Raw genomic sequence first — 56,577 nt, 5'->3', positions numbered from 1 at the left:
GCGTGGCCGACATCGCCTATGTCGGGGCATCCTACGTCGCGGACAAGCTGCCGCTCAGCTCGGTCGGCGAGCTGCCCGAGGCGTTCGAGACCTCGTGCCAGGGCACCAAGGCATTCTGGGAAATCGCCAAGCCCGGCGGGACGCTGGATCAGGCCGAATACGCGCCCGAAGGCGTGCGCGTGCTGGCCGTTCTGGTGCTGCCGCCCTACCAGCTCTATTCCGCCAAGGACATCACCGATCTGGCCAGCATTTCGGGCCAGAAGATCCGCGCCACCGGCGCCGCGAAACAGCTTGCCCTCAGCAAGCTGGGTGCCGTGCCGGTCGCCATGTCCGCACCGGAAACCCGCGAGGCGCTGTCGCGCGGCACGGTCGACGGCATCGCCTTCGCGACCGGGTCGATCCGCGCCTACGATCTGGTGCCGCATCTCAAGACCTCGACCACGGGAGCGAACTTCGGCTCTTTCGTCGCGACCTGGATGATCGCGCAGAGCAAGTTCGACAGCCTGTCGCCCGAACTGCAGACAGCGCTGACCGAGGCCGGAGAAGCGGCCACGCTGAACGGCTGCACGGAAACCGACGCCGCGACCGATGGCGAGGTGCAGGCGATGAAGGACGGCGGCATCACCTTCGTCCAGCTGCCCGAGGCCGACATGGCCAGCCTGACCCAGACCATGGGCTCCATCGGCGACGAATGGGCGGCCGAGCTCGATGGCCGCAACCGTCCCGGCACCGAGGTGCTGAACGCATTCCGCGCGGCGCTGAAGGCCGAATAACCCCGGCCCGGCGCCACACGCGATCTGCCTGAACTGACGGCGGGCGCCTCGGGAAACCGCGGCGCCCGTCGGCCATTCCGCCGATGCGGGACGCTCGCCGCCCGTTGACGCGGCGGGGCCAGATGGTAGGTCGGATCGCGACGGTCGCCGACTGACCGCCCCATTCAGGCCGTCCCGCCGATGTTCACCGTCTTCTCCGCCCTCATCCCCGACGCGCTGGTCATCCTTGCGGGCGTCGGCCTGCGCCGGGTCACGGCGGCGGATCTTTGGGTGGCGATCGACCGGCTGAACTACATCGTGCTCTACCCGGCCCTTCTGTTTCGCGCCGCTTCGGCCAGCCCGCCCGGCGCGGGCGAGCTGCTGGCGGTCGGCTTCGGCGTCTGGTGCGTGGTCCTGACCGGTTTCACGCTGGGCGGCATCGTCCGCCGCATGGGGCTGGGGCCAGAGAGGTTCCTCGACTTCGCGGGCCTCTGGCAGACCGCATGGCGCTTCAACTCGGCCGTCGGGCTGATCGCCGTGCAGGCCCTGCCGGACGGCGCAGTCGGGCTGATGTCGGTCGCTATCGGCTTTGCCGTGCCGCTGGCCAACATCCTCGCCGTCGGTGGGCTGACCCGTGGCAACGCGCTGTCCTTCGGCCGCAGCGTGCGGCTGGTCGCCCTGAACCCCTTCCTTCTGGCCAGCCTCGGCGGGCTGATCGTCGCAATGACCGGGTTTCCGATCCCGGCGGTCATCGACGGCGCGATCACCCGCATCGCGCAGGCCGCCCTGCCATTGGCGCTGCTGTCCGTGGGCGCCGCCCTGTCGCTGGCCTCGGTCGCGCGGATGACGCGGTTCGACATGGCGTTCAACGGGATCAAGCTGCTGATCCTGCCCGCGGTGACATGGACCGCGACCGGGCTGATCGGCATGGACGACCTGCCGCGCAACGTCCTGACGCTGTTCGCCGCGCTGCCGACCGCCTCGGCCTCGCACGTCCTCGCGGCGGCCTTCGGCGCCGACCGGGCGCTCGTGGCGCGGATGGTGGCGCAGTCGACCCTGCTGGGTTGCCTCACCCTGCCGTTCTGGATCGCACTCGTCGCAGGCTGAGCGCGTCAGCGCTTGATCGACCAGACCATCGCCGTGCTGTATCCCGCATCTTCGAGCATCTCGATCTTGGCGGTCCATCCCGCGGGGCAGACCACGAATGCGGCCCCCATGCCCCGAGCGGCAAAGGCGGCTTCGGCGCCATTCAGCAGTCGGACCGCGCCGGCGCCACCGTTCTTCAGGGCGTCCTGATCTGCAAAGTCGAGGTGGTAGAAATCGTCGATCACACCGGTTCCGGAAATGTCATGCGCCGACGGAAAGTGGGTGCGCGATGCGGGTTGGGCGATCGCATAGCCGGCCAGGTCGTCCGGGGGCCCCATCACCAGCATGTCGCGGTCCCGCAGCGTCAGGCTCCGGGTCATCCAGGCGCCGAACCGCGCATCGGCATCGGTATGAGGTTCCCAGAACGGCTCGATCTGCCAAAGGGTTCGCCGGTTGGCGGCGCTGTGCGCGACGATACCCGGCACATCCTCTGCGGTCGCGGCCCGGAGGCCCTGCGGCCGTCCCGCGTCGCCCATGTCTGTGCGGGACAGGTAGAGCGTCAGTGGGGCGTAGCCGCGCTGCGCGAACGTCCGGTCCCAAACCTGCCCGGTCACATAGGTCGACAGGAGGATCTTCGCCCCCGCTTCTCGCAACACGGTCTCGGCCGCGGCCACCAGCGCATCCTCGGTTCCGGCAGGGGCATCCGGTGCCGTATGACTGTCGGCCATGATCAGCCCCGGTTCACCGAAAGACCCGGCGTAGATCGGCGGCACGGGCAGCATGATCGCATGAACCACGCCGACAATCCCGCCGGCACGTTCGCAGACCAGCCAGAACTGTCGGACCGGCTGCTGTTCGGCGGTCAAGGCAAAGCTCAACGCCTGTGCGATTCGGTCGCGTGCGTCATCGGCCAGTCGCCACAGAACCGGATCCGTTGTCTGGCGGTCCGTGGCATCATCCATCAGCAGCGTGACAAGCTGGGGAATGTCCTGAACCGTGGCAGCTCTGATGGCAGATGTCATTGTCGTGTTCCTTGTTGGCCGCGCAGAGTGGCGCCTGACCTGTGTGACGGCAGCCTGCCGGTTTGACAAAGCAGGACATCTGCCCGAGCGTTCAGAAAAACTATCGGCTGCACCACCTTGCGACACCTCAACCTCAACGCCTTGCGCATATTCTCGGTCGTGGCGCGCCACCGGACGCTCGGGGACGCAGCGGAAGAGCTCAACCTGACGCGGGGGGCGGTGTCACAGCGGATCAGGCAACTGGAACTCGACCTGGGCGTCGTGCTTCTGGAGCGCGGCGCGCGTGGCGTGTCGCTCACTCCGGAGGGCGAACGCTGCCGCATTGCGGTCGATCAGGCGCTTGGCGATCTCGAGACCTACCTGTCGGGCCTTGGCGACTCGGGCGGTCAGGTCACGCTGCATCTCGGATCGTCGACCGCATCGAAATGGCTCATGCCGAGGATGGCCGCGTTTGCGGAACGGTTTCCCGGCGTCTCGCTGAGGACAGAGGTCCACAGCCGCCGCATGTCCCGTGATCTGGGTCGCAATGAAATTGCCATCTGGCCTGGCGGGGTGTCGGGGCCATGGCCATTCAGGACCGCGGTCCCGCTGACGGATATCCGCCTGGTCGCTGTATGCAGCCCCGACTTCCCCCGCCCGGACTGGGCGATGGGACCGGACACGCTGCTGACGCTGCCGCTTCTGCAGGATGCGCACCGTAGATGGGAGAGGCTGATCAGGGACACCGGACATACCGGACCTCACGCACTGCTGAACTTCGATCGCTCGGCACTGGCGCTGGATGCGGCGATCGGTGGCCATGGCGTGGCCATCGTGCCGCGGTACATGGTGGAGGCGGACGTGGCCGCCAACCGTCTGACAGAGGTCTGGGTCGATCCCGCGCCGCCGCAGGACCAGCTGTTCGTATCATGGTCCGAAGATCACACGGGGCAGGGAACCGTCCGCAGGATCGTCGACTGGCTGAGGGGCGAGTTCGGACGACACACTGCTTGATACGCACGTTTCAGACGCCCCGGCCGGCGCAATCCGGCCGGGGCGCTGACGGTCAACCGGGGCCTATTGCGCGGTGATACCGGCCTTTTCGATCGTCTCGCGACAGTCGGCGACTTCTTTCTGGACCCGTTCGCCCATTTCGGCGGGGGTCAGGTAGCGGATCGGCACACCGGCTGTTTCGGCGCGTTCCAGAACCTGCGGGTCCTCGGTCGCGGTCTTCAGCCCTGCGGCCAGCGTGTCGACGATCTCCTGCGGGGTGTCCGAGCGGACGAACAGGCCATACCAGGATTCCGTATCCAGCCCTTCGACGCCCTCTTCGGCCATGGTCGGGATGTCCGGCGTGGGCGCATAGCGTTCCGTCCCGGTGACCGCCAGCGCGCGCAGCTTGCCGGATTCGTGGTTCGGCACGATCGCCGCCGGGCCCGACATCGCCACCTGGATCACGCCGCTCAGCGCGTCGGGCATCAGCGCCCCGGTGCCCTTGTAGGGGATGTGGAACATGTCGACGCCGGCCTTGAGCTTGAAGGATTCCATCATGATGTGGACCAGCGACCCGATCCCCGGCGAGCCGTAGTTGATCTTGCCCGGATTGGCCCTGGCGTATTCGATGAACTCCGACAGCGACTCAGCCGGGACCGACGGGTGCACGGCCAGCAGCATGGGCGAGGCCGAGAACATGCCGAGCGGCTTGAGGTCCTCGATTTCCCATTGCAGGTTGGACATCAGCGCGTGGCTGCAGGCGGTGGTCGCGGAATAGCCGATCAGGACCTCGTAGCCGTCGGCGGGAGCATTCACCACGCTGGTGTACGAGATATTGCCGGTCGCGCCGGGCCGGTTCTCGACCACGAACTGCTGGCCGAGGGCGCGGGACATGCCTTCGGCGATGACGCGGCCTGTGGTGTCGGCGGTGCCGCCGGCCGAGAACGGCATGACCATCGTCACGGGTTTCTCGGGATAGGATTGTGCGGTGGCGGCGGTTCCGCCGAATGCGGTCACCGCGAGTGTCATGGCCGATGCGGCAACGATCGCCCTGCGGCGGGTCATGTCGCGGGACCCTTGGTGATATTGGGTTTTCATTGGTCTACCTCCTCCTTGGCCGCCCGGCGCCTGCCGGACGAGCAAGGAGGCAGATGCAAGAACCGTGCCAATTTCCTGAACGATCGGTCAGGAGACGCCCGCCCGCCGTCGTGCCATGGCCGACACCAGCATCCAGACCAGCAGCAGGACGCTGAGCGCGAGGATCGCGCCGGTGATCGGCCGCGACACCAGCATCCCGAAATCGCCGCGCGACAGCATCATCGCCCGGCGGAAGTTCTCCTCGATCATCGGGCCGAGGATGAAGCCGATCAGCAGCGGCGCCGGAGAGAACCCGCCAAGGCGCATGCCGTAGCCGATGGCGCCGAAGACCAGCAGCATGCCGACGTCATAGACATTGTTGTTCAGCGAATAGACCCCGAGGAACACCAGCGAGAGGATGATCGGATAGAGGTAGTGATAGGGCACCCGCAGCAGGCGCACCCACAGGCCGATCAGCGGGATGTTCAGGATCAGCAGCAGCAGGTTCCCGACCCAGAAGCTCATGATCAGGCCCCAGAACGTGTCGGGGTGGTTGGCCAGCATCGCCGGGCCCGGAATGATGCCGTGGATCAGCAGCGCCCCAAGGATCAGCGCCATGGTGGCCGAGCCGGGCACACCGAGCGTCAGCGTCGGAATGAACGCGGTCTGCGCGGCGGCGTTGTTGGCCGCCTCGGGCGCAACGACGCCCGCCGTGACACCGGTGCCGAAAGCCGACGGGTTGCGCGAGACGCGCTTCTCGACCGCGTAGCTGACGAAGGACGCCATCGTCAGGCCGGTGCCGGGCAGGGTGCCGAAGAAACTGCCGATGCTGGCCCCGCGCAGCGCCTGGAACGGGAATCCCCTTGCCTCGTCACGGCGTGGCACCATCGACCGGAAGGTGACCTTGTCCGGCACCTCGTGCTTGGACGCACCGATCGAGGCGATGATCTCGGCCACGCCGAACAGGCCCATGGCCAGCACGACGAGGTTGATGCCGTCGTAAAGGTAGAGCGAGCCGAAGGTGAAGCGGGCGACGCCGCTGTTCACATCGGCCCCGAAGGTGCCGAGCAGCAGGCCGAAGACCACCATCGCCATCCCCTTGGCGGGGGCGTCGTTGCCGATGGCGGCGGCTGCGACAAGGCCCAGCACCATAAGTGCGAAGTACTCGGCGGGGCCAAAGGACAGTGTCACGCTGGCCAGCGCCGGTCCGACGAAGAGCAGCAGCAGGATGCCGAAGGATCCGCCGGCGAAGGATGCAATCGTCGTCATGAACAGCGCGACCCCCGCGCGGCCCTGTTTCGCCAGCGGGTGCCCGTCCAGACAGGTGACGGCCGACGAGGGGGTGCCGGGCATGTTCAGCAGGATCGACGCGGTCGAGCCGCCGTATTCCGCGCCGTAGTAGACCCCGGCCAGCATCACGACCGCGGCCGTCGGGTCGAGGTAGAATGACAACGGCATCAGCATCGAGATCGCGGTGATCGACCCGATGCCGGGCAGCACCCCGATGAACGTCCCGAGGAAGACCCCGAAGAAGCAGAACATCAGGTTAGTCGGATGCAGGGCCGTTTCCAGCCCGAGCGAGATATTGGCCAGCAGATCCATCAGAACGGCGCCTTGAACAGGGGGATCGGCAGGTTCAGACCCCAGATGAACACGACGCCCATGAACGCCGGAACCAGAACGGCCAGCACCAGGACGCCGGGCCAGTTGCTCTGTCGGTCGCCGAACGACGACACGATGATGGTGAGCGCGATGGCAGGGATCAGGCCGAAATAGGCGATGCCGACCATGAACGCGATGGCCGATCCGAGGACGGCGAGGGTGGGGCGCCACGGGAACGGCGTGTGCTCCGGTTCCGGCCCGCGGACTTCGAGGATCAGGATCAGAATGGCGATCAGGGCAAGGATGCCGCCCGCCGCCGCCGGGAAGAAGCCGGGCCCCATCCGGGTGGCGGAGCCGATGCCGTAGACCGTGCCGAACCAGACCCCGGTCAGACCGGCGATCAGCAGGCAGGCCGCCCCCGCAAGGGCCGCTGTGTTAACCTTCATGTCGCGCTCCTCCTCCACTGGCCGGGCCCGTGGCCCGGTTCCGGGTCCGGGCGGTCGCGACGACGCCGCACGGACAGCCGGGTCTGAGCAATTACCGTGCCACGGCGCGCCCCGTGTTCGGGGTCACGCGAACTGGCGCAGCAGCTCGCCCGCATCCGGCAGCAGTTCGAGGCTCAGCATCATGTCCATCGACCGCTCGGCCAGATCCTCGCCGTAGTCGCGCGACACGAGCTGCAGGTATTTGCCCCGGATGTCGTCCTCGCTCAGCGGGTTCTCGGGCGAACCGAGCGCAAAGCCCGTGGCCTCGACCGTTGTGCCGTCGCGCAGCGTGATCGCGACGCTGCCACGGGGCGGAAACTCACCGAACTCGGGCCGTTCGTGGGTGGTGATCCGGCGGGCGATCCCGATGACCTCGGGGTTGGCGAAGCCCTCGGCCTGCTGGTCCAGATAGGCGCCGACGTCGTTGCGGCCCAGCACGATGTGCATGCCCATGGAAAACTGGCTGCTGAACTGCGCGCCCACGATGTCCTTGGGTGCGGGCCCGTGCGCGCCGTTGTGGATCATCATCAGCGGCTCGCACCCCAGCTCGATGCTTTCGATGTCCGAGGGGGCAAACCCGTGCCGGGCCAGCAGGTCGTCATAGGCGGCGAAATGGTGGTGGAACAGGCCGCAGGCGGCGTAGGGCTTGATGGCCGCGTGTTCCAGAAAGAACCAGCGCGTGCCCAGCTCGTTCGTCATCTGCGCCGCATCGTAGGTGTCGCAATAGGCCTGGAAAAAACCGCGACTGCCTTCGAGGATCGTCGGCGGCGCGGTCAGTCCCGCCTGCGCCAGACGGACGGCCCGGATCGCGGCGGCGACGGCCAGACCCGCGTGACAGCGTTTCACCTCGCCGCCGCTCTGCGCGTATTCGGTGGTGCCCGCCGACTGGCTTGCGGCGATCGAGATGGCGTTCGCCGTCACCTCGGGCGGCAGGCGCAGCAGCGCGCCACAGCCGACCGCTGCCCCGATGGCGCCGAGCGCGCTGGTGTGGTGAAACCCTCGCCCGAGGAACATCGACGGCATCGTCGCGCGGGCCAGCCGGATGATCGTCTCGAACCCGAGCGCAGTGCCCCGCAGCAGATCCTCGCCCGAGGCTCCGTGTTCCTGCGCCATGGCCAGAACGGCGGGCAGGACCGTGCAGCCGGGATGCGAATAGGCGCCGTTGCCGCCGTAGTCGTCGATCTCGAACGCGCTGCCCGCGGTGCCGTTGGCAAAGCCCGCGTATTCCGCATCGACGCCCGCGTCGGTGCCGACCAGCAGCGCCTTGCCATCGCGGGCGTGGCGGCGGGCATAGTCGAAGGCCAGTTCGACCGTCGGCATCGTCCGGCAGCTCACCTGCGCCCCGATCTGGTCCATGATGTGCAGCTTGGTCCGGCGCAGCATCGGTTCGGAGATGTCGCCAAGCTCCGTCCGGTTGCACCACGCGCCGATCTGTTCCGCTATCGTCCCGGAGGTCATGCGATCATCCTTGCTGTCACGGCCATCGCTCAGTCCTTCTTGGCGGCGAGATCCGGGTAGAGGTTCAGATAGCCCTTGCTGATCCGCGCCTGTGCCCGCTGGCGGGCCCGCTCCGGGGACATGGGGTTGAAGCCGAACCCCGCCGTCAGGCGATGCATGAAGACCGCACGGGCAGTGATGGAGACGATGTCGTGATACGCGACCTCGTCCCAGCCCGCTGCGGCCACCGCGTCGGCGTCGGCCTGCGTCACTTCGTTCGGCGTCGCGGCCAGCTTGATCGCCAGCGCCAGCACCGGTTTCAACGCTTCGGGCAGGTCGACATCGAAATCGCCGGCCAACAGGCTGTCGAGGATGCCGCGCGGATAGCCGCGGGCATAGACCACCTCGGAATGCGCGGCATAGACAAAGTCGCTGCCCGAGGCCTTGGCGGCGAGGGTGAAGATCAGCTCGCGCTCCGCCGCGGAAAAGGCGGAGGGGCCGTTCATCATGGCTTCGCTCATCTCCGACCACGGGCGGTAGATGTCGGGATAGGTGTTGTAGATCACCGGCGGCCCGGCGTCCTCGGGCAGTGTCTTGATGAATGGCATGACGTGTCCTTCGCTCCTCCGGCGACAGTGCCGCCCCCGGTGGGGGCAGGAGCAAGACTCATGCCAATCCGCATCGCCCCCCGTCAGGCGTCGGTGCCGGTCCCCAGCTTCTTGTAGAGGTAGGAGCGGGACACCCCGAGATGCTCGGCCGCCTTCTTCTTGTTGCCCTTGAACCGGATCACCGCGTCGTTGATCAGCTGCAGTTCCAGATCCTCCAACGCGTCCTTCAGCGATCCGCCGCCGGTGGTGGACATCGGCGCGGACTGTTCGGACGGTGCGGACAGATCTGCCCCCGGTCCGTTCTCGAAATCCTCCAGCCGCAGCTTGCTGCCCTCGGCGAAGACAAAGGCGCGTTCGACGACGTGGCGCAACTGACGGACGTTGCCGGGCCACGACCGTTCCATCAGGTGATGGGCGATCTTCATCTCGACCTCGGGCAGGTCGCGTCCGTATTGGGCCGTCAGTTCTGACACGAAGTGGTTCAGCAGCAGCGGAATGTCCTCGCGCCGTTCGTCGAGGGGCGGGATCTGGATGGTGACCGGGCTGATCCGGTAGTAGAGGTCCAGCCGGAACTTCTCCTGCTCGACAAAGGCCTCCAGATCGCGGTTCGTGGCGCTGCAGAGCCTGAAATCCACCCGCTTGGGCTTGTCGCCGCCGACCCGTTCGACGATCCGGTCCTGCAGAACCCGCAGCAGCTTTGTCTGCACCTCGAGCGGCATGTCCCCGATTTCGTCCAGAAAGATCGTGCCCTTGTCGGCCTGCTCGAACTTGCCCACGCGGCCCTTGCGGTCGGCGCCGGTGAACGAGCCGGCCTCGTAGCCGAACAGTTCGCTTTCCACGAGCGAGGCGGGCAGGGCGGCGGCGTTGACCGTCACCATCCGCTGGTCCTTGCGCGAACTGAGCTGATGCAGCGCCTGCGCGACCAGTTCCTTGCCGGTGCCGCTTTCGCCCTGGATCAGGACAGGGATATCGAGCGGGGCGATCTTGCGGATCTGATCCCTGAGCGACCGCATGGCGAGGCTGTTGCCGATGATCGCGTCCAGGAAATCGACCGGTCCGCTTTCCTTGGTCTTGCGGGCGTTCGACTTGTAGGTCTCGATCTGCCCTTCCAGATCGCTGATCTTGCGCGCCATTGCCTCCAACTGCTGCGGGCCCTTGAACATCACCCGCCCGATGGCGCCGACGATCTTCTTGCCGTGGCGGATCGGGTAGCGCGACACGACGCGGTCGACGCCTTTCATCCGCTGGACCTGCCCGACCTCGGCGACGCCGGTCTTCAGCGTCAGGTGCAGGCGCGTGTTCTCGATCACGTCGCGCACCGGCTTGCCGACACCGCCGCCCGGTTCGAGGCCGAAGAACTTTTCATGGACGGGCGAGATATAGGCCATCTTGGCGTTCGCGTCGACGATGGTCATCGCGTCGTAGGGATCGTTCAGGATGTGGTTCAGGATGTCATAGGCGAAATCCACGCGCATCACGAACTGCAGGACAGTGTCCGCGGGCGGAGAGGAAATCAGGACAACATACCCGGCGGGATAAGGTGAAACGAGCCCGACGAACCGGGCGTCGTTCAGCAGGATCGGCACGAAACGGCGTTCGGCGGCATCCTCCAGCCATTCGGGGTCGGAAATGATCGCACGGATTCGGACATCTTCGGCCACGCCGGAGGCGAGCAGGCATTTCCCTTTGTTATCAGTGACAAGGACGCCCTTTATCCCGGTGTCTTCACCGCTTTCGGCACTCATGCAAACCTCCCATGGCGACACATTCTCCAATCGCCGACACTAGGTGTGTCTTTGACGTGGACACTTGTCAATCAAACCTGTCCACAAAGTAGCTTGATGCGTGACCTCAATAAATGCAAAGGTGCGACTCGGTGTTTGGCATGTCTATTGCTTTCAAGGGCACCAACCGGTCGAGGAGGGGCGGCGCTTTGAAATGCGCGGCCTGACCGGAGCACCCCGAAAGGGGATGGCCCGCACAAAGCCGGGTCGGGGAAGAAGGGGGGAAGATATGGAACTCAGGCCGAACCAGTTTCAGCAGCAACGGCAGTCGCTGTCGATCACCGGGCAGGTGATCCAGTCGATCCGGCTGCTGCAATACGGCAATCACGAACTCGAGGAATTCCTGCGCGAACAGGCGGACGACAACCCGCTGATAAAGGTCGTCGGCGGCGCGTCGGACATGCCCGCGAAAAGCGAGGCGGCGCGCGGTGTCGAGAACAATCGCCAGTCCTGCCCGAACGCCGCATTGCGGCTGCCGATCTCTGGCGCCGGCGACGATATGCCGGGGCCGGATCAGTATATCGAGGCGCGCGTCTCGTTGCGGGACCACCTGATCGCACAGGTCGACCTGATGCTGGACGCGCCTGTCGATCGCCTGATCGCGCGCGAGATCGTGGAGTCGCTGGACGCCGACGGATACCTGCGCCGCGACACGGAGATCATGGCCGATCTGCTGGGTGTGCCCGCGGACCGGTTCGATGCCGTCCTGCGCACCGTGCAGTCCTGCGAGCCGACTGGCGTCGCCGCGCGCGATCTGGCCGAATGCCTGTCGCTCCAGCTGGCCGAACGTGACCGCCTGACAGCCCCGATGCGCGCGCTGCTCGGCAACCTCGGGCTGCTCGGCGACTACAAGATCGACGCGCTGGCCCGTGTCTGCGGCGTGGATGCTGCAGGCGTCATGGAACTGGCCCGCCAGATCCGTGAACTCGATCCCCGTCCGGGCCTGCAATTCGATGCCGAACCGCTCGTGATGGCCCTGCCGGACATCCACGTCGAGATGGCCGAGGACGGCACGCTGAGCGTCGCGCTGAACACCGACGTCATGCCGCGCGTGCTGATCGACCGGGAATATCACGCCCGGATCAGCGCCCGTATCGACGGCACGGCCGAGCAGCGCTTCATGATCGACTCCATGCGCAATGCGAACTGGCTGGCGCGCAACATCGACCAGCGGGCGCAGACGATCCTGCGGGTCGCGACCGAGATCGTGACGAAGCAGAGCGACTTCTTTCGTTACGGCGCGGGCAGCCTGAAGCCGCTGTCGCTCAAGGATATCGCGGCCGAGGTCGATCTGCATGAATCCACCGTGTGTCGCGCCGTCGCGGACAAATACATGATGACCCCGCGCGGCATGTTCGAGCTGAAGTTCTTCTTCACCAACGCGCTCGGCGTGGTGGATGGCGACGACATGCTGTCCGTGGAAACCGTCCGCCACCGCATCCGGCAACTGGTGGATGCGGAAAAGCCCTCGGCCATCCTGTCCGATCAGGCGATCATGGACACGCTCAGGTCCGAAGGCATCGACATCGCGCGGCGGACCGTCGCGAAATACCGCGAGATGATGGACATTCCGACGTCGCGCAAACGCAAGCGGCTCAAGGCGCCCCTGCCGGTCTCGCGCGGTTTCATGGCCGCCGCGGAGTGAAGCGGCGTGGCTGAGCGCGGTCCCGCGGGGCCGGGACACCAGCCACCTGTGAACGCCTCACACCGCATTTTGGCACGGGGATTGCATCTGTAGTTCGGTGACAGACAAGAGATGTGGGCCATGACAAACCAGCCAAGTGCAGAGCAGCAGCAATCGACCGGATTGCCCTATGAAACCCTGCCGATCGTGGAGTCGGGACAGACCTTCGGCTTTCTGAACGGCGTCCGTGTCCTCGACCTGACGACGTCGGTCGCCGGCCCCTATGCGACGATGCTGTTGTCCGATTTCGGGGCCGAGATCATCAAGGTCGAACGCCCCGCCGGTGACGATGCCCGCGCCTGGGGTCCGCCGTTCCTGCACGGGCAGGCGCTGTGGTTCGCGGCGGTGAACCGCAACAAGCGCAGCGTCGTGATCGACGCGCAAAGCGAAGCGGGCCGCGCCGACCTGCTGGCGCTGGTGCGGACCGCCGACGTAGTCGTGACCAACCAGCCGCCGTCGGTGCAGAAGAAGCTGGGCCTCGACTACGACACGCTGAAGCAGGAGCGCGAAGGCCTGATATTCGTCGCCATCACGGGCTTCGGTCTGGAAGGCGAGCGGGCGAACCTGACCTGCTACGACCTGATCGCCGAGGGCTATTCCGGGATCATGGACATCACCGGCCCCGCCGGGGCCGAGCCGCAGAAGATCGGCGCTCCGGCGGCGGACATGCTGGCCGGTCAGGACGCCGCGATGGCGACGATGGCCGCACTGGCCGGACGTCACCGGAACGGCTGGCAGGGCCAGTGCATCGACGTCAGCCTGGTCGAGAGCATGACCCGCTTCCTGTCCTGCCGGATTTCCCCCTACCTCGGCGCGGGCGAGATTCCCGAGCGGACGGGCGGACGCGACAGCGTCATCGCGATCTACCAGCCCTTCGAAACGGCGGATCATCCGATCACGCTGGGTCTCGGGTCCGATGCGATCTGGAACCGGTTCTGGAAGGCGCTCGGCGATCCCGAATTCGCGGCGCGCGAGGAATTCCGCAGCAACGCCGACCGTCGCGAGAACCGCGTCGAGATCGTCGAGCGGATCCAGTCGCTCCTGCTCAAGGAAACCCGCGCGCACTGGCTGGACGTCTTCCGCGACGCCCGCGTGCCCGCCGGGCCGATCAACCGCGTGGACGAGGTCGCAGCGGACGAACATCTCCGGGCGCGCGATCTTTTCTATGCCGTCGAGGACGATCAGGGCAGGATCCTGCCCCAGATCGGCCTTGGCATCCGCATCAACGGCAAGGCCAGCACCGCGCGCCTCGCCCCGCCGCGCCTCGGTGCCGATACGCAGGCCATCCTGCGCGAGCTCAAGCCGTCCGAGTGACGGTATCGAAACTGAATATGAAGGAAGGACAAGACATGGCGTTCAAGGAAATCATCTATCAGGAAGACGGCCCGATCGGGACCATCACGATGAACCGCCCGGACGACGGCAACATGTTCACCGAGACCATGTGCCACGAGATCCGCGACTGCATCGAGGGCATCCGCCGCGAGACCCGGACCCGCGTCGTCGTGCTGACCGGCGCGGGCGACCGGTTCTTCTGCATCGGCGGGTCCAAGGACGGGATGGAAAAGACCAAGCTCTACGCCGGCACCCTGCCGACGCTTGAGATGTACGAGGCCATCGACAAGCTGCAGAAGCCGGTGATCGCCAGCGTGAACGGCTTTGCCGTCGGCGGCGGCAACGTGCTGCAGATGGTCTGTGACGTCACCATCGCCAAGGAATCCGCGATCTTCCGTCAGGTCGGTCCGATGATGGGTTCGTTCGATGCGGGCTACGGCACGTGGTACCTCGAGGATCTCGTCGGCAAGAAGAAGGCCAAGGAGATGTGGTACGCGAACCCCAAGCTGACCGCGGCGCAGGCCATGGAAATCGGCCTGATCAACCGCGTTGCCCCCGATGCGGAGCTGGCCCAGAAGACCAAGGAATTCGCGCTGGAGATCGCGGATCGCGGCGCCTTCGCGCTGGCCTCGATCAAGGGTGCGTTCAACGCCCGCCACGGCGGCGTCGGCGGCCTGTCCCGCGTGACCCACGACCTGCTGCTCAGCCAGTACCTGGGCACCGAGGAATCCAAGGAGCTCAAGGAGAGCTTTGCCGGGCGGCGCCAGCCGGATGCGACCAAGTTCGGACACTGAGGCGGACACATGAAACCATTCCTCACGCTTCATGATCCCCAGACGGCGAGGGAGTTCTACGCCCGCGGGCTGTGGAAGGACGACACGTTCTATTCGCTGATGAACGATCACGCGGACCGTCGTCCCGATGATATCGCGCTGGTGGACGGGCTGACCTCGCTGCCGTGGTGTGCATTGAAGGCGAGGGTGGACGCCATGGCCGACAGCCTGCTGTCGCAGGGTATCGGCGCGGGCGACCGAGTGGCGATCTGGATGTCGAACAGGATCGAGGCGGTGATCACCTTCCTCGCCTGCTCGCGGGAGGGGATTGCCTGCAATCCCTCCCTCCACCGCACCTACACCTGCGGCGAGATCGTCGAGCTGCTGACCGAACTGTCGGCCAGTGCGCTGGTGACAGAGGACGGCTGGGGCGCGGATCGTGACACGGTCGACCTTTACGAACTGCTGAAGGACCTGCCGTTCCTCAAGAAGGTCTACACGCCCGACACTTTCCCGCAGTACATCACCGGCGTCGACCGGACGCCGCATTCGAACCCGGACAGCGTCGTCTACCTCGCCTTCACCTCGGGCACGACGGGCAAGCCCAAGTGCGTCATGCACTCGTGCAACACGCTGCTGTCCAACGCCCGCGACCTCGCGCGGGACTGGGCGCTGTCGGAACAGACCGTGCTGCTGACGCTCAGCCCGCTGTCGCACCACATCGCCTGGGTGGCCTGCGGGCAATGGCTGGTCTCGGGCGGCCGCTTCGTCACCGATCATCCGCCCGAGGGCATGGACCGGCTGGCGTGGATCGTGGAATCCGGCGCGACCTACGTGCTGGGCGTGCCGACCCACGCGATGGACATCCTCGCCGAACAGAAGCGGCAGGGCATGGAACGGCTGGGACAGGTCCAGACCTTCTACATGGCAGGTTCCGCGATCCCCGAGGTCGTGGCGCAGGCCTTCGTGGATCAGGGCATCACGCCGCAGAACATCTACGGCATGACCGAGTGCTCGTCGCACCAGTACACCCATCCCAGCGACCCCAAGGAGGTCTGGATCCAGACCTGCGGACGGGGCGGCCCGGCCTACGAGGTCAAGATCTGGGACCCGGCGAACACGGACGTCGAACTGCCGCGCGGCCAGACCGGCAACATCGGCGGTCGCGGCGCGGCGATGATGCTGGGCTACTTCGCCAACCAGGCCGCGACCGAGAAGACGATGAACCGGCACGGCTACCTGCTGTCCGGCGACCTCGGATCGTTCGACATCAACGGCAACCTGCGGATCGAGGGGCGGATCAAGGACGTCATCATCCGCGGCGGCCACAACATCAATCCCTCGCGGATCGAGTCCCTGACGCTGGAACACAAGCGGGTCGAGAAGGCCGCCGTCTTCGGCCTGCCCGACGACCGGCTGGGCGAAAAGGTCTGCCTGGCGGTCATCGGCGACGTCTCGCCCGAGGAGATGCTGGCGCATCTCGCCCGTGAAGGCCTGTCGAAATACGACATGCCGGAATGGTTCCTCGATGTGCGGGCGATGCCCCTGACCGCCAGCGGCAAGATCCTGAAACGCGAAATGATCGACATGGTGGGTCGCGGCGAACTGAACCCGCTGCCGGTCCGCTACAAGATGGCGAGGGCGGAGTAACCAATGCCTGTAGAACTGAAGAAGGACGGCGATTTCGCCGTCCTCACCCTCAATCGTCCCGAGGCGCTGAACGCGCTGTCGTTCTCGATCCTCGGCGACATCGGCCGCGCGCTGGACGAGGTCGCGGCGATGAAGGACATCCGCGCGCTGCTGGTCACCGGCGCTGGCGACAAGGCGTTCTGCGCCGGCGCGGACATCAAGGAACTGCGCAACCGCCCGCTGATCGACCAGAAGCGCGGGGCGGAACTGGGCCAGTCGGTCTTTGCCAAGCTCGGCACCCTGCCGGTCGCCTCGGTCGCGCTGGTCAACGGCTATGCCTTCGGCGGCGGGTCGGAACTGGCGCTGGCCTGCACCTTCCGGCTGGCCTCGCCGAACGCGATCTTCGGCCTGCCCGAGATCAAGCTGGGCCTGATCCCCGGATATGGCGGCACGCAGCGCCTGCCGCGTCTGGTGGGCGAAGGCCGCGCGCTGGAGATCATCATGACCGGCCGCAACGTGAAGGCCGACGAGGCCGAGCGCATCGGACTGGTGAACGCGGTTGTCGAAGGCGACCTGATGCAGGCGGGCCGCGACTTCGCGGGCAAGTTCACCCGCTACAGCCTGCCGGTGCTGGAATTCGCGCGCCGCGCGGTCCAGCGGGCGGGCGACGTCACGCTTGAGGAAGGGCTGAGGATCGAGGCCGACCTGTCGACGCTCGCCTATCGCACGGCGGATGCCGAGGAAGGCATGGCCGCCTTCGAAGAGAAACGCAAAGCGGAGTTCAGGGATGGCTGAGGGACAGATCATCGTGACCGGCGCCTCCAAGGGCATCGGCGCCGCCATCGCGACGGAACTGGACGGGCGCGGCTTTGACGTCGTCTGCCTGTCGCGCAGCGGCACCGCGCCCAAGGGGCACGGCATCGCCTGCGACATGACCGACGAAGCCGCGGTGCGTGACGCCATGGCCGAGGTCGCGAAACGCGGGCCCGTCGCGGGGCTGGTCAACAACGCGGGCGTTCACATCGCCGGGCCGATCGCGACGCTCGACACACGGGACTTCGACCGGACGATGGCGCTGAACGCGACCGCCGTGATGGTCGCCGCGCGCGAGGTTTACCCGCACCTGAAGGCGGCGGGCGGGATCATCGTCAACATCGGGTCCTTCTTCGACCGGATGGGCGTGCCCGACAACCTGTCCTACTGCGCCTCCAAGGCCGCCGTCGCCGCGATGACGCGCTGCATGGCGGTGGAATGGGCGCGCGACGGGATCCGGGTGATGAACGTCGCGCCGGGCTATATCGAAACCGACCTGAACCGCGACTACCTCGCGCGGGAAAAGGTCAAGGCGTGGATGGCGCAGCGCATCCCGACCGGCGGCGCCGGCTCGGTGGATGACGTCGCCCGGCTGGTGACCGCCATCTTCGCCGAGAACATCGGCTACCTGACCGGCGAAACGATCTACGTCGACGGGGCGCAGGGGATCAATCACTGATGAACATGTACGACAAGCTGCAACGTTCCAGGTCCTGGAGCGACGAGGAACGTGCGATCCTCGACCAGGTCCAGCGGATGACGGACGAGGTCATCGCGCCGAACGCCGAACATATCGACGCGACCGGCGAATTCCCGTGGAAGAACGTCGAGGCGATCAACGCGCTCGGCTTGAACGCGGTCTTCGTGCCCGAGGCCTACGGCGGGATGCCGATGTCCTTTCGCCTGTACCTGGAGATCGTGGCGATCATATCCGAGGCCTGCGCCTCGACCGGTATCATCTACGCCACGAACTACCACGGGATGAAGCCGCTGATCGAATACGGCTCGGAAGAGCAGAAGGCCCGCCTGCTGCCCTGCATCGCCGAAGGCGGCCTTGGGGCGCTCGCGATCACCGAACCGACCGCCGGGTCGGACGCGACGGGGATGAAGACCGGCTTCACCCCCGATGGCGACGACATCATCCTGAAGGGCAACAAGGTCTTCATCTCGAACGGCGACGTGGCCGACCGCTATCTCGTGTTCGGGAAATGGGCGGGCGTCGACGATCCGAAAAAGGCGATCTCGGCCCTGATCCTCGAAAAGGGGGCCGAGGGCTTCAGCGTCATCGGCAAGGAAAAGAAGATGGGCCACAACGGCTCGTCCACCTGCGCGCTGTCGTTCGACAATGTCCGCGTGCCCCGCGCCAACCTGCTGATGGAACCGGGCGACGGGCTGAAGATCCTGCTCGGCTCGCTCAACCGGTCCCGGCCCTCTGTCGCGGCGCATGCGCTCGGCATCGCGCGGGCGGCCTTCAAGGACATGGTCGCCTACGGCAACGACCGGGTGCAGAGCCGCAAGAAGGTTCTGGAGTTCCAGGGCAACCAGTTCACGCTGGCCGACCTCGCCGGTGAGCTGCTGATGGTCGAGACATGGCTCGACTACGTCGCGGGCCTCGTCGACGGGGGCGAGCCGGACTTCGGCATGGAGGCCTCGATGGCCAAGCTGCGCGCCTCGGACCTCGCCATGAAGATGGCGACCGAGTGTGTCCAGTTCCACGGCGGCTATGGCTACTGCCGCGACTATCGCGCGGAGCGCCTGATGCGCGACGCCAAGATCACCCAGATCTGGGAGGGGACCAACCAGGTCCATCGCCAGCTCATCGGACGGAGTTTCATCACCAAATGACCAGCATTCGCAAAGTCGCAGTCTGCGGGGCAGGCGGCACGATGGGGGCGGGCATCGCGCTTGTCGCGGCCCGTGCCGGATACGAAACCTATTGCTTCGACCTGTCCGCCGACGCGCTCGCCCGTCAGCGCAAGGCGGCGCAGAAGTTCTTTGGCCGCTCGGTCGAAAAGGGCCGGATGAGCCAGGAAGACTGCGACGCGGCGCTCGGGCGGATGATCGACACCACCGCGCTCACCGATCTTGCCGACTGCGACCTGGTGATCGAGGGGATCTTCGAGAACCTGAAGGTGAAGAAGGAGCTGTTCGGCGAGCTGAACGGAATCTGCAAGGACAGCACGATCTTCGCGTCCAACACCTCGACCCTGTCGATCACGGAAATCGCGGCGGGCACCGGCCGCGACGACCGGATGGTCGGCATGCACTTCTGCCTGCCCGCGCAGGTCATGAAGCTGATCGAGATGTCGCGCGGCATCAACACCTCGGACGAGACATTCGCCACCGCATGGGCATGGACCGAGGCGGCTGGCCAGATCTCGGTCGAGACGCAGGACAAGCCGGGCTTCATCCTGAACGCCCTGCTGGTGCCCTTCAACAACGACGTCATCCGCGCGATCGAGGCGGGCCTCTGCACGGCAGAGGACATCGACACCGCGATCTGTTCCGGGCTCGGCTACAAGATGGGGCCCTGCACGCTGCTGGACCTGATCGGGCTCGACACGCAGGTCCTGCTGGGCGAGGCGTTCTATCCGATCACGCTGGACACCCGCGCCTCCGTCCCGCCGCTGCTGCGGCGGATGGTGGCGGCCGGTAGGCTCGGCAACAAGTCGGGCGGCGGGCTGCTGACCGCAGAAAAAGCGGCGAAGGCGACCGAGGCCCCGGCGTTTTCCATCGCCTCCGCAGGCGACAGCCGGTCCTTCCCCGCGGGCGACGACTTCCTGTCCGCAGCACAGGGTGAAGGTCCGGTCACGATCCACCTCGGCGGCGGGTTCGCGGCGGATGCGGGCAAGACGGCGGTTCTGGTCGAGCTCGACACCGAATGCCTCGGCGTGCACACGGGCGAGGACATGGGCCGCGAGGGATCGAACGTCGTGGGCTTCGCCCGCTATCGCAACGGATCTGACGCGCCGTCGAACCTGATCGAACTGGTCCGCCAGCCGGCCACCGACGACGCGGCGCTGGCCGCCGCGCGCGCGGTGTTCGAGGTCGCGGGCTTCGACGTGGTGGTCTGCGCCGACCGGCCCGGCCGCATCGTCGACCGGCTGGTCCGGCCCAAGTACAACGACGCGCTGCGCTTCCTCGACGAAAGTCTCGCCAGCGCCGGGGACATGGACCGCACCTGCTGCATGGGCCTCGGCTATCCCGACGGCCCGGTCGAACGGGTCACGCGCGGCGGGCTGGCCCGCCACTACGATGTCACGACCGCGATCCAGTCGATGACCGGCCTGCCGGGCTATGCGCCCGCCCGCGCCGCCGTCGTCGCCAAGGCGCGGGAGGCCTGAGCCATGTCTGGCGCCCTGAGCGGACTGCGCGTCCTCGACTTCTCGACCCTCCTGCCGGGACCGATGGCGACCCTGTTCCTTGCCGAGGCAGGGGCCGAGGTCATCAAGATCGAACGCCCCGGCAGCGGCGACGAGATGCGCAGCTACGTGCCCCGCTGGGGCGATGACAGCGCGAACTTCAACATCCTGAACCGGGGCAAGAAGAGCATCGCGCTGGACCTGAAGTCCGAAGCGGGCCGCGCGCAGCTGATGCCGCTGATCGAGGGCGCGGACATCATCGTGGAACAGTTCCGCCCCGGCGTCATGGCGCGGCTCGGTCTGTCCTATGACGACGTGCGCGCGATCCGGCCGGGCATCATCTATTGCTCGATCTCCGGCTACGGACAGTCCGGCCCCCGCGCGCTGCGGGCCGGGCACGACCTGAACTACCAGGGCGATGTCGGTCTGCTGGCGCTCAGCTACGGCGCGCCGCAGGCACCGGTCGTCCCCGCCGCGCTGATCGCGGACATTGCGGGCGGATGCTACCCGGCGCTGGTCAACATCCTGATGGCCCTGCGCCAGCGGGACCAGACGGGCGAGGGGGCCTATATCGACATCGCGATGGCCGAGACGATCTTTCCGTTCCTCTATTCCGCGATGGCCGAGGGTCAGGTGTCGGGCGACTTTCCCGGCAACGGGGACAGCATGACGACCGGTGCCTCGCCGCGCTACCGGCTCTATCCCACGTCGGACGGCCGCATCCTCGCCGCCGCGCCGCTGGAACAGAAATTCTGGGAAAGCTTCTGCGAGGCGATCGGGCTGGAGCCCGCGCTGCGCGACGACACCCGCGACCCCGAGGCGACGGGCCGTGGCGTGGCCGCGATCATCGCCAGCCGGCCCGCCTCGGAATGGGAGCCGGTGTTCGACGCCGCCGACTGCTGCTGCAGCATCGTCCGGACGGTCGATGAGGCCATGCAGTGCGATCACTACCGCGCGCGGGGCCTCTTCGACCATACGCTGACCAATGCCGGGGGCGACCGCATCACCGCGCTTCCCCTGCCGATTGCGCCCGCTTTCCGCGCGGCACCGGGAGACATCCTGCCCGCGCCCGCGCTCGGCGCGCAGACCGGCGATCTGACCGGGGGAGACAAATCATGAAAGCCATCGTTGTCCGCGAATTCACCGATTACGGCGGGGCCGAACTGGCCGAGATGGCCGACCCCACGCCCGGACCGGGCGAAGTGGTCGTCGATCTGGAGGCGTCCGAGACCAACTTCCCTGACATTCTCTATATCGAGGGCAAGTATCAGAAGCTGCCGCCGTTCCCGTTCTCGCCCGGCCTTGCCGGAGCAGGGCACGTGTCGGCGCTTGGCGATGGCGTCGATATCCTGCGCGTCGGGCAAAAGGTCCTCGTCCTGCCGCAAATTGGCACCTTCGCCGAAAAGGTCGTGGCCCCGGCGTCCTTCTGCTTTCCGGTCCCTGACGCGATGTCCTGCGAAACGGCGGCGTCCTTCGGGCTCGTCTACCAGACCGCGTATTTCGCGCTGATGGATCGCGGTCAGTTCACGCCCGGCGACACGGTTCTGGTCCTCGGCGCGACGGGCGGTATCGGCATGGCGGCGGTGCAACTGGCCAAGGCGCTCGGCGCGTCGCAGGTGATCGCGGCCAGCAGGGGCGCGGCGAACGCGGAGTTCCTGCGCGAGCTCGGTGCCGACACGGTGGTCGATGTCTCCGGCGAGGACATGCGCGATGCGCTGAAGGATGGCGTGATGGCCGCCACGGACGGGCATGGCGCGGACGTGGTGATCGACCCGGTCGGCGGGGCGGTGTCCGCCGCCTCGATCCGCGCGATGGCGTGGTGCGGGCGGCTGGTCGTCGTCGGCTTCGCTTCGGGCGACATTCCGAAAATCGGGGCGAACTACCTGCTGGTCAAGAACATCTCGGCCAGCGGGATCCAGTGGACCGACTACCGCGCGCGGCAGCCGGAACGCGTTCATGCCGCGCAGGCCGAGATGTTCGACCTGTGGGCGCAGGGCAAGCTGTCACCGCGCATAACCGAGGTGCTGCCGCTGGCGGACTATGCCGTGGCGCTCAAGGCGCTGAACGAGGGCCGGGCGCGGGGCAAGATCATTCTGACGATAGGATAGGACGACATGACCACCAACGCGACTGCACTCGGCACGGACCGGACCATCGGCGTGATCGGCGCCGGAACGATGGGCGCGGGGATCGCGCAGCTTGCGGCCGCGAACGGTCATCCCGTCCTGCTCTACGATGCCTTCGAAGGCGCGGCCGAGAAAGGCAAGGCACGGATCGCCAAGGGCCTGAACGGTCTGGTGGCACGCGGCAAGATGACCGATGCGGATGTCGAGGCGCTGGTCGGGCGGATCACCATCGCTTCGGCCCCCGAGGACCTGTCTGGCGTCGCCATGGTGGTCGAGGCCATCGTCGAGAACCTCGAAGTGAAGCGGTCGCTGTTCGGCCAGCTTGAGGGGATCGTGGCGGAGGACACCATCCTCGCCAGCAACACCTCGTCGATCTCGCTGACCGCCATCGCCCGCGACCTGAAGCGGCCCGAGCGGTTCGTGGGGATGCACTTCTTTAACCCCGCGCCGGTGATGAAACTGGTCGAAGTGATCTCGGGCGTCGCAACCGCGCCCGAAGTGGCCGCCATCGTTTTCGCCACCGCCGAGGCATGGGGCAAGATCGCGGTTCACGCGAAATCCACGCCCGGCTTCATCGTCAACCGCGTTGCGCGGCCCTATTACGCCGAAGCGCTGCGGCTCTACGAGGAGCAGGTGGCGGATCCGGCGACGCTGGACGCCCTGCTGACCGAAGGCGGCGGGTTCCGCATGGGGCCCTTCGCGCTGATCGACCTGATCGGGGCCGACGTGAACTACACTGTGAACCTGTCGGTGTTCGAAGCCTTCTATAACGAACCGCGCTTCCGCCCCTCGATCATTCAGCTTGAGCTGGTGAATTCCGGTCGCTTCGGGCGCAAGACCGGGCGGGGGTTCTACGACTATTCCGATGGGGCCGAGATGCCCCGTCCGGCGACTGTGTCGGCAGGTGACACCGCCGGGGCGGCGGACCTCGCCAGCGGGCGGATCGACGATGTCCTGATCATGACGACCCGCGGGCGGACCGCGCGGGCCGAGTCGCGCGATGCGGACCGACCCGTCATCCTGCACGACCTGTTCATCGAGGGGACGACGAAACGGCTGGGCTTCACCGTCTCGCCCGGCGTCTCGGACGAGGTGATCGCGCGTTTCGTCGCCGCGCTCAAGGTGCAGGGTGTGGCCGCCACCCGTCTGGTCGACTGGCCGGGGCTGGTGGTCATGCGCACCGTGGCGATGCTGGCCAACGAGGGCTTCGAGGCGGTGATGCAGGGTGTCGCCGACGAGGATGGCATCGACCTCGCCATGCGCTACGGCGTGAACTATCCCAAGGGTCCGGTCGCCTGGGCGCGCGAGATCGGGCTGGCGCGCGTGCTGAGTGTCCTCGACGCGCTACATACGGCCACCGGCGATCCGCGCTATCGCGCCTCATTGCGCCTGCGGCTGGCGGCCGAGGCACTCGAAGACTGAGATCACGACTGTTTAGAAGCCAGCTATGCGGGGGCGGCCTTGGTGCTGCCCCTTCTCTTTTTCGCACCTCAGAATGCGTCCGGTTGCACCCGACACCGTGCCGTGAGTGCCCGGTTTTTGGCACGTTGCTTGCTTCTTCACACGCGACCGGTTCGCGACCGGACCACATTTTGCGGATCAGACTGGAAGGACAGGGAATGACATCTAGCGCGGCGCCGAACGGACCCCTCAAGGGGTTGAAGATCGTGGATCTGACGTCGGTGGTTTTCGGTCCCTATTCGACACAGATCCTCTCCGACCTCGGCGCGGACGTCATCAAGGTGGAGTCTCCGGCCGGAGACATCATGCGCTTTGTCGGCAAGCACGGCGACAAGGGCATGGGCCCCGTCCACCTGAACGTGAACCGCGGCAAGAAGGTCATCACGCTGGATCTGAAAAAGCCCGACGCGCTGGCGGTCCTGCATGACCTGATCCGCGAGGCCGACGTGTTCGTCCACACGATGCGCCCCGCCGCCGCCGCGCGGTTGAAGATCGGCTATGACGACCTGCGCGAGATCAATCCCTCGCTGATCTACGCCGGGGCCTACGGCTTTGCCGCCGACGGTCCCTATGCCGCGAAGCCGGCCTATGACGACATCATCCAGGGCCTGTCTGGATTTGCCGCGCTGAACGCGCACCTGGTGGGCGAGCCGCGGTTCGTGCCCAACGTCATCAACGACAAGATCTGCAGCCTCGTGCTGACCTACTCGATCCTCGCCGCCGCCTATCACCGGCAGGCCACGGGCGAAGGGCAGGCGATCGAGGTGCCGATGTTCGAATCCTCGGTCCAGTTCCTGCTGGTCGAGCATCTGGGCGACCGTACCTTCGGCAAGGACGAGCCGCCGGGATACGCCCGAGTGCTGTCGCAGCTGCGCAAGCCGCACAAGACGCAGGACGGCTACCTTTGCGTGCTGCCCTACCACGACAAGAACTGGGCCGACTTCTTTCGCATCGTCGGCCGCCCGGACCTGATCGAGGACGCGCGGTTCTCGAGCCATGCCGCCCGCAGCGCGAATTACGAGGTGCTCTATTCCATGCTCTCGGACTTCATCGCGGAACGCCCCTCGGCGTTCTGGCTGGAGACGCTGGCCGAGCACAACATCCCGGTCGCCAAGGTGCAGGACCTCGAGGATCTGTTCGAGGACGAGCATCTGAACGCGGTCAACTTCTTCACCGAAGTGGACCATCCCGACAGCGGCAAGATCCTCGCCACCCGGCAGAGCGTCAATTTCTCGGCCACGCCGCCGCGGATCGGCGGACCTGCCGGACGGATGGGTGCGCACACGGTCGAGGTGCTCAAGGGCCTTGGATACGACGACGAGAAGATCGGCAGGCTGCTGGACGATGGGAGCGTCCGGCAGGCGGACTGACATGACTGCAGAGCAGGGGGGAGTGTGATGCAACAGACCACGGGCGCCGAGGGAACCGGCGTGATCTGGAAGGCGACGCGGCGGTTGACGGATCTGTTCATCTTGATCGCCGGGATCGGCCTGTTCCTGATGATGATCCATGTCGTCATCGACGTCATCGCGCGCGCGCTGTTCCGCGTCGCGCTGCCGGGCACGATCGAGGTCGTGTCCTCCTACTACATGGTGATGGCCGTGTTCCTGCCGCTGGCGATGGTCCAGCGGCGGCACGCGCATATCATGGTCAGCCTGTTCACCGAATGGATGTCGCCCCGCGCCGTCCACCGGCTGGACACCGTCGTGCGCGTCGTTTTCGCGCTGGCTGCCATCGGCTTCGTTCTCGTGACCGGCGGGGTCGCGATCGAAAAGACCGAGATCGAGGAAAAGATCGTCACGCCGGACGGCTTCGTCCTGATCTGGCTGTCGCGCTGGCTGCTGCCGATCAGCGCGTCGCTGCTGGCGATCGTGCTGTTGTGCCAGGCCGCCGGACTGGCCGGGGCGCGTGGCGGGCAGGGCGATCCTGAAAATCACAACGACGAAAGCGGAGCCTGATCATGAGCGCGATGACCATCGGCCTTGTCGGCCTCGGCAGCCTTATCGTGCTGCTTGCCGTGCGCATTCCCGTGGGCCTTGCCCTTGCGCTCGTGTCGTTCTTCGGCGTGCTGGCGATCCGCGACATCAACGCGGCCATCGGCATGGTGAAATCCATGCCCTACGATTTTGTCGCGCACTGGTCGCTGTCGGCGATCCCGCTGTTCCTGCTGATGGGGAACATCGCCTACAACACCGGGATCACCGAGGCGCTGTTCGTGGTGATGCGCCGGCTTGTGCGCAAGCTGCCCGGCGGTCTGGTCATCGCGACCAACCTCGCCGGTGCGGGCTTCGCGGCCGTGTCGGGGTCGAGCATGGCCACCGCGGCGGCACTTGGCCGGATCGCGGCGCCCGAGATGCTGAAGGTCGGCTATCAGCCCGCCCTCGCCGGGGGCGCCATCGCGGCGACCGGCACGCTCGGGGCGCTGATCCCGCCCAGCATCCTGATGGTGCTGTTTGCCGTCTTCGCGCAGGTCTCGGTCGGCCAGATGCTGATCGCCGGGATCCTGCCGGGCCTGCTGACCGTCGCGGTCTATATCGGCATGGTGTCGCTGCGCTGCTGGCTGGACCCCAGCATCGCGCCCCGGTCCGAACTCGACAGCAACGATGCCGAATACCGGGCCGCCGCGCGCCGTGTCTGGCCGCTGCCGGTGATTTCGATCCTGGTTCTGGGCGGCATCTACGGCGGATTCTTCACCTCGACCGAGGCCGCGGCCTTTGGCGCCTTCTTCACCCTGCTGGTGACGATGGTGCAGCGGTCGCTGACGATGACGGCCCTTTGGAACAGCGTCGTGGAGACGCTGGAAAGCACCGCCGCGATCTTCTTCGTCGCGGTCGGTGCGATGTTCCTGACCCGGTTCCTCGCGCTCAGCGGCCTGCCGTTCCATATCTCGGGCTGGATCGACGACTGGAGCCCGGAGCCCCTGACGCTGGTGCTGCTGGCCTGCCTCGTGTTCCTCGTGCTGGGCATGTTCCTCGACGCGATCGGGCTGATGCTGCTGACCCTTCCGGTCATGCTGCCGATCTTCCGGTCCTACGACATGGACATCATCTGGATCGGCGTCCTCGTCGTGAAGCTGGTCGAGATCGGGCTGATGACGCCGCCGGTCGGACTGAACGTCTACGTCGTCAAGGGCGTGATGGGGAACACCGTGTCGCTGGACAAGCTGTTCAGGGGGGTCGCGTGGTTCCTCGGGGCCGAGATCGTGATCATGGCGCTGCTCATCGCGTTTCCGTCCATCAGCACCTTCCTTGTGACTTTCATGCGCTAGACCATCCCGCCCGGTCCTGCGCCGGGCGGCCCATCAATCAACGGAGGAGAGAAAATGAAACATCTGAAAACATACGCGTCCGTTCTGACGCTTGCGGTCGCCTCGATCGGTTCCGCGGCACAGGCGACCGACCTGATCTACGGCAGCTACCTGTCGCCCGAGCATGGCAACAACAAGTTCGGGATGGAGCGCTTCATGGAAGAGGCCAAGGCGGTCTCCGAAGGATCGCTGAGCTTCCAGTTCATTCCCGGTGGCGCGCTGGTCGGGGCCAAGACCACACTGGAAGGCATCCGCGACGGGATCGTCGACGGCGGGATCGTCGTGTCGCTCTACCATGCGTCGGACCTGCCCTATAACTCGGTCATCACCAACCTGACGGCCTTCGGTGGTGACGCCGCCGTCGTCGCCGGTGCGACCAACGAGACGACGCTCCTGAACTGCCCGCAGTGCATGGAAGAATGGGCGAACTGGAACGTGAAGCACCTCGGGGCCTATTCGACCTCGATGTACAAGCTGCTGTGCGCCAAGGAAGTGACCAGCATCGAGGACATCCAGGGCTGGCGCATCCGCGCGGCCGGCGCGACGGGCCGTTGGGTCAATCACCTGGGCGCGACGCCGGTGAACATCCCGGTCACCGACACCTACGAGGCGCTGCAGCGCGGCCAGGTCGAATGCACGGTCGGTTCGCTGAGCTGGCTCAAGACCTTCTCGCTCGGCGACGTGGCGAAATACGTCTACGACCTGCCGTCGGGCGCGTATTTCGGCGGCAGCATCGCGAACATCAACACCAACCGGTGGGAGTCGCTGTCGGACATCGAGAAGAAGGCGATCATCGCCGCGGCCCCCAAGGCCGTCTCGGGCGCGACCGTCATGGGCTATATCGGCGATGACGTCGAATATGCCGAAACCGGCGCCGCCGCGGATGGCATCACCATCAACACGCCGTCCGAGGAAGAGATGGCCATGGTCGACGAATACCGCAAGACCGAGGCCGATCTGGTCATCAAGATGGCGCAGGACGCGGGCATCGAAGGCGCCGAGGAGATCGTGAACGCGTTCCTTGCCAACCTCGAGAAGTGGGAGGGCATCATCGCCGAGATCGGACACGATCCGGCGAAATACGAGGAAGCCCTGCAGCGCGAGATCTACTCCAAACTGGACATGTGATCCCAGCACCAGACGTGGCCGGCGGCAGGATTTGCCGCCGGCCTTTTCGTGTCCGCCGTCCGGCCGGCACATAAAATAATTGTTATCTGGCAACCGATTTTCCGCGGGTCCGAGTTTTGGCCCGCCGTTTGCAAATGAACGGGTGACCGCCACGCGCAACAGCGTGTCCGGGCAGAACGACAACGTGGAGGACAAGGATGCTGCGCAGCGAAACGACAGGGGACCACGCGACCGGATCGGCGCGACCCGGAACCGGGAGCATGGTCCAATGAAAGCGCTGGACCGCATCCTTTCCGGCATCAGCACGGTCACAGGCGTGATCGCCGGCATCTGCCTGATGCTCATGCTGGCCCTGATCATGGCCGACGTCTCGGCCAAGTACCTGTTCCACATGCCGATCACCGGCACGCTGGAAATCGTGTCCTACTACTTCATGCCGATCGCGGTGTATCTCGCGCTGCCCTATGTGGAGCGGTCGGGCGAACACATCTCGGTGCCGCTGGTGACCGACCTGCTGCCCGTCCGGGTGCGCGACATCCTTTCGATCCTCGTCGCCCTGTTCAGCGCCGCCTACCTGCTGGTCGTCGCGTGGGCCTGCGGTGAAAAGGCCGCCGCGCTGATGCGCACCGGCGAAGAAGTCGGGCTCATCTATTTCGACCTCATCATATGGCCGCCCCGCTGGCTGGTGCCGATCGCCTTCGTGCTGATGGCCATCCAGATCGTCCACGGCGCATTCAAGAAAGACAGCGAGGCTCAGGCACAATGACCCCTCTGGTTATCGGATTTCTGTCCCTCGGGGGGCTGCTGGTTCTGCTTGCCATGCGCGTGCATGTCGGCATCGCGCTCGGCGCCGTGTCGCTGCTCGGTATGTGGGCGATCCGCGGGCCCAAGGCCGCCGTCGCCGCCGTCGCGGACCTGCCCTATCACTTCGTCGCCCACTGGACGCTCAGCGCCGTGCCGCTGTTCCTGCTGATGGGGGCCATCGTCTTTCACACCGGCCTGACGTCCAGCCTGTATACCGCCGCGCGGAACTGGCTGAACTTCCTGCCCGGCGGGCTGGCCATCGCCACCAACGCCGCCGGTGCGGGCTTTGCCGCCGTGTCGGGGTCGAGCCTGGCCACCGCCGCCGCCATCGGCCGGATCGCCATCCCCGAGATGCTGCGCGCGAAATACGACCCCGGCCTGACCGCCGCCGTCGTCGCGGCCAGCGGCACCATCGGGTCACTGATCCCGCCAAGTATCCTGCTGGTGATCTACGGCACCTTCACGGAGCAGCCGATCGGCGAGTTGCTGATCGCCGGCATCCTGCCGGGCCTGCTGACCGCCGCCGTCTATACCGTCCTGATCCTGACGCGCTGCGTCGCGAACCCGAAGCTCGCGCCGAAGGTGCAGGAGACGGTGTCGTGGTCCGAAAAGTGGGCATCGCTGCGCGAAACCTGGCCGGTGCCGGTCCTGTTCTTCGCCGTGGTCGTCAGCATCTATGCGGGCATCGCGACCGCGACCGAGGCCGCCGCCGTCGGTGCCTTCGTCGCGCTGCTGATCGCCGTGTTCCAGCGCCGCCTGACCAAGAAGGCGATGTTCGAAAGCATCATGGAAGCAGTGACCTCCACCGGTTCGATCTTCTTCGTCGCCATGGGCGCGATCCTGCTGACCCGGCTTCTGGCGCTCAGCGGCATCCCGTTCTGGATGGTGCAGCAGCTCAACGCGTCCGAAGTCGATCCGCTCGTCTTCCTGCTGGGCGTGTCGATCATCTACTTCATCCTCGGCATGTTCCTCGATCCGATCGGCCTGATGCTGGTGACGCTGCCGGTGCTCTACCCGCTGTTCGAAGCGATGGACATGAACCTGATCTGGGTCGGCATCCTCGTCATCAAGTATCTCGAGATCGGCCTGCTCACGCCGCCGGTCGGCCTGAACGTCTACGTCGTCAAGGGCGTGGCAGGCGACCGGATCGCGCTCGGCACGATCTTCAAGGGCGTGACCTGGTTCCTGCTGGCCGAGCTCGTCGTCCTGACCCTGCTGATAAGCTTCCCGGCCATTTCGCTCTGGCTGCCAAGCTTGATCGTCAAATGAACCGGTGACCGCCGGGCGGGCCATCTGCCCGGCGCAACGCCAGTCTCTCAACGCAGCACCGCTGCACTTACTGGAGGAAACTAAGTGAAGACCAACTCAGGAAAAATCGCAGCCGCGGCCCTTCTGGCCGCAAGCGCACTCACCGCCGCACCGGCGATGGCGCAGAACCTGCAATACGCGAACTACCTGCCGCCGACCCACCCCAGCAACGTCTTCGCGCTGGAGCCGATGTTCAAGGCGCTGGAAGAAAAGAGCGGCGGCAGCCTGAAGATCACCCTGCAGGCCGGTGGCGCACTTGCCGGGGCCAAGGACACGCTGTCCGCGATCGACACCAGCCTGATCGACGGCGGCTTCATCGTGTCGGTCTATGTCCCGAACGAAATCCCGCTGAACACCACCATGTCCGACATGGCGATGCTGATGGAAGATCCCGTCACCATGGTCGGCGCGCTGAACGAGACCGTTCTGCTGGGCTGCCCGTCCTGCCTCGAGGAATACCAGGGCCACAACGTGACCTACCTCGGCGCCTATGCGACGACGCCCTACAACCTGATGTGCAAGGACCCGGTCAGCACGCTGTCCGACATCCAGGGCCTCAAGATCCGCTCTGCCGGTGACGTCTATGGCCGCTGGATCGCCGAAATGGGCGGCGTGCCGGTGAACGTCGCGAACTCCGAAGCCTACGAGGCCATGCAGCGCGGTCAGCTCGACTGCGTCTACGGCTCCGTCGGCTGGCTGAAGTCGCTGTCGCTCTGGGACGTGTCCAAGCACGTGCTGCGTCAGGACATGGGTGCGTTTGGCGGCGGTGCTCTGATCGCCTTCAACTCCGACACCTGGGAAGGCCTGAGCGACGAGGCGCGCGCCATGATCACGGACGAGGTTCCGGCGGCACTGGCACGGCTGGCCATCGGCTACGCGGAAGAGGATGAAGAGGCGATTGCCGAAGCGTCCGAACACGGCGTGACCGTCAACGGCAAGGACCCGGAGCTGGGCGCCCTGCTGGCCGAGTACCAGAAATCGGAAATCGAGTCGGCGGTCGCCGAAGCGGAAGAGCGCGGCGCGGAGAATGCGCAGGCGCTGGCCGACACCTTCGTCGCGAACCTCGCGAAATGGAAGAAGATCTCGGACGAGGCCGGTGGCGACGTCGCCAAAGTCGAAGAGGCCCTGCGCCGCGAGATCTACTCCAAGCTGGGCAACTGATACCGGCCGCATATGATCAGTCCGGGCGCGTCCATACGCGCCCGGATTTCACGGGAGGGAAATGGAAATGACTAAGTCGGAAGCCTTGACCGGGGTGCGCGTCTACGACGCCAGCCAGGGGGTCGCGGGCCCCCATGCCGCGATGCTGATGGCGCTGAACGGCGCCGACGTGATCAAGGTCGAACCGCCGGGCGGCGACTGGGGTCGTGTGCTTGGCCGTCGCGAGAATTTCCAGACCATCCACTTCTTTGCCTTCAACCGCGCCAAGCGGTCCATCGTCATCGACATGTCCCGTCCCGAGGGCCGTGACCTGAGCGCACAGCTTGCCGGCACCTGCGACGTCTTCGTCGAAAGCTTCCGCCCCGGCGTCGCCAAGCGGATCGGGCTGGGCTACGACGTTCTGTCCAAGGACAATCCGGGGCTGGTCTACCTGTCCGTCTCGGGCTTTGGCCAGGTCGGGCCCTACCGCGAACGGCCCGGCGTCGACGGGCTGCTGCAGGCCTATTCCGGGATGATGATCATGAACGGGGGCGAGGGCCCGCCGTTCCGCCAGAACATCATCGCCATCGACATCATGACCGGCGTCTACGGCTTCTCCGCCATCTGCGCCGCCCTGATGCGCCGCGAGAAGACGGGGCAGGGCAGCTATCTGGATGTCAACCTGATGCAGAGCGCCGCGGCCTTTCAGGCGGCCAAGATCATGGAATTCCACGACGAAGGCGGCAACCCGCCCCCGCTCTACACCCCCTCGGGCATCTTCGAGGCGTCCGACGGCCATATCCTCGTCAGCGCGATGCGCGATGCGCATTACACCGCGCTCTGCGACGTGGTCGGACGCCCGGATCTCGCGACTTCGCCGCTCTACGCCGACATCCCGTCGCGCAACGCAAACGCCAAGAGCCTCGTGGCCGAGCTGAAGGCCGAGTTCGTCAAGCAGACCTCGGTCTTCTGGATCGAGCGGCTGCTTGCGGCGGGCGTGATGGCCGAGAAGGTGAACAGTTACGGCGACTGGCTGGAGGACGAACATGCGCAGGCGGTCAACGCCTACGAATGGGTCGACCATCCGGACTTCGGTCGCCTGCCGGTCGCGAACATTCCCGGCATCACACCCCTGCGCGACACGCAGGACCGCACCACCGCGCCCGATCCGGGCCAGCACACCCGTGACATCCTCGGCGGTTTCGACCTGTCCGACGACACGGTCGAAAAGCTGATCGCGGACGGCATCGTGCAGCAGCTGGACACCTCCGGCCGCTGACACTCTCCCGGTCGGATCCCTTCCTCCCATTCGGGGTCCGGCCACGACACGTAAGCGCTACCTCCCAGCGTGACGTGTTACTGCGTTCCCGCGTCGTTCGCCACGGCGGACCGCGGGGACGCTTTTTCCCTCACTCCGATCCTTGGAACTGGCACGGGAATTGCACCTGTCCGATCCGAAGAACGCGAAACCAGAGAGTAAGTCAGATGTCCGCAGAGATCGCACAACCGAGCGGTGAGGGCACCGTAAGCTGTGATGTCTCGGGCGCCGTCGCCACGATCACGCTGCGCCGCCCCGACCGGTTGAACGCGCTGTCGGGCCACATGCGCGCCGCCTTCGGGCGCGCGCTGGACGAGGTCGAAGCGGCGGACGGTGTCCGCGTCGTGCTGATCCGCGGCGAGGGCCGGGCCTTCTGCGCGGGCGGCGATCTGGACAGTTTCCCCTCGACCGCCTTCGGCTGGCGCGCGCGGCTCAGGATCGCGCAGGATCATCATGCGCGGATGGTGCGGTCCGACCTGATTTTCGTCGCCGCCGTTCAGGGTGCGGCGGCAGGCGGCGGTGCGTCTCTGGCGCTGGCCTCGGACATTCTGGTGATGGCCGAGGGCGCCAAGATCGTCTTTCCCTTCGTCCGTCTGGGCCTCGTGCCGGACGGCGGCGCATCGGTGCTGCTGACGGCCAAGCTGGGTCCGGCACTGGCCGCCGACCTGCTGCTGAGCGGCGGCACCATGACTGCCGCCGAGGCGAAGCAGGCCGGGCTGACCCGCCGGGTGGTGCCCGATGCGGACCTCGCCGACGCGGCCGAGACGCTGGCCGCCGACCTGGCCGCGATGCCGGACGGCGCGCTGGCGCTGACCAAGAACCTGATGCGCGGGGCATGGGCCGACCGCATGCAGGCGAGTTTTGATCACGAGGTGGACGCGATGGCCCTTGCCGCCGGTCTGCCGGGACATGCCGCGGCGCTGGCCGCCGCAACCAAGAAGGGGCGCTGAGCCTCGCAGGAATAGCGAAACTGGAGTTCGGAGTATGGGAATGGACACGACCAAGACGATGTTTGCAGAGAATTGCCTCGCCGGGCGGGTGGCCTTCGTGACGGGTGGCGCGTCGGGCATCGGGCTGGGCATTTCGCACACGCTGGCCGATGCCGGGGCAAAGGTCGTCGTCGCCAGCCGCAAGCTGGAGAATATCGAGAAGACCCGCGACGACATCATCGCCAAGGGCGGTCAGGCGATCGCCATCCAGCTGGATGTGCGTGACTACGACAGCGTGTCGCGCGCCGTGGAACAGACCGTGGCCGAGTTCGGCGGGCTGGACATCATGATCGCCAACGCCGCCGGCAACTTCGTCGCGCCGACCGCCGAGATGTCGGCGAATGCGTGGCGCACCGTGATCGACATCGACCTGAACGGCACGTTCCATTGCTGCCGCGCGGCCTATTCCGCGCTGAAGGCGTCGGAATTCGGCGGGCGGATCATCGCCATCTCGACCATGCGCGCGATGGAAGGCTGGCCGGGCTGCGCCCATGCAGGCGCCGCCAAGGCCGGGATCATGTCGCTGATGCGCAGCCTCGCGACCGAGTGGGGCCCGGACGGCATCCGCTGCAACACCGTGGCGCCGGGCCCGATCGACGGGACCGAGGGCGTGCGCCGCATCTACGAGGAAAAGGGCCGTCTGGCGACCGAGATCGCATCGGTCCCGCTGGGCCGGATGGGGCAGGTGTCGGATATCGCGAACGCGATCGTCTACCTCGCCGGTCCGGGCGGAGACTACATCACCGGCACCGATCTGGTCGTCGACGGCGGGCGTGACCGCAAGCGCGTGGTCGTGTCCCAGAACGCACCGGCCGTGGCCTGAGGAGGGGAAAAGACATGAGCGAACTGATCCACGTCGAAACCGAACGCGACGGCCCGGTCCTGATCGTCCGGCTGGCTTATGAAAGCGCGCGCAACGCGCTGACCACGGAAATGCGCCGGTCGCTGCAGACCGTGCTGCGGGACATCGAGGAAGACCGGTCGATCCGGTCGATCTACCTCTGCGGCAAGGGCGAAAGCTTCTGCGCGGGCGGCGATCTGAACATGCTCAAGGTCGCCTCGGCCCCATGGGCCGTGCGCCGCCGGTTCCGCCACCTGAACACCGTGCTGCTGCCGCTGATGACGCTGGACCGCCCGGTGGTCTGCGGCGTGCAGGGCTACGCGGTCGGCGGCGGCATGGGGCTGGCCCTGACCGCCGACGTGATCGTCGCAGCCGAAAGCGCCAAGTTCATGGCCGGGTTTTTCCGCCTTGGCGCGGTGCCGGACATCATGACCATGTATACCCTGCCGCGCCTGATCGGCATGGCGCGGGCGCGCAACTTCCTGTTCGGCAACCAGACGATGGATGCGAAGCAGGCGCATGATCTCGGCCTCGCGATGGAGGTCGTCCCCGACGCAGAACTGCACGACCGCGGCCTCGCGCTGGCCCGCAAGCTGGCCGAGGGCCCGGCCGAGGTCATGGGCCTCGCCAAGCAGATCATGCTGCGCACCTTCGAGAACGGGCTGGACGACATGTACCTCTACGAGGAGCTCGGGCAGGCGATGGCCATGTCCAGCGCCGAGTTCAAGGAGGGCCTCGGCGCACTGGTCGAGAAGCGCAAGCCCGACTTCGTCGCCGCCGCCGCGGCCGACCCGGTTTCCAACGGCCTGCCGCCGTCGATTTCGCCTGATACCGCCAAGGAAGGACGCTCGTCATGACCGCTTTGCCCCAACCGACCCGCAACGCAGACTCGCAGGAATTCTGGGATGCGATGCAGCAGGAAAAGCTGCTGCTCCAGGAATGCGGCGACTGCGGCGCGCTGGATTTCATGCCGCGCCACATGTGCCCGGTCTGCTGGTCCCCGAACCGCAAGTGGCGCGAGGCCTCGGGCGAGGGGACGGTGCATTCCTTCTCGATCGTGCGCCGCGCCTCGTCGCCGGCCTTTGCCTCGCGCGTCCCCTACGTGGTCGTCCTGATCGACCTTGCCGAAGGGCCCCGGATGCCGTCCGCGCTGGTCGGGGACGACGCGCTGTCGGTGACGATCGGCGACCCGGTCCGGATGACGTTCGAAGCACGCGGCGAGGAAAAGCTCGCGGTCTTCGAACTGGCGAAGTGAGGTCGGGATGGATTTCTCACAGACCGACACGGAGCGGCTGATCCAGGAACAGACCGCCGCTTTCGTCGCGCGGCACTGTCCCCGCGACAAGGTCCGCACGTGGGACGAAGAGGGCGTCTTTCCCGAAGAGCTCTACCAGGAAATGGCGCGCGCGGGCTACGTGGGCATGTTCGTGCCCGAGGCCTACGGCGGCACGGGCAACCCGATGGCCGAATGCGTGCTGGTCCTTCAGGAATTCGGGCGCATGTCCGTCGACCTGCCGACGCGGCTGGCGCTGCAGGCATGGGGCGCCGCGATCCTCGCCAATTCCGGCAGCAAGGCGCAGTGCGAAAGCTACCTGCCGCGCGTCGCGAACGGCGAGGTCAAGCTGTCCTTCTCGCTGACCGAGCCCGAGACCGGGTCGGATGCCGCGGGCCTCAAGACCCGCGCGGTGCGCGACGGGGATGACTGGGTGCTGAACGGGCAGAAGGTCTATTCCACCGGCGCCAAGGCCAAGGACAACGTGATGATCCTTGCCGCCCGCACCAACCCCGAGGCCAGCAAGCGCGACGGCATCTCGCTGTTCCTCGTGCCGAACGACGCCCCCGGCGTCACGGTCACGCGGATGAAGACCGTGGGCCGCCACATCATCGGCACCAACGAGGTGTTCCTGTCCGACGTGCGCATCCCGGCGGATGCCGTGGTGGGCGAGGTGAACAAGGGCTGGGCGGCGATCACCGCGCATCTTGAGCGCGAACGGATCATGCTGGCCGCGAACTACATGGGCTGCGCCCTCTGCGCGCTTGGCGACGCGATCACATACGCAGGCGAACGGAACCAGTTCGGCCGACCGATCCGCGACTTCCAGGCGATCAAGCACATGCTGGCCGAGATGACGACCGATGTCGAAGCGGGCCGCTGGCTGACCCAGAACGCCGCGTGGCGCTACGATCAGGGGATGCCGTGCGCGACCGAGGCGAGCATGGCCAAGCTGTTCGTGTCCGAGATGCTGGCACGGGTGACGACGCAGGGCATGCAGATCCTCGGCGGCGCCGCCTACACCTACGACCACGACATGCAGCGCCACTGGCGCGATGCCCGCAACGGGACGGTCGGCGGCGGCACCTCTCAAATCCAGAAGGAACTCATCGGGCGGGATCTCGACCGGTGGGCCAGCTGATTTCAGGCCGCGTGGCCGTGTTCGAATTGACAGGAAGGAACTGACACATGCCTGATGGCACTCTGAGAAACTCCGTGGCGATCGTCGGCGTCGGCGAGTCCGACATCGGCAAGGTCCCCGGCATGACCGGGCTGGGCCTGAACGCGCAGGCGGCGATGCGGGCGCTCGAGGAAACCGGGCTGAAGCCGTCGGACATCGACGGCCTGCTGACCGCCTATTCCTTTACCGAGCCCTACTTCATGCTGGGCAGCGTGATGTGCGAATACCTCGGCATCAAGCCGCGGTTCAACGCATCGGTCATCGTTGGCGGCGGCTCGCCCGCCGTGATGCTCAAGCACGCGGCCGAGGCGATCGCCATGGGGCAGGCCGAAACGGTGCTGATCTGCGCGGGCGAGAACCGCGCGACGGGCACCAGCCGGGACGAGGCCGTGGCCGCGCTGCTGGCCGTGGGGCATCCCTATTACGAACAGCCCTACGGCTTTTCGATCCCCGCCTTCTACGCGATGATCGCGCAGCGCTACATGCACAAGTACGGCCTCAGCCGCGAGGATCTGGCGCATGTGCCCGCCGTGACCCGCGCCAACGCGCTGCTGCATCCGAACGCCCACATGAAGAAGCCGATCACGCCCGAGGACGTTCTGGCCTCCAAGCCGATCGCGGATCCGCTGCACATGCTGGACTGCTGCCTGATCTCGGACGCGGGCGGCGCGATGATCGTGACCTCGCCCGAGCGGGCCAAGGACCTCAAGGGTCAGCCGATCTACCTGCACGGCATCGGCGAACACCACACGCACGAGCACCTGATGTGCGCCCCCAGCCTGACCGAGTTCGGCGCCAAGGAATCCAGCCGCATCGCCTATGACATGGCGGGCCTCGGGCCGCAGGACATGGATTTTGCCGAGCTCTACGACTGCTTCAGCATCGTGCCGGTCCTCGAATTCGAGGAACTGGGCCTGGGCAAGGAAGGCGAGGGCATCGCGCACTGGACCTCCGGTGCGGCGAATGTCGGTGGCGCGCTGCCGATCAACACCCATGGCGGGATGCTGTCCCACGCCCATGCCGGTGCGGCGGGTGGCCTGTTCGGCATCGTCGAGGCGGTGCGCCAGCTGCGCGGCGGTCTGGGCGCGCGACAGGTCGAAGGCGCCGAGGTGGGCATCGTCCACAACGAGGGCGGCATCCTGTCGTCGCATTGCACGCTGATCCTCGGCCGCGAACCGCGCTGAGCCGACACAAAGATACCATCACATCAAGGAGCAAATGAGATGACGACCGAAGCCAAGCCGCGCGGCAAGTATTTCGAGGATTTCGAAGTGGGTGAGACCATGGTCAGCCCGGCGCGCACCATCACCTCGACCGACATCGTGAACTTCGCCTGCCTAAGCGGCGACTTCAACGAGGTGCACACCAACTTCGAATACGCCAAGACCACGCAGTTCGGAGAGCCGATCGCACACGGCCCGCTGATCTATGCGGTGATGGGCGGCTTGCAATACGCAAGCGGCGTGAACGACGGCACCCTGCTGGCGCTGCTGCAGATCAACAACTGGAAGATGCTGTTGCCGGTTCTGCACGGCGACACCATCCGGCTGGAGCAGACCGTTCTGGACAAGAAGGAAACCAGCAAGCCGGAGAAGGGTGTCATCACGCTCAAGCGGACCTGCCGGAACCAGCGTGGCGAAGCCGTGCAGGAGATGGAAGCGACGCTGCTCTATCGCCGCCGCCCGCAGTAAGACCGCGCAGACAAGAAGGGAGGAGCCCGCATGCTCGACGGAATGGACAAGTTCGGACTGACCGAAGACCAGAAGCTGATGCGGGACTCGCTCGGCAAGATGATCGGGCGGCTTTTGCCGCCCGACGTGGCCCTGCGCATGGACGAGGCGCGGGAATTCCCGGAAGAAGCCTATCAGGCGCTGGCTCGGGCCGGGTACATGGGTCTGCTCTACCCCGAGGAGAACGGCGGCCTCGGCGCCTCGATGGAGGATTTCACCTTCTTCATCGAGACGGTGGCCTACCACAACACGCAGCTCGCCTCGGCCTACCTGACCTCGGTCCTTTACGGCGGGCGTCACGTTCAGGTCGCCGGCACACCCGAACTGCGGGACGAAATCCTGCCGGGCATCATCGACGGCACCCGCAAGATGGCTTTCTGCCTGACCGAGCCGGACACCGGATCCGACGCGGCCAGCATCAAGACGCGCGCCCGCGCGGATGGCGACGACTTCATCATCCACGGCCACAAGATGTACATCACCTGTGCGCATGTGGCGGACCAGCTGATCGTCGTGACCAAGACCGACCCCGACTCCGGGCATCGCGGGATCACCATGTTCGTCGTGGACGCGAAGGCGCCCGGTGTGTCGATCACGCCGATGAAGACGCTCGGACGGCGGACCATCCACGCCAACACCGTGACGTTCGACTCCGTCCGCGTCCCGGCCTACCGCATGCTGGGAACGATCAACGGGGGCTGGGGGCAGCTGATGCTGGGCCTGAACCTCGAACGGATCTGCCTTTCGGCCTCGGCGGTCGGCAACATGCAGCGGATCGTGGACTATGCATCCGGCTATGCACGCGAACGGGTGCAGTTCGGCCATCCGGTCTCCTCCTATCAGGCGGTGGCGCACAAGCTGGTGGACATGCAGATCATGACCGACGCCGGACGTGGCCTGACCTATCGCGCGGCCAAGCTGCTGGATGCCGACGCAGACTGTTCGCAGGCCTCGGCCGTGGCCAAGATCTTCACCACCGAAAAGAACGTGCAGTGTGCCGACATGGGAATGCAGGTCATGGGCGGCGCCGGATACAGCATGGATCACATGATGCAGATGTTCTGGCGCGACTCCCGCGTCGGCCCGATCGGCGGCGGCACGAACGAGATCCTGCGCAACGTGATCGGCAAGCGCATGGGGTTGATGTAACGGTTCAGTTGCGTAGGTAATTCCGACCTGAGCGCGGGCGTCTTAGCGTCCGCGCCATCTAATTGTGATTGCGATATTTTTTCATAATCTTGCGGTCCGCATGCTCTGCGCTTTTCTTGACCTTATTCAGCGTGTCGAATAACATTCAGCATGCAAGAATCTATCAGCGAGAGTCTTGAGTGCACGATAGCCGCTGCCTCTTGCGGACAGCCGAAAAGCGGCGTGCGCGGCTGACGTCGCCGTGACCGAACACCCCGAAACCGCCAATCATCCGAGGACACGCATGTTCCGTTTCATCCCGCCCGACGTCGAAAACGAGACCTTCTTCAGCCTCGGCCACTCCATCGCCAAGAACGCGGCGCGGCTCGGTGAAAAGCCCGCCATCGTCATCGAGGAACGCGAGGTCAGCTGGCACGACTTCGGGGCGATGGTCGCCAGCGTGGCGGGCAAGCTGAACGCGCAGGGGATTGGACGGGGCGATATCGTCGCCACGCTGTCCGAGAACTCGCTCGAGAACGTCGTGATCTACGCGGCGGTGGTCTATGCCGGCGCCTGCGTCGCGCCGCTGCCGATCTCGGCCACCGCGGAGTCGCTGCAGCGGATGATGGCGGACAGCGGGGCGGAGCTGCTGTTTGCCTCGCCCGCGTTCATGGAGACCGCCAAGGGGATGGGCGCGCCGCAGGTCCTCGACCTGTCCCTTCTGTTCGACTGGGCGATTGACGCGGACCCGGCGGAGCCCGCGGATGTGGTGCCCGATGACCTGTTCGACATCATCTATTCCTCGGGCACGACCGGGCTGCCCAAGGGGATCGTGCACGAACACCGGTTCCGCTCCCGCCAGCTGGCCCGCGTCATCCGCTTCGGTCTGACAGAAGAGTCGCGCTTCATCATCTCGACGCCGGTCTATTCGAACACGACGTTGCTGGGCCTTGTCCCCACGCTGATCTTCGGCGCGACGCTGTTCGTCATGCCCAAGTTCAGCACGCTCAAGTTCCTTGAGCTTTCAGAGCGCCACAAGCTGACCCACACCGTGCTGGTCCCGGTGCAATACATGCGCCTGCTGGCCGAACCGACCTTCGGCGACCACGACCTGAGCAGCTACGTCTGCAAGATCTCGACCTCGGCCCCGCTGCCGCGTCCGACGATCGAGAAGGCGATGGCGCAGTGGCCCGGCGACCTGATCGAGGTCTACGGCATGACCGAGGGCGGCGTGTCCTGTTCGCTGAACTACCGGGCCTTTCCGGACAAGTGGGACACCGTCGGCAAGCCGGGCGAAGGCGTCGACATCCGGATCATCGACGAGGCCGGAAACCAGCTGCCGCAAGGCGAGTTCGGGGAACTGGTCGGGCGCGGGCCGTCGATGATGCCGGGCTATCACAACCTGCCGGAAAAGACCGAGGAGCTGATCTGGACCAGCCCCGAGGGCCAGCACTTCATCCGTTCCGGCGACATGGGTTGGATCGACGAGGACGGGTTCATCCACCTGACCGACCGCAAGAAGGACATGATCATCTCGGGCGGGTTCAACATCTACGCCGCCGACCTCGAAGCGGTGCTGATGAAGCACCCGGATGTCACCGAGGCTGCCGTGATCGCGGTCCCCAGCGAGGCATGGGGCGAGACGCCGCTCGGCTTCGTGGTGCTGGGCAACGGCGGCGGCACCGGGGCCGAGGCCCTGCGGGACTGGGCCAACGAACGGCTGGGCAAGACGCAGCGTCTGTCAGAGGTTGTGATCCTCGACGAGATGCCGCGCAGCGATATCGGCAAGGTGCTGAAGAAGGACCTGCGCGGGCCCTACTGGCCCGATCGGTAAGGGCTGCTTCCGCGAGATGAAAAAGCCGTCCGCCTTGCTGGCGGACGGCTTTCGTATTTCCGGAGGGCCGAGGATCAGGCGGCGGAGATGCCGCCGTTGATGCTGATCGCCTGCCCGGTCAGGCGGCTGCTGTAGGGGCTGGCGAGGAACACGCAGGTCGGCGCCACATCGACCGGGGTCGGCACGCCCAGTTTCGCCTTGGACGCGGCCTTGCCGAAGATCCGCGCACCCGCCTCGGTCGCCATGACGCGGTCGTAAGACTTGGTGTCCGCGATGATCGACGGCGTGATGACGTTGACCCGGATTTTCTGGCGCGACACCTCGAGCGCGAGGGTGCGGCAGAACATGATGACCGCCGCCTTCATCGCGCCGATCAGGGTTTCGGCCGGCGTGGCCAGCTTGCCCGCGTCCGAGGCGACGGCGACGATGGATCCGCCTTCGGTCATCATCGGGATCACCGCGCGGCAGCAGTTCATGAAGCTGCGGACGTGGCCGTCGAAATGCGCCTGGTCGTCGTCGGCATCGAGATTGGCGAAGAACCCCGGCTTCACCTGCGCGCCGCCGCAATGCACGAAGGCGTCGAGGCGGCCGACCTTGGCCTGGATCGACGCGAACATGTCGCGCAGCTGCGCCGGATCGGTCAGGTCGGCGGAGACGAACAGCACCTCGGTCTCGGGATAGGCTGCGGCGATCTCGGACCGGACGCGCTCGCCACTCTCGGGCGAGCGTCCGTTGACGATGACGGTGGCCGCGCCCGAGGCGGCGAACAGCCGCGCGGTTTCACGACCGATACCCGAGGTCCCTGCGGTGACGAGGCAGGTCATGCCGTTGAAGGCATTGGGAAACATTTGGCTCTCCTATTTCTTGAATTGTGCCTATTTGCGCGCGCCGAGCGCGCCGCTGGTCCAGAGCGCGTCCTGCGCGGATCTGTCGAAACCCCAGTCGTCGAGGATGCCGTCGGTGTCGGCCCCGTCGACCGGTGCCGATCCCCGGACCTCCGACGGTGTCCGCGAAAAACGAGGGGCAGGGGCGGGCTGGGGGACGCCGTCGACCTCGACAAAGGCGTCGCGCGCCTTCATGTGCGGATGCACCTGCGCCTCGTCCAGCGCCAGGACCTGCCCGAAACAGGCATCACGATCCTTCATCGCCTCGTCCCACTCCGCCGCCGTCTTCGACGCGAATACCTCCTCGAACCGCGCGCGCATGTCGGGCCAGCCGTCGCGATCATACTGTTCCTTCAGGTCCGCAGGGTCGATGCCCATGCCTTCGCAGAGCTCGCGGAAGAACTTCGCCTCGATGGCCGCGACGCTGACATACCGCCCGTCCCTGGTGCGGTAGGTCCGGTAAAACGGCGCGCCGCCGTCGACGATGTTGCTCTCGCGCTCGCTGACCCAGCGACCGGCGGCGACATCGCCGTGATAGGTCGCGACCAGAGAGCTGACCCCGTCGACCATCGCGCAGTCGACCACCTGTCCCTTGCCCGACGTCTTCGCCTCCAGCAGCGCGCCCAGCACACCGACGACGAGGTAGAGCGCCCCGCCGCCCAGATCGGCCACGAGGTTCAGCGGAACCGAGGGCGGCCCGTCCTTGGGGCCGATGGTGGACAATGCGCCGGCGAGGCCGAGGTAGTTCAGGTCGTGCCCGACATCCCTGGACATTGGCCCGGTCTGGCCGAGGCCGGTCATCCGTCCGAAGACGAGGCGCGGGTTCACCGCCAGCGCTTCGTCCGGGCCGACGCCGAGGCGCTCCATGACGCCGGGCCGGAAGCCCTCGATCAGAGCGTCCGCCTTGCCGATCAGGTCCAGCAGCAGCGCGCGGCCCGCTTCGGTCTTCATGTCGACGGCGATGCTGCGGCGGCCGCGGGAGGTGATGTTGTATTTCGGTTCGCGCGGCAGGCCGAGGCCGCTCGGCACGGTGCGGTCAATGCGGATGACCTCGGCCCCCATGTCCGACAGCAGCATCCCGGCAAAGGGCACGGGACCGATGGCCCCCATTTCGATAATCTTCAATCCGCTCAGTACGCCCATGGGATTTCCTTCACTTTCGGCATCGGGGTGAACTCTGTCGGACCGGGCGCGGCCGTGCGCGCCCGGTCCGGTGACTTTGGGCCGGGATCAGTTGCCCAGCTTGGAATAGATCTCGCGGCGCAGGGCCTCTTCGACCTTGGCGACGTCGCCGCCGACCTCTTCCGAGATCTTCTTCCACTTGGCGATATTCGCGACGAAGGCGTCCGCCACCTCCTGTGCGCCCTCGGCACCGCGCTCACCGGCCTTCTCGACGGCGGCCGCGATCTCGGACTTCTTGTATTCCGTCAGCAGGGCGTCGATCTCGGCGTCCTTCTCGTAGACCGTCACACCGTGCTCGGCCGCTTCGGCCACGGCTTCGTCATCTTCCTCGACATAGCCAACCGCGAGCCGGGCAAGGGCCGAAGGGGTCGCGTCGATGATCATCGCGCGGTCCTCGTCGGTCAGCCCCTCCCAGGATGCGGTGTTGAAGGCGACCAGCGCGCCGCCGCCGAAGCCGGCCATTTCCTGGCGCAGAGCATGTTTGGACACGTCCCAGAGCGACAGCGACTTGAGCCAGCCGATCGAGCCGAAGACACAGTCGAGCTGCCCGCGCTGGAGCGCCTCGTAGGCTTCCGACGTCGCCACGCTGACGGGGATCCCGCCCATTTCGTTGATCCAGCGGCCATAGGCATCACCCGACGACCGGATCTTGAGCCCCTGGATATCCGCGAGCGTCTGCACCGGTTCCTTGCACATCAGGCTGTAGGCCGTCGTGGCATAGGAGCCGAGGTAGGTGACGTTGTGGCTCTGGTATTCCTCCAGGCAGGACGGACAGTCCAGAAGCACGGTTTCGTTCAGCGCGCCGATCATGGTCACTGGATCCTCCATCACCATCACCATGTCCGAGATGACGTTGTTCAGCGGGATCTCGTTCGGGACGTAGATCGAGACGATGAAGCCGCCGTCGATCAGGCTGGTCTCGATCGCCGACAGCGTGTCCTTGGGCCCGGCCAGTGCACCGCCGGCCTGCAGGTTGATGTTCAGCTTGCCGCCGCTCTTCTCGGCGATCTCCTCGAACATCGGGGTCAGCGCGAACACGTTGCTGGGGTGCGTGGGCGGCAGGAAGTTCCCGTATTCGAGGTTCTGCGCGACGGCAGGGGCGGCCAGCAGGCTGGCAGCCATGACGGTGGCGGACAAGGTGGTTCTGGTCTTCATGAGGTCTCCTCCAAGAGTGTGCAGCGGGGCTGCGGTTTGAGACGTGCGTTGCGCCGGTTCGCGAGGTCGCGAGGCGGTCACACGTTCGGTTGTCTTGCGCACCGGACCCGCCGGGCCCGGCTGGCGTCAGGCAAAGACCATCCGTTCGCACGCTGCGGTGAAAGCGACGTGCGTTACCTGCGGGAATGAGGGAGTCATGCCCGGTGATCAGAGGGTCTCGGTCTGTTCAGGATTGCGGTCGGCGGATCAGGCCGGTGTCGAAGTCTCTGTCCTCTCGGCTGCGACGGCGCAGATGGCCTGACCGTTGGCGACGAGCTTTTCGCCCGGTTCGGCCAGGATATGGATGTCGGAGAAATACAGGCGGCGGCCCTTTTTGGTCAGGCGGGCATGGGCGACCAGCCTGTCGAACTTGCCGAAGGGCACGGCCGATATGTAGTTGCAGGTCATCGACACGGTCGCACCGGGTGTCGGCTGTCCGTCCGGTCCGCCGGCCCACATGCCCGCCGTGTCCAGCATCGTCGCCAGAACACCACCGTGGACGGTGCCGTTAATGTTGCAGTGCTCGGGCCGGAGCGACAGCTCCAGCACGCAGGTGCCCGAGCCGGACTCCAGCCGTTTCATCCCGACCAGCGTGCCGAAATTCGGCTTGGGGTCGTGTTGTGTGTTCATTGCTTTCTCCTGTCGGATGGCGCGGTCGCGCCGAAGACATTCGCCTCGATACGCCTTGCGAGGTCTTTCAGCCGGAGTGCGATGTCTTGCATGCGGTCCTGTGTGAACTGTCCGGCCAGGCTGATGGAACTGAGGCCGATCCGTGGCCGTCCGCCCTGATCGCAGGCCAGCGTCGCGGCGAAATTGGCGCCCGTGAAAAGGTTGCCATAGTCGAAGGCAAAGCCCGTCTCGCGGCAGGCTTCGACATCGCGCCAGTAGTCCTCGAACGACGGCGGATTCTGCCACCGGATTCCGTCGAACTTCTTGCGGGTCGCGGCTTCGGTGATGCCCGTCATGGCCGCGTAGCAGCGCCCGACGGCACCGACGTAGGCCGGAACCCTTGCGCCCTCGCGCATGCTTACGAACAACGGCAGGCGGCTGACCACGCTGTAGCGGAGGATGAAATGTTCGTCCTCGGTCACTTGCCAGAGTGCGATCATAACGCCCAGATCATCGGCGACCTCGGCCACGGTAGGCCGGACAATGTCGAAGGGATCGGCCGCGAGCAGCGGGCTGACCAGCCCGATCATCCCCATTCCGATCCGGTAGGTCTTGGTCTCGGGGTCGAAGCTGACCAGCTCTTCACCGGCAAGCGTCCTGAGGATCGTGAACGTGCTCGACACGCTCAGCCCGGTTGAGCGCGCGATGGTGGTTACGCCCTCGGCCTCGCCGCTGTGCGCAAGATAGCGCAGGATGATGGCCGCGTTCCGGATGGCCGGAACCGGTTTGGGTTTGTCCGTGGTCATCGCACGACGCCCTCGCTCCCTTGACGTGATTCAGGATACGGAATAGCATTCAACATGCAAGATCATTCTTTCGATGTTGTGGGTCCGCGGCATGTGCAGGCACACATCGCGGGACCGGTAAATGAACAAGGGCGGGGCCAGCGGGACAAGCCCGTCGACGCCCTGTCCCGGAAAGACAGAAACAGGAATAGGCCAGGCGCATGATTATTGAAACGCGCAGCGGCGGTGTCGTCACCCTGCTCATGAATGACCCGGAAAAGCGGAACGCGTTCTCGATCCCCATGCGCCTCGCGCTTCTCGACAAGTTCAGGGAGCTGGAAAGCGACCCCGATGTGCGGGTGATCGTTTTTTCGGGTGCGGGCGGCGTATTCTGCGTGGGCGGGGACGTCACGTCGATGGGCCACAAGCCCATTGGCGAGGCGTTGGACCGCATGCGGATCGTCCACGATCTGGTGCGCCTTCTCGCGCAGAGCAGCAAACCCAAGATCGCCGCGGTCGAGGGCTGGGCGGTCGGGGGCGGGCTCGCGCTCGCGCTGCTGTGCGATACCATCGTTGCGGCCGAGACCGCCCGCTTCAAGGCCGGGTATGGCGGTATCGGCATGGCGCCGGATGTCGGGATTTTGCACACCCTGCCCGCGCGGGTCGGGCGTGGGCGCGCGCGGCAGATCTTTCTCTATGACGAGGCGTTCAACGCCGGTCAGGCTCTGGACTGGGGCATTGTCGACTCGATCGTCCCGGAAGGCGGCACGCTGGAAGAGGCGCAGCGGCTTGCCGCCATCCTCGCGAACAAGGCTCCGCTGCCGATCGCGCTGACCCGGTCGGTTCTGTCGTCCGGTCTGGACGATGTGCTGATGCGGGAACGCGAAATTCAGGCGCTCATGTTCAGTTCGGAGGACCACGCCGAAGGCAGGGCGGCATTCTTCGAAAAGCGGGCGGCGAAGTTCACCGGGAACTGAGAGGACAGGTCTGTCCCACCTCCCCCCGCGCCGCGCTTTCCGTTCGCGGGACATGATGACGGACAGTCTCTGAAAGGCCGGGGCCCGCCATGCTGCGTGGCCCCTTGCTCCGCTCGGGGCAATGGTGCCTTGGGCCACCGAATTTATCGCACATATCTTCAGGAAAAAAGAAAAGCCGCAGACCTGACAGGTTCATGCGGCTTGTTCGTATGTATGGTGCCCAGGAGAGGTGCGTGGCACAGATTTAACTGTATATATATCAGATAGTTACCTGACACAACAGCGAGGTTGTGGACTCGTTTGTGGACCTTCCGTTTCTAGAGGCCACAAATGTAGCGCTGCGAATCCCACCTCCTCCGCCATGATGCAAGAGAAAAAATTTATCGTTCGATTACATGTGGTTGGGGCGCAGTCTCTCTTGTCGATCACACACGTTAACCACACACGCCAACCACACCCGGTGTGATGAATAGTTGAATTGCGAGGGGTGGCTAATCAAGCCCGTAGATACCGTTGCACTTGCCTTTTTGGTCCGCAGGTTCGCGACTTCTGCGTGTCTGATCCTAATGAAGTGCTGCGATCAGTGCGGCATCGGGTTGTGAGACGGGCGCCCGCCCCAAATCCTCGATCAGGTTTGGAGAGGCTTAGGTGGAAATATTTCCTAGGCGTTTCAGGGTTAGTGTGGAATCTTTTGCGCTCTATGATTTCTTTGGGTTGCATGGAATGCCTGAGATAGATTTGCGAGACGCTATGAATGCTGTCTCTGACGTCATTCAAAACCGTCCGAGACCGCTACGGGAATTCGATCAAATTTACATGAAAGCTGGGGATATGGTCATGCAAAGCGAGTTCGTGGCTCGCTGGACTGACGGCAAGCGTCTGGTTTTCGTTGGTGATGGGGATGCGATAAGCGTCTGCGTGTCCTACCTCAAGAGCCGCGAAGTCCTCGAATACGGCCCCAGCAAGGTGATGGTTCTCGACTTCGATGAGAGGATTGTAAACGCTGTAAAGCGCTTTGCGGATAAGGAGAGGTTGGAGAACTTGGACGCGCGGCTCTACAATGTGCTTGATGCGTTGCCAGACGACCTAGTTGACTTTGATTGCTTCTACACTAACCCACCTTGGGGCCAGTACAACAATGGGTTGAGCATCAATCTGTTCGTTGACCGTGGCATGGAGGCCGTCTCACTTTCTGGCGAGGGCTTGGTTGTGATTGCGGATGACCGTGAGCTGCCGTGGCCGCAAGAAGTTCTTGCCCAAGTGCAGCGACATGCAGCAGAGAGTGGCTTCTACGTAGCTAGAATGCAACCAGAGCTGCATCTTTATCACCTAGATGACGCCCCCGATCTACGGTCCTGCAATTTGCTTTTTAGATCCAGGCCGGGGAACTCGACGGAGCGCGTGAGCAAGCCAGTTACCGACAAGCTGCGGCTCGAGAATTTCTATGGCAGAACAAAGGCTCCAAAGGTCCGCTATATTCGGGAGTTGAAATCCTTGAACTATGGTCAGGCGCACGACACGGAGTACAAGCTAGAGCTTCTGGAGGGGCTGCATGAACGAGATTCTTAAGCCGGGCGCAGGTGTAATCTTCATGAAGGTGGGGACGCACGCGAATGAGGACCTGGAAGACATCATCCAGCGAAAGCAAAAAGAGATCGATGACGAGGGGTTCGCGATGTGGGGATATGGAGGTAACACTTGCCACCCCGTCACGATGGTTCAGCCATTCGCGGAGGAGCATGCAGAAGCAGGGAGCCCGATCATTCTTTGCATGGAGCCGATGGATTCCAAGCACTTTGCCGAGCCGATTCGAGCGGACGAATTCTCCGTCGACGGCCTGACCTGGAAACCGGTCCCCGCCGGCATCAATGCTGTTGGCTCCCGTTTTGCTCTTTGTATTCAGAAGCTCCAGTTGGCGGACTTTGACCTGCCATTGGCGGCCACCGAGGTGGCGGTGGGCAGGAGTGCTGGACGCCTAGGTAGTCAGTATGTCCGAGGCCGGGTAGACAAAGCCTGTCTCAATGTGCGTGAAGCCGAAGCGCTTGTGAACAATCCGGCAGAAGAGAAGAGGTTGAAAATCGGACTGACGGCGGAGCTGTGCGATCCCTGGGCGGTCTTCCTTCGGTCAACTGGCTAGGTTGGGCGCTGTAAACTCAGAGGACTCCTTGGCCAGATGCTTTTGATAACTTAGGAGCGCATCTAGTGCGGAAGTCTCTGACGAGCCTTCCGAAGAGCACCCGAAACAGATTCCTGCAGTCTTATCGCAAGGGTCGCCGCAGACCTTCCCGCGTAGTTCGCCAAAGTCCAACTGGCGAATTAGCTGAGCTAAGATTTGCTCTAGCGTGATGATTCGCCCTCTAAGAGGTTCGATCAAATTGAGGGTTTGTGAGAGCGGTTGGCAGCTGCAAACAGCTCTTTTGTCTCCAGTTGCAAGCTTCTTGACATCTCGCTTCAGAGACACTGCGATCAGGATACTTTCGCCGGCGTCCAGATCCAGTTCGCTGTCAATAGCGGCCGCCTCGATCTCCGCGGCAAGCTCTATCTCCTCGTCGGTGGCTTCGAGCTCAGAGCCCATGGCAAGGAAGTTCGCAAGGGCAGACTTTGCTTCGCAGGACGCTAAGGTAGCGATTCGCTTCCCAACTACAAATTTCAGAGTCGCTAGGTACCCAATTTCGGAGACGGGAACCTTTAGGGCATCAGGCAGAGCGGCAGAAACGGCCCAGCGAGAGAGCTTTTCAACCACGTCATTGTCAACTACCGCCTCAACCAACCTTGGGCGCTCCCAGAATGGCTTTCAGATACGCAGCCTCGTCGTCCTGATATGCAGACCAGTTCAGCTCCCGTTGCGCGACTAGATTGAGAAAACGCCAAACGTCTCCTTTTTTTTCGTAGATGTGACTAAGGGCGGCGTTGGCAACGCGCCAGTTTCCGGTCTGGTGCCCGTAGCAGAGGGCAATAGTGCCCGGTTCTATCGCTCTTTCATTGGAGGTTCGCAATGCTGCGGAGGCGAGTTCGAGGCCGTTTCTTGGAGGCTCATTGTATTCTAGCTTTGGAGTGCTTTGCCCGGTAAGCAGTTCTAGAGCAAACTCATCTGCTTCTCTCTCCTCAGCATCATCTTCATCAGCCGTTAGGACTTCCTCGAGGTCTACGATTGCGTTTCCATCAACGAGGTGGCTGGACGCGATGTGCCCCAGTTCGTGAGCTACATGGAAGGCTGTTGGAGCTGGGAACTTTGCATCCTTGCCGATTAAGATTGCATGCCCAGATTCAACTCGAACGGCCATGGCGACCATGTGTTTTGCGGCGAGCGGGAACACCCTCAAATGAATTACTGGGATGCCCAAACCCCAAGATGCAGCGCAAAGGTCTTGGAGGCGTACGAAAGGCGCGTTCTTGAGGATTGCGCGGCGAAGTGTGCTCGCGTCTGGCACTTGATCATTTTGGTAGAGTACGCCCTTTCTAAGGTGGCGTGTGAGTGCGACACCAAAAGATGTGAGCGCTGCTTGTTCCCCGCCGCCATAGTTGGATAGGCCCTTAAACTTCGCCTCGTGCTTCCAGACGAACTCAGGTTGCGCCTCGCCAATGACGGACTTTGGTGATAGCCCCAAGCGACGGGCCACCGTAAACCGAAGTTCTGCTTGTGCGGATTTCGAGCTCTCTGCATCGTCGCTCCACCAATTTGGCCAAACAGCGGAGATGGCTGGAGAAGAGATGCCTAGCGCAGCGAGCTCTTCCCGGAAGCCTTTCGAACTAGTCTTCACGACTTTGCCCTCTTCTAGCTGCGACGTATTCATTCAATGCCTGGATCAGTTTGTCCAATGCATTCGCTTCTCTAGCGCTTTGAGGTTTTAGCGACGCCAAGCTAATGACGTTGTCGGTCTTGGAAAGGTGAATATATGAATATTCGGCATCGTCAGGGCTTCGGGCTTCAAGCTGAGCTGCTATCCGACGGTGGGCGGGCCCGTGCCTTACGGGTAGGCCACGGAAAAGTCTTGAAATAGTTGGCTGGCTCACGCCGAAGTGGGCGGCGAGTTGCTTCTGTGTCATGCCCGACGTGGCGGCAAGCTGACGCAATTTCTCATGTAGCTCTTGCATGAATGTGAATATGCATGAATAGTCGCGGTAGCCAAGGAGAGAAGTTTGATGGACCTGCCTGGGACATTTGTGTGGACTAGATACGGAACAGAAGCGGGTCAGTCGTTCGACGAAATCCTCGAGCGGAAAGAGCAGGAGCGAGCCGCGAACGGCGGCGTCTTTCTTTGGGGCATTGGGAACAGTGTTGCTGCGTCGCTTGGGGCGTTGCTGGAGAGTGACGCGCGGCCGAAGGTTCTCTTCAGCCCAATCAAATCGGCGCCGCGCCAGCAAGACGTCGAGCCTGACGAGGTCGCGGTGTGGGCACGGGCCTACGCCCCCGACGGAAGGAGCTTCAAGCTTCCGCAGCACTCGTTTGTCACGAGCCGTTTTCACGCGAAGAAGAAGAAGCACTTCGCGTTGGTCTGCGGATCAGACGTTCCACTGACGCTGGTTCAAGACGGCCCTACCATAGCAAAGTCGTCGCTGGTCAACGCTCGTAGTGGCAATCAACTTGGGTCATCGCAGGTGACGGCGATCGTCCGGCGGGCTAGGGAAGCCGAAACTGAAAGCGGTGGCTACCGCGTGACGATGGCGTGCGACTTAGTTTATCCCTTTGTGGTAACGCTAGAGGTTCCATGTATTGTTCGATCCGGCTACGAAGGCGTATCGGATGCTGTCCAGCGAGCCAACGACTTTCAAAGCTACGACAGACAGGCGGAACAGATGACATTTGGATTCCCGATAAGTTAAGGCTCGTCAGGCCAGCGTGTGTCGGTCGGTTCTAGCGTTACTTCAAGGGGTCGGTGTGTCGTCATGTAGAAGTGGCTTCCACGACTTCGTCTCGCTCGCCATAACATGATGGGCACTCCGGTCGATTTTGTTGGGCGCGATGCGCAAATGGCAGTGCCAAATGGCATCACGTTCAACAACACCTAGCCTTGAATGAGTGCGACTTTGTCAGCGGTAGCTCTCCTACAAGAATCGAGCATTTTTGTCGGCTAATATCCGGTGCACTGATCTCTCGGAAATGCCGAGACGCTGCGCTACGGCTTTCTTTCCAACGCCTTCTCCGACAAGTTTTCTGACGTCGGCCGCCTTCATCATGGCGGTAGGCTTCCGGCCCTTGTACTTCCCTTCTCGCTTCGCTTTGGCGATGCCTTCCCGTTGCCGCTCCAACATCATCTCCCTTTCAAACTGGGCCACAGAGCCGAGCACGTTCAGCATCAGCTTGCCGGTCGCGTTAGAAGAGTCCAATCCAAGGTCCAAGATGCGCAGACCTATCCGCCTCGCATCCAGACCCTCCACGAGCTCGCCAAGGTGGCGCACCGAGCGAGCCAGACGATCCAGCTTGCAGACTACCAGGGTGTCCCCTTCGCGGCAGAAGCCCAGAGCCTCGCTGAGCGCCTTCCTGGTGGCCACCGAGCTCACCTGCTCCGTCCACACCCTTTCGCAGCCTGCCGCTGCTAGGGCCTCCTGCTGGGCCTCCAGGCCTGCCTTCTGTTCAAGTGTCGATGTCCTTGCGTAGCCGACCAGCATGGTCTGCCCTCCTATGTGCCATTGATGTCTAGGATGTTGCGGCAGGGTGTCTGCCAAAAGCCGATCACGACTTCATTGTCAGCACAAAGCGCCACCGCTGAGGTGTGCCACAGGGGCAAGGCCTATTGGCAATATCGTCGCGCTGCAGGAGGTCCCTACCCACAGAGAATTTTTCGCCGCCGGAAGGGGGTGGGGGTAAGAAAGAGGTGACTTCAAAAAATCGAGCTATTGTTGTTCTTATGATTGTCGGCCTGTCACCGTTGTCCCGATACTGGGTCGATGAAGGTCACTTTCGGTTCGCATGCTGGGATTTCTGGACCGATCCTTTCACTGTCCATTAACCACGCTGCTGGCAGACTGTCGGCATGAAAGCACGTGATAATCCGATAGTCTTACGAACGGGCCGAGAGGTCCGCCTCGAATGGGCTGACCTGGTGGTCTTGGTGATCCTACGTCCGGACGGATACGAGGTCGGGCAGTTCGTGGCTACATGGCGTGCAAGGCGCCTTGAAGTTGAGCGCCTGGTGGCAGGGCATATCTCGACGCTGCGAAGTTGAATACCAAGCACAGAACCTGAGGCAACCCGACCCATAGGTAGAAATTAGTTTTTGAGGACAAATTCCCGGTGAAACGCCAGGTATGGCAATTGCTCGTCCCTGAATGATCCATAGCAGCGGTCTAGTGCGATGCCCCAAGCCTGTAGGGTGTCCGCATCCGCATCAGGTGACACAAGCAGCTGGCCGCAATCGGTGAAGCTGATGAAACCCTGATCAAAGAGGTGGTCGACGTGCGGGCTGAGCAGAAGCCCGTTGTTCCCATCTAACTTCTCGAAGTTCGTGGAAGACCGCCACGGCTTGATGTGGCTGGCACGTAGGTGGCGTCGGTTGGCCACTCCGGTGATCCGACACGCGTTCTCGAAGTTCTCCAAGTTTTGCCGGTAGATGCCTTGCCCGCGCCGCGACCTAACCAACTGCACCTTCTCAGTCTCATCTAGGTCCGTTCGGTTCCGGAGCTCGGCTTCGACCTTGTCTTCGGCTGCCTGGATGGCCTCATCTTGATCGACAGTATCGCTACCGCTAGCGTGGCTGATCTCTTCCCAACGTGAGCCTAGGAGGTCGATTATCGCCTCTGCCATCTCCGTCGGTACCGCTGCGAGATATGCGCCTTGGTTTCCGTCTCCGCTGTGCCGAATGGGCGAGTACTTTGCCGGAAGGGTCGGAGACAGGAGGCCCATATGGTCCTTGGGACGTAGGGGGCTACTGAGGCGCGTGAAATCAACGGAGAGGCGCCAGCCTTCATCACCCCATGCGTCCCCAGCCGAACCAAACTCGCCCGGCTTCGGTGCCAAGATCGCAGGAGCGCTGCAGATGCCAACTGCCTTGATCGCGCCTCCCGCAAAGGCGAACACTACGTCGCCGGGACGTACGCGTTTCATGTTCTCATAGAACTCGTTGCGCCCCCCATCGCTTCGAGTCCTCGGCGACCAGAGGTAGTTCCCACCGATCTCATGGGCGAAGGTCTGCTTGTTGTTGACCCACCAGTACGCATAGCCATCTCGAGAGATGTTGCTGGTCTTAGGTGGTGTCCAGAGAACTTCCGATGCCTGAACATCGAAGCCCAACTCGCGAAGTGTCTTCGCTACCGTCGCCTCTCCTCCGGTGAACTCGATCGAGGTCAATGCACTACGTCCGGCCCCTGAGTAACCATGTGCGGCGCCAATGATGGCCTTCGAGTCGTAGTGTTTGCCGTCGTGCAGCAGGAAATATGTCCGGGATTGCCCGAAGCCATAGCTCCGTAGGAATGCCGGCCTGCCGAGCCGGTCAAACTCCTCAACTGCGCTAAGGACTGCTCTGCGATCGATGTCTGACAATGCCAAGCCGACCTCCCCTCGTTCCGCCAATGGAGCTAGTGAAAACGATTTGGACGGGGCATTCAATTCGGTAGGACGACTTGGTCGGGTTGACTCGCAAACGCGGCTACAGACACGCCCGCCAAGGGGCGACGACCCCACCCCGAGACTCGTCCAAGGCCGAGAAGGGGGTGGGGGTTCTGAGGAAGGACTTCAAAATTCCGGGTCATTATTAGTGTTATTGTTGTCCATCCTCGGGGGCGTTGCATCTCGGGGCGAGTGACCAACCTTCAAATCCCTTTTGCCCAACTAGTGCCTTTAGCTAGTCAGGCGGCCAACCCCAGTTTCTCCTCTACTACGTATGATGACGACGCTTCATGCGGCAGCACGCCCGTGGCCGGCTCTTCGGCCATTCCACGCACGACTCGAACTACACCAGTTCCCCAGGTCTTCTTGCAGTAGGCGTGTGCCGCCTGACTGATCGTCACGTAGGACGCCGGGCAACGCCTGTAGAAGAGATGCCGATCGGCCGGTGATGCCCTCAGCAGATGTGGATTGGTCAAGATGCTTCTGAGGGCTGCATCGCCACCCCTGGCGTCGTCGACTAGCCGCTTCATGAAACCAAGACGTTCACCTGGAGGCATGGAGTACAGCATCTCTGCGAGGTCTCGGGCGCGCCGCAATGCGATGTAGTTGGTTCTCCGGACGCTGGGGCTGCAGGATGAGTTCTTCGGGTTGCGTTCCCTATCGGCTACCTGGTGGGACTGTTTCCTACATCTCGGAGAGCAGAACTTTTGGTTGGCTTTGAGCCGATAGAACGTAGTGCCACAGCATAGGCAGTCGACTTCGTCACCGGCGCTCGCGTGCCCGTCACTGGCATCGGCAGGACGAGCTGGCTTTTTAATCCTCACGGCAGCCAGGCGCTCCGCGACGAAGGAGATGACGACGGCCCCCGTGTTCTCGTCAATGGCGTGCATGTGAAGCTTTCCGTTCTCTATAGTCGCGAATAATCACCGTCGGATTGGCAGTGTAGTAATCATCGATGTCCTGGACGCCGAGGACTTCGAGGAGGTCGTGGTCACGGAAGCCATGTACGGCTTCATAGAGACGCTTGCAGTTTGATCGGAGGGTGGAGCCAATCCCTTTCAAATTTGGAAAGTCACGCATCATCTTTGCGTGTCGTTCTTTCGTGGAGGGATGGTCCGTGGCCAAGCTACTGAGGTAGCAGCCGATTTCGAGGTAATAACGCAGTTCGGGCTTGGAAAGCTTCCTATGGAGGTTGACCTGTTTAATCGCGTTCTCAACGGCGCCGCATTCAAAGCTGACCGGAAGGATCGGGACGCATATGAGTGCGCTGGGGCTATTGCTTTCGAGGTTCATTTTCATTCGATTATTCCTTAGTTTGTTGGGTTGTGATGGGCCGACCCTGCCGCCATGCGCATGGTGCCTGCGCGACGGAGCGCGGCAGAGTCGGTAGGGAGTGTTTCAGGGGCTGGGCC

54 protein-coding genes (1 of these 54 only partly in view) are annotated in these 56,577 nt (G+C 64.5%); 35 read left to right on the top strand and 19 right to left on the bottom strand.

Annotation, left to right across the window (positions count from 1 at the left end; translation table 11 throughout):
- On the top strand, positions 1-773 hold the 3' portion of the coding sequence (dctP, locus tag ATO6_RS03100) for a TRAP transporter substrate-binding protein DctP (protein ID WP_141101922.1). The gene continues 238 nt to the left of window position 1, outside the view; the window shows 773 of its 1,011 coding nt (coding positions 239-1,011); its start codon lies beyond the left edge, outside the window; its stop codon occupies positions 771-773.
- A 180-nt stretch (positions 774-953) separates the two neighbouring features.
- A complete protein-coding gene (locus ATO6_RS03095) occupies positions 954-1,859 on the top strand; it encodes an AEC family transporter (RefSeq protein WP_088622462.1) in 906 nt (301 codons plus the stop codon).
- Positions 1,860-1,864: 5 nt separating this feature from the next.
- On the opposite strand, the gene ATO6_RS03090 is transcribed toward ATO6_RS03095, so the two are convergent.
- Positions 1,865-2,860 (bottom strand): hypothetical protein, encoded by a 996-nt coding sequence (locus ATO6_RS03090; RefSeq protein ID WP_088622461.1) that lies wholly within the window; start codon positions 2,858-2,860, stop codon positions 1,865-1,867.
- A gap of 117 nt (positions 2,861-2,977) precedes the next feature.
- Between ATO6_RS03090 and ATO6_RS03085 the strand changes: the two genes are divergently transcribed.
- Positions 2,978-3,853, top strand: coding sequence for a LysR family transcriptional regulator (locus tag ATO6_RS03085; protein ID WP_088622460.1), 876 nt, complete (start codon positions 2,978-2,980; stop codon positions 3,851-3,853).
- Positions 3,854-3,916: 63 nt separating this feature from the next.
- Here the strand turns inward: ATO6_RS03085 and ATO6_RS03080 are convergent, their stop codons facing one another.
- From ATO6_RS03080 to ATO6_RS03055, 6 genes are all read right to left on the bottom strand, one after another.
- The gene (locus ATO6_RS03080) at positions 3,917-4,930 is read right to left on the bottom strand and encodes a tripartite tricarboxylate transporter substrate binding protein (protein ID WP_088622459.1); all 1,014 of its coding nucleotides are present in this window, start codon (positions 4,928-4,930) and stop codon (positions 3,917-3,919) included.
- Between the two features lie 87 nt (positions 4,931-5,017).
- Positions 5,018-6,511 carry a tripartite tricarboxylate transporter permease gene (locus ATO6_RS03075; protein ID WP_088622458.1) on the bottom strand — a complete coding sequence of 498 codons (1,494 nt, stop codon included), beginning with the start codon at positions 6,509-6,511 and terminating at the stop codon, positions 5,018-5,020.
- Positions 6,511-6,957: a tripartite tricarboxylate transporter TctB family protein gene (locus tag ATO6_RS03070; RefSeq protein WP_088622457.1), complete on the bottom strand. Its 447-nt coding sequence runs from the start codon at positions 6,955-6,957 to the stop codon at positions 6,511-6,513. The genes ATO6_RS03075 and ATO6_RS03070 overlap by 1 nt, the downstream gene beginning before the upstream one ends.
- Positions 6,958-7,080: 123 nt before the next feature.
- Positions 7,081-8,454 carry an MmgE/PrpD family protein gene (locus tag ATO6_RS03065; protein WP_088622456.1) on the bottom strand — a complete coding sequence of 458 codons (1,374 nt, stop codon included), beginning with the start codon at positions 8,452-8,454 and terminating at the stop codon, positions 7,081-7,083.
- Positions 8,455-8,483: 29 nt separating this feature from the next.
- Entirely contained in the window at positions 8,484-9,041 is a 558-nt protein-coding gene (locus ATO6_RS03060; RefSeq protein ID WP_088622455.1) for a carboxymuconolactone decarboxylase family protein, read from the bottom strand.
- Positions 9,042-9,124: 83 nt separating this feature from the next.
- On the bottom strand, positions 9,125-10,786 hold the full coding sequence (locus ATO6_RS03055) for a sigma-54-dependent Fis family transcriptional regulator (RefSeq protein WP_088622454.1): 1,662 nt from the start codon (positions 10,784-10,786) through the stop codon (positions 9,125-9,127).
- A 268-nt stretch (positions 10,787-11,054) separates the two neighbouring features.
- On the opposite strand from ATO6_RS03055, the gene rpoN reads away from it, so the two are divergent.
- From rpoN to ATO6_RS02915, 28 genes are all read left to right on the top strand, one after another.
- The gene (rpoN, locus tag ATO6_RS03050) at positions 11,055-12,470 is read left to right on the top strand and encodes an RNA polymerase factor sigma-54 (protein WP_088622453.1); all 1,416 of its coding nucleotides are present in this window, start codon (positions 11,055-11,057) and stop codon (positions 12,468-12,470) included.
- A gap of 120 nt (positions 12,471-12,590) precedes the next feature.
- Positions 12,591-13,823, top strand: a complete 1,233-nt coding sequence (locus tag ATO6_RS03045) for a CaiB/BaiF CoA-transferase family protein (protein ID WP_088623384.1) — start codon at positions 12,591-12,593, stop codon at positions 13,821-13,823.
- A 35-nt stretch (positions 13,824-13,858) separates the two neighbouring features.
- On the top strand, positions 13,859-14,638 hold the full coding sequence (locus tag ATO6_RS03040) for an enoyl-CoA hydratase-related protein (protein WP_088622452.1): 780 nt from the start codon (positions 13,859-13,861) through the stop codon (positions 14,636-14,638).
- Positions 14,639-14,647: 9 nt separating this feature from the next.
- On the top strand, positions 14,648-16,267 hold the full coding sequence (locus ATO6_RS03035; protein ID WP_088622451.1) for a class I adenylate-forming enzyme family protein: 1,620 nt from the start codon (positions 14,648-14,650) through the stop codon (positions 16,265-16,267).
- A gap of 3 nt (positions 16,268-16,270) precedes the next feature.
- Positions 16,271-17,041 (top strand): enoyl-CoA hydratase/isomerase family protein, encoded by a 771-nt coding sequence (locus tag ATO6_RS03030; RefSeq protein ID WP_028288688.1) that lies wholly within the window; start codon positions 16,271-16,273, stop codon positions 17,039-17,041.
- Positions 17,034-17,738, top strand: a complete 705-nt coding sequence (locus ATO6_RS03025; protein WP_028288689.1) for an SDR family NAD(P)-dependent oxidoreductase — start codon at positions 17,034-17,036, stop codon at positions 17,736-17,738. The genes ATO6_RS03030 and ATO6_RS03025 overlap by 8 nt, the downstream gene beginning before the upstream one ends.
- Entirely contained in the window at positions 17,738-18,904 is a 1,167-nt protein-coding gene (locus ATO6_RS03020; RefSeq protein ID WP_088622450.1) for an acyl-CoA dehydrogenase family protein, read from the top strand. Before ATO6_RS03025 ends, ATO6_RS03020 begins: the two co-directional genes overlap by 1 nt.
- Complete coding sequence (locus ATO6_RS03015) at positions 18,901-20,403, top strand: 3-hydroxyacyl-CoA dehydrogenase NAD-binding domain-containing protein (RefSeq protein WP_088622449.1); 1,503 nt, start codon at positions 18,901-18,903, stop codon at positions 20,401-20,403. Before ATO6_RS03020 ends, ATO6_RS03015 begins: the two co-directional genes overlap by 4 nt.
- A gap of 3 nt (positions 20,404-20,406) precedes the next feature.
- Positions 20,407-21,540, top strand: coding sequence for a CaiB/BaiF CoA-transferase family protein (locus tag ATO6_RS03010; protein ID WP_088622448.1), 1,134 nt, complete (start codon positions 20,407-20,409; stop codon positions 21,538-21,540).
- On the top strand, positions 21,537-22,529 hold the full coding sequence (locus tag ATO6_RS03005) for an NADPH:quinone oxidoreductase family protein (protein WP_088622447.1): 993 nt from the start codon (positions 21,537-21,539) through the stop codon (positions 22,527-22,529). Before ATO6_RS03010 ends, ATO6_RS03005 begins: the two co-directional genes overlap by 4 nt.
- A 6-nt stretch (positions 22,530-22,535) precedes the next feature.
- Positions 22,536-23,969: a 3-hydroxyacyl-CoA dehydrogenase NAD-binding domain-containing protein gene (locus ATO6_RS03000; RefSeq protein WP_088622446.1), complete on the top strand. Its 1,434-nt coding sequence runs from the start codon at positions 22,536-22,538 to the stop codon at positions 23,967-23,969.
- A 197-nt stretch (positions 23,970-24,166) separates the two neighbouring features.
- Entirely contained in the window at positions 24,167-25,378 is a 1,212-nt protein-coding gene (locus ATO6_RS02995; RefSeq protein ID WP_088622445.1) for a CaiB/BaiF CoA-transferase family protein, read from the top strand.
- A gap of 27 nt (positions 25,379-25,405) precedes the next feature.
- On the top strand, positions 25,406-25,966 hold the full coding sequence (locus tag ATO6_RS02990) for a TRAP transporter small permease (protein ID WP_088622444.1): 561 nt from the start codon (positions 25,406-25,408) through the stop codon (positions 25,964-25,966).
- 2 nt (positions 25,967-25,968) lie between these two features.
- The gene (locus ATO6_RS02985) at positions 25,969-27,276 is read left to right on the top strand and encodes a TRAP transporter large permease (protein ID WP_088622443.1); all 1,308 of its coding nucleotides are present in this window, start codon (positions 25,969-25,971) and stop codon (positions 27,274-27,276) included.
- Positions 27,277-27,330: 54 nt separating this feature from the next.
- The gene (locus ATO6_RS02980) at positions 27,331-28,443 is read left to right on the top strand and encodes a C4-dicarboxylate TRAP transporter substrate-binding protein (RefSeq protein ID WP_088622442.1); all 1,113 of its coding nucleotides are present in this window, start codon (positions 27,331-27,333) and stop codon (positions 28,441-28,443) included.
- Positions 28,444-28,711: 268 nt separating this feature from the next.
- Complete coding sequence (locus ATO6_RS02975) at positions 28,712-29,209, top strand: TRAP transporter small permease (protein ID WP_141101921.1); 498 nt, start codon at positions 28,712-28,714, stop codon at positions 29,207-29,209.
- A complete protein-coding gene (locus tag ATO6_RS02970; RefSeq protein WP_088622440.1) occupies positions 29,206-30,516 on the top strand; it encodes a TRAP transporter large permease in 1,311 nt (436 codons plus the stop codon). Before ATO6_RS02975 ends, ATO6_RS02970 begins: the two co-directional genes overlap by 4 nt.
- 84 nt (positions 30,517-30,600) lie before the next feature.
- On the top strand, positions 30,601-31,716 hold the full coding sequence (locus ATO6_RS02965; RefSeq protein WP_088622439.1) for a C4-dicarboxylate TRAP transporter substrate-binding protein: 1,116 nt from the start codon (positions 30,601-30,603) through the stop codon (positions 31,714-31,716).
- Between the two features lie 67 nt (positions 31,717-31,783).
- Positions 31,784-32,974 (top strand): CaiB/BaiF CoA-transferase family protein, encoded by a 1,191-nt coding sequence (locus tag ATO6_RS02960; RefSeq protein ID WP_176440805.1) that lies wholly within the window; start codon positions 31,784-31,786, stop codon positions 32,972-32,974.
- A 206-nt stretch (positions 32,975-33,180) separates the two neighbouring features.
- Positions 33,181-33,963 carry an enoyl-CoA hydratase/isomerase family protein gene (locus tag ATO6_RS02955; protein ID WP_088622437.1) on the top strand — a complete coding sequence of 261 codons (783 nt, stop codon included), beginning with the start codon at positions 33,181-33,183 and terminating at the stop codon, positions 33,961-33,963.
- 40 nt (positions 33,964-34,003) lie between these two features.
- Complete coding sequence (locus tag ATO6_RS02950; protein WP_217898963.1) at positions 34,004-34,825, top strand: SDR family oxidoreductase; 822 nt, start codon at positions 34,004-34,006, stop codon at positions 34,823-34,825.
- A gap of 14 nt (positions 34,826-34,839) precedes the next feature.
- On the top strand, positions 34,840-35,700 hold the full coding sequence (locus ATO6_RS02945) for an enoyl-CoA hydratase/isomerase family protein (RefSeq protein ID WP_051631025.1): 861 nt from the start codon (positions 34,840-34,842) through the stop codon (positions 35,698-35,700).
- A complete protein-coding gene (locus ATO6_RS02940; RefSeq protein ID WP_088622436.1) occupies positions 35,697-36,098 on the top strand; it encodes a Zn-ribbon domain-containing OB-fold protein in 402 nt (133 codons plus the stop codon). The genes ATO6_RS02945 and ATO6_RS02940 overlap by 4 nt, the downstream gene beginning before the upstream one ends.
- Before the next feature lie 7 nt (positions 36,099-36,105).
- The gene (locus tag ATO6_RS02935; RefSeq protein ID WP_088622435.1) at positions 36,106-37,257 is read left to right on the top strand and encodes an acyl-CoA dehydrogenase family protein; all 1,152 of its coding nucleotides are present in this window, start codon (positions 36,106-36,108) and stop codon (positions 37,255-37,257) included.
- A 47-nt stretch (positions 37,258-37,304) separates the two neighbouring features.
- Positions 37,305-38,480, top strand: a complete 1,176-nt coding sequence (locus ATO6_RS02930) for a hypothetical protein (protein ID WP_088622434.1) — start codon at positions 37,305-37,307, stop codon at positions 38,478-38,480.
- A gap of 39 nt (positions 38,481-38,519) precedes the next feature.
- Positions 38,520-38,987: a MaoC/PaaZ C-terminal domain-containing protein gene (locus ATO6_RS02925; protein WP_088622433.1), complete on the top strand. Its 468-nt coding sequence runs from the start codon at positions 38,520-38,522 to the stop codon at positions 38,985-38,987.
- A gap of 30 nt (positions 38,988-39,017) precedes the next feature.
- On the top strand, positions 39,018-40,175 hold the full coding sequence (locus tag ATO6_RS02920) for an acyl-CoA dehydrogenase family protein (RefSeq protein WP_088622432.1): 1,158 nt from the start codon (positions 39,018-39,020) through the stop codon (positions 40,173-40,175).
- A gap of 283 nt (positions 40,176-40,458) precedes the next feature.
- The gene (locus ATO6_RS02915) at positions 40,459-41,988 is read left to right on the top strand and encodes a class I adenylate-forming enzyme family protein (RefSeq protein ID WP_088622431.1); all 1,530 of its coding nucleotides are present in this window, start codon (positions 40,459-40,461) and stop codon (positions 41,986-41,988) included.
- Positions 41,989-42,062: 74 nt separating this feature from the next.
- On the opposite strand, the gene ATO6_RS02910 is transcribed toward ATO6_RS02915, so the two are convergent.
- From ATO6_RS02910 to ATO6_RS02890, 5 genes are all read right to left on the bottom strand, one after another.
- Positions 42,063-42,836, bottom strand: a complete 774-nt coding sequence (locus ATO6_RS02910; protein WP_088622430.1) for an SDR family NAD(P)-dependent oxidoreductase — start codon at positions 42,834-42,836, stop codon at positions 42,063-42,065.
- A gap of 27 nt (positions 42,837-42,863) precedes the next feature.
- A complete protein-coding gene (locus ATO6_RS02905) occupies positions 42,864-44,015 on the bottom strand; it encodes a CaiB/BaiF CoA-transferase family protein (protein ID WP_088622429.1) in 1,152 nt (383 codons plus the stop codon).
- An 87-nt stretch (positions 44,016-44,102) separates the two neighbouring features.
- Complete coding sequence (locus ATO6_RS02900) at positions 44,103-45,209, bottom strand: C4-dicarboxylate TRAP transporter substrate-binding protein (RefSeq protein ID WP_088622428.1); 1,107 nt, start codon at positions 45,207-45,209, stop codon at positions 44,103-44,105.
- A 246-nt stretch (positions 45,210-45,455) separates the two neighbouring features.
- Positions 45,456-45,878, bottom strand: a complete 423-nt coding sequence (locus tag ATO6_RS02895; protein ID WP_088622427.1) for a PaaI family thioesterase — start codon at positions 45,876-45,878, stop codon at positions 45,456-45,458.
- Positions 45,875-46,663: an IclR family transcriptional regulator gene (locus ATO6_RS02890; protein ID WP_088622426.1), complete on the bottom strand. Its 789-nt coding sequence runs from the start codon at positions 46,661-46,663 to the stop codon at positions 45,875-45,877. The genes ATO6_RS02895 and ATO6_RS02890 overlap by 4 nt, the downstream gene beginning before the upstream one ends.
- Before the next feature lie 200 nt (positions 46,664-46,863).
- On the opposite strand from ATO6_RS02890, the gene ATO6_RS02885 reads away from it, so the two are divergent.
- The 3 genes from ATO6_RS02885 to ATO6_RS02875 all read left to right on the top strand — a co-directional run bounded on the left by ATO6_RS02885 (position 46,864) and on the right by ATO6_RS02875 (position 49,756).
- Positions 46,864-47,619: an enoyl-CoA hydratase/isomerase family protein gene (locus tag ATO6_RS02885; RefSeq protein ID WP_088622425.1), complete on the top strand. Its 756-nt coding sequence runs from the start codon at positions 46,864-46,866 to the stop codon at positions 47,617-47,619.
- A gap of 723 nt (positions 47,620-48,342) precedes the next feature.
- Positions 48,343-49,188, top strand: a complete 846-nt coding sequence (locus ATO6_RS02880; RefSeq protein ID WP_088622424.1) for a bis-aminopropyl spermidine synthase family protein — start codon at positions 48,343-48,345, stop codon at positions 49,186-49,188.
- Positions 49,172-49,756, top strand: coding sequence for a hypothetical protein (locus ATO6_RS02875; RefSeq protein WP_088622423.1), 585 nt, complete (start codon positions 49,172-49,174; stop codon positions 49,754-49,756). The genes ATO6_RS02880 and ATO6_RS02875 overlap by 17 nt, the downstream gene beginning before the upstream one ends.
- Here ATO6_RS02875 and ATO6_RS02870 read toward each other — a convergent pair.
- From ATO6_RS02870 to ATO6_RS25570, 3 genes are read right to left on the bottom strand one after another with little or no spacing between them, the layout of a single operon-like run.
- On the bottom strand, positions 49,745-50,389 hold the full coding sequence (locus tag ATO6_RS02870; RefSeq protein ID WP_141101920.1) for a hypothetical protein: 645 nt from the start codon (positions 50,387-50,389) through the stop codon (positions 49,745-49,747). The two genes, ATO6_RS02875 and ATO6_RS02870, sit on opposite strands and share 12 nt — an antisense overlap.
- On the bottom strand, positions 50,382-51,413 hold the full coding sequence (locus ATO6_RS02865) for an ImmA/IrrE family metallo-endopeptidase (protein WP_088622421.1): 1,032 nt from the start codon (positions 51,411-51,413) through the stop codon (positions 50,382-50,384). Before ATO6_RS02865 ends, ATO6_RS02870 begins: the two co-directional genes overlap by 8 nt.
- A complete protein-coding gene (locus ATO6_RS25570) occupies positions 51,370-51,714 on the bottom strand; it encodes a helix-turn-helix transcriptional regulator (RefSeq protein WP_088622420.1) in 345 nt (114 codons plus the stop codon). Before ATO6_RS25570 ends, ATO6_RS02865 begins: the two co-directional genes overlap by 44 nt.
- A 48-nt stretch (positions 51,715-51,762) precedes the next feature.
- Between ATO6_RS25570 and ATO6_RS02855 the strand changes: the two genes are divergently transcribed.
- Positions 51,763-52,443 (top strand): hypothetical protein, encoded by a 681-nt coding sequence (locus ATO6_RS02855; protein WP_088622419.1) that lies wholly within the window; start codon positions 51,763-51,765, stop codon positions 52,441-52,443.
- 222 nt (positions 52,444-52,665) lie between these two features.
- Here the strand turns inward: ATO6_RS02855 and ATO6_RS02850 are convergent, their stop codons facing one another.
- The 4 genes from ATO6_RS02850 to ATO6_RS02835 form a co-directional block, all read right to left on the bottom strand.
- On the bottom strand, positions 52,666-53,229 hold the full coding sequence (locus ATO6_RS02850) for a recombinase family protein (RefSeq protein ID WP_088622418.1): 564 nt from the start codon (positions 53,227-53,229) through the stop codon (positions 52,666-52,668).
- Positions 53,230-53,830: 601 nt separating this feature from the next.
- Positions 53,831-55,105, bottom strand: coding sequence for an HNH endonuclease (locus ATO6_RS02845; protein WP_088622417.1), 1,275 nt, complete (start codon positions 55,103-55,105; stop codon positions 53,831-53,833).
- A gap of 299 nt (positions 55,106-55,404) precedes the next feature.
- Positions 55,405-56,055 (bottom strand): hypothetical protein, encoded by a 651-nt coding sequence (locus tag ATO6_RS02840; RefSeq protein ID WP_088622416.1) that lies wholly within the window; start codon positions 56,053-56,055, stop codon positions 55,405-55,407.
- On the bottom strand, positions 56,042-56,464 hold the full coding sequence (locus tag ATO6_RS02835; RefSeq protein WP_088622415.1) for a hypothetical protein: 423 nt from the start codon (positions 56,462-56,464) through the stop codon (positions 56,042-56,044). Before ATO6_RS02835 ends, ATO6_RS02840 begins: the two co-directional genes overlap by 14 nt.
- Positions 56,465-56,577: the final 113 nt, after the last annotated feature.

Source organism: Oceanicola sp. 22II-s10i (genome assembly GCF_002210105.1).
Taxonomy (GTDB): domain Bacteria; phylum Pseudomonadota; class Alphaproteobacteria; order Rhodobacterales; family Rhodobacteraceae; genus Pseudooceanicola.
The sequence above is the reverse complement of the archived record's forward strand: the minus strand, read 5'-3'. Positions and strand labels throughout refer to the sequence as shown.

Bases quoted from the DNA above. Each gene is read 5' to 3' on its own strand.
- ATO6_RS03095 (WP_088622462.1), top strand. From the start codon at position 954: ATGTTCACCGTCTTCTCCGCCCTCATCCCCGACGCGCTGGTCATCCTT.
- ATO6_RS03090 (WP_088622461.1), bottom strand. From the start codon at position 2,860: ATGACATCTGCCATCAGAGCTGCCACGGTTCAGGACATTCCCCAGCTT.
- ATO6_RS03080 (WP_088622459.1), bottom strand. From the start codon at position 4,930: ATGAAAACCCAATATCACCAAGGGTCCCGCGACATGACCCGCCGCAGG.
- ATO6_RS03075 (WP_088622458.1), bottom strand. From the start codon at position 6,511: ATGGATCTGCTGGCCAATATCTCGCTCGGGCTGGAAACGGCCCTGCAT.
- ATO6_RS03070 (WP_088622457.1), bottom strand. From the start codon at position 6,957: ATGAAGGTTAACACAGCGGCCCTTGCGGGGGCGGCCTGCCTGCTGATC.
- ATO6_RS03065 (WP_088622456.1), bottom strand. From the start codon at position 8,454: ATGACCTCCGGGACGATAGCGGAACAGATCGGCGCGTGGTGCAACCGG.
- ATO6_RS03060 (WP_088622455.1), bottom strand. From the start codon at position 9,041: ATGCCATTCATCAAGACACTGCCCGAGGACGCCGGGCCGCCGGTGATC.
- ATO6_RS03055 (WP_088622454.1), bottom strand. From the start codon at position 10,786: ATGAGTGCCGAAAGCGGTGAAGACACCGGGATAAAGGGCGTCCTTGTC.
- rpoN (WP_088622453.1), top strand. From the start codon at position 11,055: ATGGAACTCAGGCCGAACCAGTTTCAGCAGCAACGGCAGTCGCTGTCG.
- ATO6_RS03045 (WP_088623384.1), top strand. From the start codon at position 12,591: ATGACAAACCAGCCAAGTGCAGAGCAGCAGCAATCGACCGGATTGCCC.
- ATO6_RS03040 (WP_088622452.1), top strand. From the start codon at position 13,859: ATGGCGTTCAAGGAAATCATCTATCAGGAAGACGGCCCGATCGGGACC.
- ATO6_RS03035 (WP_088622451.1), top strand. From the start codon at position 14,648: ATGAAACCATTCCTCACGCTTCATGATCCCCAGACGGCGAGGGAGTTC.
- ATO6_RS03030 (WP_028288688.1), top strand. From the start codon at position 16,271: ATGCCTGTAGAACTGAAGAAGGACGGCGATTTCGCCGTCCTCACCCTC.
- ATO6_RS03025 (WP_028288689.1), top strand. From the start codon at position 17,034: ATGGCTGAGGGACAGATCATCGTGACCGGCGCCTCCAAGGGCATCGGC.
- ATO6_RS03020 (WP_088622450.1), top strand. From the start codon at position 17,738: ATGAACATGTACGACAAGCTGCAACGTTCCAGGTCCTGGAGCGACGAG.
- ATO6_RS03015 (WP_088622449.1), top strand. From the start codon at position 18,901: ATGACCAGCATTCGCAAAGTCGCAGTCTGCGGGGCAGGCGGCACGATG.
- ATO6_RS03010 (WP_088622448.1), top strand. From the start codon at position 20,407: ATGTCTGGCGCCCTGAGCGGACTGCGCGTCCTCGACTTCTCGACCCTC.
- ATO6_RS03005 (WP_088622447.1), top strand. From the start codon at position 21,537: ATGAAAGCCATCGTTGTCCGCGAATTCACCGATTACGGCGGGGCCGAA.
- ATO6_RS03000 (WP_088622446.1), top strand. From the start codon at position 22,536: ATGACCACCAACGCGACTGCACTCGGCACGGACCGGACCATCGGCGTG.
- ATO6_RS02995 (WP_088622445.1), top strand. From the start codon at position 24,167: ATGACATCTAGCGCGGCGCCGAACGGACCCCTCAAGGGGTTGAAGATC.
- ATO6_RS02990 (WP_088622444.1), top strand. From the start codon at position 25,406: ATGCAACAGACCACGGGCGCCGAGGGAACCGGCGTGATCTGGAAGGCG.
- ATO6_RS02985 (WP_088622443.1), top strand. From the start codon at position 25,969: ATGAGCGCGATGACCATCGGCCTTGTCGGCCTCGGCAGCCTTATCGTG.
- ATO6_RS02980 (WP_088622442.1), top strand. From the start codon at position 27,331: ATGAAACATCTGAAAACATACGCGTCCGTTCTGACGCTTGCGGTCGCC.
- ATO6_RS02975 (WP_141101921.1), top strand. From the start codon at position 28,712: ATGAAAGCGCTGGACCGCATCCTTTCCGGCATCAGCACGGTCACAGGC.
- ATO6_RS02970 (WP_088622440.1), top strand. From the start codon at position 29,206: ATGACCCCTCTGGTTATCGGATTTCTGTCCCTCGGGGGGCTGCTGGTT.
- ATO6_RS02960 (WP_176440805.1), top strand. From the start codon at position 31,784: ATGACTAAGTCGGAAGCCTTGACCGGGGTGCGCGTCTACGACGCCAGC.
- ATO6_RS02955 (WP_088622437.1), top strand. From the start codon at position 33,181: ATGTCCGCAGAGATCGCACAACCGAGCGGTGAGGGCACCGTAAGCTGT.
- ATO6_RS02950 (WP_217898963.1), top strand. From the start codon at position 34,004: ATGGACACGACCAAGACGATGTTTGCAGAGAATTGCCTCGCCGGGCGG.
- ATO6_RS02945 (WP_051631025.1), top strand. From the start codon at position 34,840: ATGAGCGAACTGATCCACGTCGAAACCGAACGCGACGGCCCGGTCCTG.
- ATO6_RS02940 (WP_088622436.1), top strand. From the start codon at position 35,697: ATGACCGCTTTGCCCCAACCGACCCGCAACGCAGACTCGCAGGAATTC.
- ATO6_RS02935 (WP_088622435.1), top strand. From the start codon at position 36,106: ATGGATTTCTCACAGACCGACACGGAGCGGCTGATCCAGGAACAGACC.
- ATO6_RS02930 (WP_088622434.1), top strand. From the start codon at position 37,305: ATGCCTGATGGCACTCTGAGAAACTCCGTGGCGATCGTCGGCGTCGGC.
- ATO6_RS02925 (WP_088622433.1), top strand. From the start codon at position 38,520: ATGACGACCGAAGCCAAGCCGCGCGGCAAGTATTTCGAGGATTTCGAA.
- ATO6_RS02920 (WP_088622432.1), top strand. From the start codon at position 39,018: ATGCTCGACGGAATGGACAAGTTCGGACTGACCGAAGACCAGAAGCTG.
- ATO6_RS02915 (WP_088622431.1), top strand. From the start codon at position 40,459: ATGTTCCGTTTCATCCCGCCCGACGTCGAAAACGAGACCTTCTTCAGC.
- ATO6_RS02910 (WP_088622430.1), bottom strand. From the start codon at position 42,836: ATGTTTCCCAATGCCTTCAACGGCATGACCTGCCTCGTCACCGCAGGG.
- ATO6_RS02905 (WP_088622429.1), bottom strand. From the start codon at position 44,015: ATGGGCGTACTGAGCGGATTGAAGATTATCGAAATGGGGGCCATCGGT.
- ATO6_RS02900 (WP_088622428.1), bottom strand. From the start codon at position 45,209: ATGAAGACCAGAACCACCTTGTCCGCCACCGTCATGGCTGCCAGCCTG.
- ATO6_RS02895 (WP_088622427.1), bottom strand. From the start codon at position 45,878: ATGAACACACAACACGACCCCAAGCCGAATTTCGGCACGCTGGTCGGG.
- ATO6_RS02890 (WP_088622426.1), bottom strand. From the start codon at position 46,663: ATGACCACGGACAAACCCAAACCGGTTCCGGCCATCCGGAACGCGGCC.
- ATO6_RS02885 (WP_088622425.1), top strand. From the start codon at position 46,864: ATGATTATTGAAACGCGCAGCGGCGGTGTCGTCACCCTGCTCATGAAT.
- ATO6_RS02880 (WP_088622424.1), top strand. From the start codon at position 48,343: ATGCCTGAGATAGATTTGCGAGACGCTATGAATGCTGTCTCTGACGTC.
- ATO6_RS02875 (WP_088622423.1), top strand. From the start codon at position 49,172: ATGAACGAGATTCTTAAGCCGGGCGCAGGTGTAATCTTCATGAAGGTG.
- ATO6_RS02865 (WP_088622421.1), bottom strand. From the start codon at position 51,413: ATGAATACGTCGCAGCTAGAAGAGGGCAAAGTCGTGAAGACTAGTTCG.
- ATO6_RS25570 (WP_088622420.1), bottom strand. From the start codon at position 51,714: ATGCAAGAGCTACATGAGAAATTGCGTCAGCTTGCCGCCACGTCGGGC.
- ATO6_RS02855 (WP_088622419.1), top strand. From the start codon at position 51,763: ATGGACCTGCCTGGGACATTTGTGTGGACTAGATACGGAACAGAAGCG.
- ATO6_RS02850 (WP_088622418.1), bottom strand. From the start codon at position 53,229: ATGCTGGTCGGCTACGCAAGGACATCGACACTTGAACAGAAGGCAGGC.
- ATO6_RS02840 (WP_088622416.1), bottom strand. From the start codon at position 56,055: ATGCACGCCATTGACGAGAACACGGGGGCCGTCGTCATCTCCTTCGTC.
- ATO6_RS02835 (WP_088622415.1), bottom strand. From the start codon at position 56,464: ATGAAAATGAACCTCGAAAGCAATAGCCCCAGCGCACTCATATGCGTC.